This window comes from Streptomyces sp. NPDC033136 (assembly GCF_055578235.1).
This window is the reverse complement of sequence record NZ_JBVIPD010000004.1, coordinates 1-53773: the sequence shown is the minus strand read 5'-3', so window position 1 is coordinate 53773 and position 53773 is coordinate 1. Positions and strand designations below refer to the sequence as shown.

The 53773-nt window shown below is 70.6% G+C and carries 64 protein-coding genes and 2 tRNA genes (1 of these 66 cut by a window edge); 44 read left to right on the top strand and 22 right to left on the bottom strand.

Annotated elements, in window-relative coordinates; translation table 11 throughout:
- Positions 1–96 carry the final stretch of an SCO2584 family spore wall biosynthesis protein gene (locus tag ACZ5TL_RS08560; RefSeq protein ID WP_468588640.1) on the top strand. The gene continues 480 nt to the left of window position 1, outside the view, so 96 of the gene's 576 nt are visible here — the last part of the coding sequence; the start codon falls outside the window, past its left edge; it ends in the stop codon at positions 94–96.
- An 89-nt stretch (positions 97–185) separates the two neighbouring features.
- Positions 186–1256, top strand: a complete 1071-nt coding sequence (locus tag ACZ5TL_RS08555) for an SCO2583 family membrane protein (RefSeq protein WP_468588639.1) — start codon at positions 186–188, stop codon at positions 1254–1256.
- Positions 1257–1306: 50 nt separating this feature from the next.
- Here the strand turns inward: ACZ5TL_RS08555 and ACZ5TL_RS08550 are convergent, their stop codons facing one another.
- A complete protein-coding gene (locus tag ACZ5TL_RS08550) occupies positions 1307–2437 on the bottom strand; it encodes a M48 family metallopeptidase (RefSeq protein ID WP_468588992.1) in 1131 nt (376 codons plus the stop codon).
- Positions 2438–2885: 448 nt separating this feature from the next.
- Here ACZ5TL_RS08550 and ACZ5TL_RS08545 point away from each other — a divergent pair, with 448 nt between their 5' ends.
- From ACZ5TL_RS08545 to ACZ5TL_RS08505, 9 genes are all read left to right on the top strand, one after another.
- Positions 2886–3050 (top strand): hypothetical protein, encoded by a 165-nt coding sequence (locus tag ACZ5TL_RS08545; protein ID WP_248500526.1) that lies wholly within the window; start codon positions 2886–2888, stop codon positions 3048–3050.
- An 84-nt stretch (positions 3051–3134) separates the two neighbouring features.
- Positions 3135–3878, top strand: a complete 744-nt coding sequence (nadD, locus tag ACZ5TL_RS08540; RefSeq protein WP_468588638.1) for a nicotinate-nucleotide adenylyltransferase — start codon at positions 3135–3137, stop codon at positions 3876–3878.
- A gap of 16 nt (positions 3879–3894) precedes the next feature.
- Complete coding sequence (locus ACZ5TL_RS08535; RefSeq protein WP_468588637.1) at positions 3895–5637, top strand: LCP family protein; 1743 nt, start codon at positions 3895–3897, stop codon at positions 5635–5637.
- 103 nt (positions 5638–5740) lie between these two features.
- Positions 5741–6187 (top strand): ribosome silencing factor, encoded by a 447-nt coding sequence (gene rsfS, locus ACZ5TL_RS08530; RefSeq protein WP_468588636.1) that lies wholly within the window; start codon positions 5741–5743, stop codon positions 6185–6187.
- The gene (locus ACZ5TL_RS08525) at positions 6178–6849 is read left to right on the top strand and encodes a histidine phosphatase family protein (protein ID WP_468588991.1); all 672 of its coding nucleotides are present in this window, start codon (positions 6178–6180) and stop codon (positions 6847–6849) included. Before rsfS ends, ACZ5TL_RS08525 begins: the two co-directional genes overlap by 10 nt.
- A 99-nt stretch (positions 6850–6948) precedes the next feature.
- Positions 6949–7021: transfer RNA gene (locus tag ACZ5TL_RS08520), tRNA-Ala, on the top strand.
- Positions 7022–7220: 199 nt separating this feature from the next.
- Positions 7221–7394 (top strand): hypothetical protein, encoded by a 174-nt coding sequence (locus ACZ5TL_RS08515; protein WP_468588635.1) that lies wholly within the window; start codon positions 7221–7223, stop codon positions 7392–7394.
- 3 nt (positions 7395–7397) lie between these two features.
- A complete protein-coding gene (locus ACZ5TL_RS08510) occupies positions 7398–7631 on the top strand; it encodes a hypothetical protein (protein WP_006136074.1) in 234 nt (77 codons plus the stop codon).
- Between the two features lie 128 nt (positions 7632–7759).
- Positions 7760–7832: transfer RNA gene (locus ACZ5TL_RS08505), tRNA-Ala, on the top strand.
- Positions 7833–7955: 123 nt separating this feature from the next.
- On the opposite strand, the gene ACZ5TL_RS08500 is transcribed toward ACZ5TL_RS08505, so the two are convergent.
- Both ACZ5TL_RS08500 and ACZ5TL_RS08495 read right to left on the bottom strand, forming a co-directional pair.
- Positions 7956–9569, bottom strand: a complete 1614-nt coding sequence (locus tag ACZ5TL_RS08500) for an NADH-ubiquinone oxidoreductase-F iron-sulfur binding region domain-containing protein (RefSeq protein ID WP_468588634.1) — start codon at positions 9567–9569, stop codon at positions 7956–7958.
- Positions 9566–10828 (bottom strand): ferric reductase-like transmembrane domain-containing protein, encoded by a 1263-nt coding sequence (locus ACZ5TL_RS08495; RefSeq protein ID WP_468588633.1) that lies wholly within the window; start codon positions 10826–10828, stop codon positions 9566–9568. Before ACZ5TL_RS08495 ends, ACZ5TL_RS08500 begins: the two co-directional genes overlap by 4 nt.
- Before the next feature lie 465 nt (positions 10829–11293).
- Here ACZ5TL_RS08495 and leuS point away from each other — a divergent pair, with 465 nt between their 5' ends.
- The 5 genes from leuS (at position 11294) to ACZ5TL_RS08470 (ending at position 18816) form a co-directional block, all read left to right on the top strand.
- Entirely contained in the window at positions 11294–14242 is a 2949-nt protein-coding gene (gene leuS, locus ACZ5TL_RS08490; protein ID WP_468588632.1) for a leucine--tRNA ligase, read from the top strand.
- A gap of 138 nt (positions 14243–14380) precedes the next feature.
- Positions 14381–15142 (top strand): hypothetical protein, encoded by a 762-nt coding sequence (locus ACZ5TL_RS08485; RefSeq protein ID WP_468588631.1) that lies wholly within the window; start codon positions 14381–14383, stop codon positions 15140–15142.
- A 72-nt stretch (positions 15143–15214) separates the two neighbouring features.
- Entirely contained in the window at positions 15215–16060 is an 846-nt protein-coding gene (locus ACZ5TL_RS08480; protein WP_468588630.1) for a DegV family protein, read from the top strand.
- Positions 16061–16179: 119 nt separating this feature from the next.
- Positions 16180–17286, top strand: a complete 1107-nt coding sequence (locus tag ACZ5TL_RS08475) for a ComEA family DNA-binding protein (protein WP_468588629.1) — start codon at positions 16180–16182, stop codon at positions 17284–17286.
- A gap of 9 nt (positions 17287–17295) precedes the next feature.
- Positions 17296–18816, top strand: a complete 1521-nt coding sequence (locus tag ACZ5TL_RS08470) for a recombinase family protein (RefSeq protein WP_468588628.1) — start codon at positions 17296–17298, stop codon at positions 18814–18816.
- 41 nt (positions 18817–18857) lie between these two features.
- On the opposite strand, the gene ACZ5TL_RS08465 is transcribed toward ACZ5TL_RS08470, so the two are convergent.
- A complete protein-coding gene (locus tag ACZ5TL_RS08465) occupies positions 18858–19397 on the bottom strand; it encodes a helix-turn-helix domain-containing protein (protein ID WP_468588627.1) in 540 nt (179 codons plus the stop codon).
- A gap of 111 nt (positions 19398–19508) precedes the next feature.
- Here ACZ5TL_RS08465 and ACZ5TL_RS08460 point away from each other — a divergent pair, with 111 nt between their 5' ends.
- From ACZ5TL_RS08460 to ACZ5TL_RS08385, 16 genes are all read left to right on the top strand, one after another.
- Positions 19509–19721: a helix-turn-helix transcriptional regulator gene (locus ACZ5TL_RS08460; protein ID WP_468588626.1), complete on the top strand. Its 213-nt coding sequence runs from the start codon at positions 19509–19511 to the stop codon at positions 19719–19721.
- A gap of 248 nt (positions 19722–19969) precedes the next feature.
- Positions 19970–20545, top strand: a complete 576-nt coding sequence (locus ACZ5TL_RS08455) for a hypothetical protein (protein WP_468588625.1) — start codon at positions 19970–19972, stop codon at positions 20543–20545.
- Between the two features lie 152 nt (positions 20546–20697).
- Complete coding sequence (locus ACZ5TL_RS08450; RefSeq protein ID WP_468588624.1) at positions 20698–21183, top strand: DUF2742 domain-containing protein; 486 nt, start codon at positions 20698–20700, stop codon at positions 21181–21183.
- A complete protein-coding gene (locus tag ACZ5TL_RS08445) occupies positions 21180–22769 on the top strand; it encodes a DNA primase family protein (protein WP_468588623.1) in 1590 nt (529 codons plus the stop codon). Before ACZ5TL_RS08450 ends, ACZ5TL_RS08445 begins: the two co-directional genes overlap by 4 nt.
- Positions 22770–23202: 433 nt before the next feature.
- Entirely contained in the window at positions 23203–23451 is a 249-nt protein-coding gene (locus ACZ5TL_RS08440; RefSeq protein WP_468588622.1) for a hypothetical protein, read from the top strand.
- Entirely contained in the window at positions 23448–24014 is a 567-nt protein-coding gene (locus ACZ5TL_RS08435) for a DUF3846 domain-containing protein (protein ID WP_468588621.1), read from the top strand. The genes ACZ5TL_RS08440 and ACZ5TL_RS08435 overlap by 4 nt, the downstream gene beginning before the upstream one ends.
- Positions 24011–24172 (top strand): hypothetical protein, encoded by a 162-nt coding sequence (locus ACZ5TL_RS08430; protein WP_468588620.1) that lies wholly within the window; start codon positions 24011–24013, stop codon positions 24170–24172. Before ACZ5TL_RS08435 ends, ACZ5TL_RS08430 begins: the two co-directional genes overlap by 4 nt.
- The gene (locus ACZ5TL_RS08425) at positions 24172–24633 is read left to right on the top strand and encodes a hypothetical protein (RefSeq protein ID WP_468588619.1); all 462 of its coding nucleotides are present in this window, start codon (positions 24172–24174) and stop codon (positions 24631–24633) included. The genes ACZ5TL_RS08430 and ACZ5TL_RS08425 overlap by 1 nt, the downstream gene beginning before the upstream one ends.
- Positions 24634–24688: 55 nt before the next feature.
- Positions 24689–25096, top strand: coding sequence for a hypothetical protein (locus ACZ5TL_RS08420; RefSeq protein ID WP_468588618.1), 408 nt, complete (start codon positions 24689–24691; stop codon positions 25094–25096).
- A gap of 70 nt (positions 25097–25166) precedes the next feature.
- The gene (locus ACZ5TL_RS08415) at positions 25167–25502 is read left to right on the top strand and encodes a hypothetical protein (RefSeq protein ID WP_468588617.1); all 336 of its coding nucleotides are present in this window, start codon (positions 25167–25169) and stop codon (positions 25500–25502) included.
- Between the two features lie 296 nt (positions 25503–25798).
- Positions 25799–25969: a hypothetical protein gene (locus ACZ5TL_RS08410; protein ID WP_468589017.1), complete on the top strand. Its 171-nt coding sequence runs from the start codon at positions 25799–25801 to the stop codon at positions 25967–25969.
- The gene (locus ACZ5TL_RS08405; RefSeq protein ID WP_468588616.1) at positions 25905–26189 is read left to right on the top strand and encodes a WhiB family transcriptional regulator; all 285 of its coding nucleotides are present in this window, start codon (positions 25905–25907) and stop codon (positions 26187–26189) included. Before ACZ5TL_RS08410 ends, ACZ5TL_RS08405 begins: the two co-directional genes overlap by 65 nt.
- A gap of 190 nt (positions 26190–26379) precedes the next feature.
- Positions 26380–26517: a hypothetical protein gene (locus ACZ5TL_RS08400; protein ID WP_468588615.1), complete on the top strand. Its 138-nt coding sequence runs from the start codon at positions 26380–26382 to the stop codon at positions 26515–26517.
- Positions 26518–26725: 208 nt separating this feature from the next.
- Positions 26726–27004 carry a hypothetical protein gene (locus ACZ5TL_RS08395; protein WP_468588614.1) on the top strand — a complete coding sequence of 93 codons (279 nt, stop codon included), beginning with the start codon at positions 26726–26728 and terminating at the stop codon, positions 27002–27004.
- Positions 27001–27354, top strand: coding sequence for a hypothetical protein (locus tag ACZ5TL_RS08390; protein ID WP_468588613.1), 354 nt, complete (start codon positions 27001–27003; stop codon positions 27352–27354). Before ACZ5TL_RS08395 ends, ACZ5TL_RS08390 begins: the two co-directional genes overlap by 4 nt.
- Positions 27351–30416 carry a hypothetical protein gene (locus tag ACZ5TL_RS08385; protein WP_468588612.1) on the top strand — a complete coding sequence of 1022 codons (3066 nt, stop codon included), beginning with the start codon at positions 27351–27353 and terminating at the stop codon, positions 30414–30416. Before ACZ5TL_RS08390 ends, ACZ5TL_RS08385 begins: the two co-directional genes overlap by 4 nt.
- 150 nt (positions 30417–30566) lie before the next feature.
- On the opposite strand, the gene ACZ5TL_RS08380 is transcribed toward ACZ5TL_RS08385, so the two are convergent.
- The 4 genes from ACZ5TL_RS08380 to ACZ5TL_RS08365 form a co-directional block, all read right to left on the bottom strand.
- A complete protein-coding gene (locus ACZ5TL_RS08380) occupies positions 30567–31646 on the bottom strand; it encodes a radical SAM protein (protein ID WP_468588611.1) in 1080 nt (359 codons plus the stop codon).
- A 61-nt stretch (positions 31647–31707) separates the two neighbouring features.
- Complete coding sequence (locus tag ACZ5TL_RS08375; protein WP_468588610.1) at positions 31708–32247, bottom strand: class IV adenylate cyclase; 540 nt, start codon at positions 32245–32247, stop codon at positions 31708–31710.
- Positions 32248–32340: 93 nt separating this feature from the next.
- Positions 32341–32757, bottom strand: coding sequence for a hypothetical protein (locus ACZ5TL_RS08370; RefSeq protein ID WP_468588609.1), 417 nt, complete (start codon positions 32755–32757; stop codon positions 32341–32343).
- Positions 32754–33344, bottom strand: a complete 591-nt coding sequence (locus ACZ5TL_RS08365) for a DUF6415 family natural product biosynthesis protein (protein WP_468588608.1) — start codon at positions 33342–33344, stop codon at positions 32754–32756. Before ACZ5TL_RS08365 ends, ACZ5TL_RS08370 begins: the two co-directional genes overlap by 4 nt.
- A 485-nt stretch (positions 33345–33829) precedes the next feature.
- On the opposite strand from ACZ5TL_RS08365, the gene ACZ5TL_RS08360 reads away from it, so the two are divergent.
- Positions 33830–34849 (top strand): XRE family transcriptional regulator, encoded by a 1020-nt coding sequence (locus tag ACZ5TL_RS08360; RefSeq protein WP_468588607.1) that lies wholly within the window; start codon positions 33830–33832, stop codon positions 34847–34849.
- Between the two features lies 1 nt (position 34850).
- On the opposite strand, the gene cutA is transcribed toward ACZ5TL_RS08360, so the two are convergent.
- Entirely contained in the window at positions 34851–35177 is a 327-nt protein-coding gene (gene cutA / locus ACZ5TL_RS08355; protein ID WP_468588606.1) for a divalent-cation tolerance protein CutA, read from the bottom strand.
- A gap of 55 nt (positions 35178–35232) precedes the next feature.
- A complete protein-coding gene (locus ACZ5TL_RS08350) occupies positions 35233–35454 on the bottom strand; it encodes a hypothetical protein (protein WP_468588605.1) in 222 nt (73 codons plus the stop codon).
- A 356-nt stretch (positions 35455–35810) separates the two neighbouring features.
- Between ACZ5TL_RS08350 and ACZ5TL_RS08345 the strand changes: the two genes are divergently transcribed.
- From ACZ5TL_RS08345 to ACZ5TL_RS08325, 5 genes are all read left to right on the top strand, one after another.
- Entirely contained in the window at positions 35811–36026 is a 216-nt protein-coding gene (locus ACZ5TL_RS08345; RefSeq protein ID WP_468588604.1) for a hypothetical protein, read from the top strand.
- Positions 36027–36289: 263 nt separating this feature from the next.
- Entirely contained in the window at positions 36290–36496 is a 207-nt protein-coding gene (locus tag ACZ5TL_RS08340; RefSeq protein ID WP_468588603.1) for a helix-turn-helix domain-containing protein, read from the top strand.
- Between the two features lie 53 nt (positions 36497–36549).
- On the top strand, positions 36550–36846 hold the full coding sequence (locus ACZ5TL_RS08335; protein ID WP_468588602.1) for a DNA-binding protein: 297 nt from the start codon (positions 36550–36552) through the stop codon (positions 36844–36846).
- Positions 36847–37582: 736 nt separating this feature from the next.
- Positions 37583–38725: a helix-turn-helix domain-containing protein gene (locus ACZ5TL_RS08330; protein ID WP_468588601.1), complete on the top strand. Its 1143-nt coding sequence runs from the start codon at positions 37583–37585 to the stop codon at positions 38723–38725.
- Complete coding sequence (locus tag ACZ5TL_RS08325) at positions 38722–39261, top strand: PIN domain-containing protein (protein WP_468588600.1); 540 nt, start codon at positions 38722–38724, stop codon at positions 39259–39261. Before ACZ5TL_RS08330 ends, ACZ5TL_RS08325 begins: the two co-directional genes overlap by 4 nt.
- A 124-nt stretch (positions 39262–39385) precedes the next feature.
- Here the strand turns inward: ACZ5TL_RS08325 and ACZ5TL_RS08320 are convergent, their stop codons facing one another.
- Positions 39386–39763 (bottom strand): hypothetical protein, encoded by a 378-nt coding sequence (locus ACZ5TL_RS08320; protein WP_468588599.1) that lies wholly within the window; start codon positions 39761–39763, stop codon positions 39386–39388.
- 156 nt (positions 39764–39919) lie between these two features.
- The gene (locus tag ACZ5TL_RS08315) at positions 39920–40324 is read right to left on the bottom strand and encodes a restriction endonuclease (protein WP_468588598.1); all 405 of its coding nucleotides are present in this window, start codon (positions 40322–40324) and stop codon (positions 39920–39922) included.
- Positions 40325–40761: 437 nt separating this feature from the next.
- Here ACZ5TL_RS08315 and ACZ5TL_RS08310 point away from each other — a divergent pair, with 437 nt between their 5' ends.
- Positions 40762–41166: an excalibur calcium-binding domain-containing protein gene (locus ACZ5TL_RS08310; protein WP_468588597.1), complete on the top strand. Its 405-nt coding sequence runs from the start codon at positions 40762–40764 to the stop codon at positions 41164–41166.
- Between the two features lie 178 nt (positions 41167–41344).
- Here the strand turns inward: ACZ5TL_RS08310 and ACZ5TL_RS08305 are convergent, their stop codons facing one another.
- From ACZ5TL_RS08305 to ACZ5TL_RS08260, 10 genes are all read right to left on the bottom strand, one after another.
- Positions 41345–43465 (bottom strand): FtsK/SpoIIIE domain-containing protein, encoded by a 2121-nt coding sequence (locus ACZ5TL_RS08305; protein WP_468588596.1) that lies wholly within the window; start codon positions 43463–43465, stop codon positions 41345–41347.
- A 98-nt stretch (positions 43466–43563) separates the two neighbouring features.
- Positions 43564–43731, bottom strand: a complete 168-nt coding sequence (locus tag ACZ5TL_RS08300; protein WP_468588595.1) for a DUF6257 family protein — start codon at positions 43729–43731, stop codon at positions 43564–43566.
- Between the two features lie 95 nt (positions 43732–43826).
- Positions 43827–44213: a RapZ C-terminal domain-containing protein gene (locus tag ACZ5TL_RS08295; RefSeq protein ID WP_468588594.1), complete on the bottom strand. Its 387-nt coding sequence runs from the start codon at positions 44211–44213 to the stop codon at positions 43827–43829.
- 2 nt (positions 44214–44215) lie between these two features.
- Complete coding sequence (locus tag ACZ5TL_RS08290; protein WP_468588593.1) at positions 44216–44542, bottom strand: hypothetical protein; 327 nt, start codon at positions 44540–44542, stop codon at positions 44216–44218.
- Entirely contained in the window at positions 44539–44712 is a 174-nt protein-coding gene (locus ACZ5TL_RS08285) for a hypothetical protein (RefSeq protein WP_468588592.1), read from the bottom strand. Before ACZ5TL_RS08285 ends, ACZ5TL_RS08290 begins: the two co-directional genes overlap by 4 nt.
- Entirely contained in the window at positions 44709–46043 is a 1335-nt protein-coding gene (locus tag ACZ5TL_RS08280; RefSeq protein WP_468588591.1) for a hypothetical protein, read from the bottom strand. The genes ACZ5TL_RS08285 and ACZ5TL_RS08280 overlap by 4 nt, the downstream gene beginning before the upstream one ends.
- Positions 46040–46240 carry a hypothetical protein gene (locus ACZ5TL_RS08275; RefSeq protein WP_468588590.1) on the bottom strand — a complete coding sequence of 67 codons (201 nt, stop codon included), beginning with the start codon at positions 46238–46240 and terminating at the stop codon, positions 46040–46042. Before ACZ5TL_RS08275 ends, ACZ5TL_RS08280 begins: the two co-directional genes overlap by 4 nt.
- A complete protein-coding gene (locus tag ACZ5TL_RS08270) occupies positions 46237–46608 on the bottom strand; it encodes a DUF6907 domain-containing protein (protein WP_468588589.1) in 372 nt (123 codons plus the stop codon). The genes ACZ5TL_RS08275 and ACZ5TL_RS08270 overlap by 4 nt, the downstream gene beginning before the upstream one ends.
- Entirely contained in the window at positions 46605–47231 is a 627-nt protein-coding gene (locus ACZ5TL_RS08265; RefSeq protein WP_468588588.1) for a hypothetical protein, read from the bottom strand. Before ACZ5TL_RS08265 ends, ACZ5TL_RS08270 begins: the two co-directional genes overlap by 4 nt.
- Entirely contained in the window at positions 47228–47623 is a 396-nt protein-coding gene (locus tag ACZ5TL_RS08260; protein WP_468588587.1) for a hypothetical protein, read from the bottom strand. The genes ACZ5TL_RS08265 and ACZ5TL_RS08260 overlap by 4 nt, the downstream gene beginning before the upstream one ends.
- Positions 47624–47772: 149 nt before the next feature.
- On the opposite strand from ACZ5TL_RS08260, the gene ACZ5TL_RS08255 reads away from it, so the two are divergent.
- The 5 genes from ACZ5TL_RS08255 (at position 47773) to holA (ending at position 53617) form a co-directional block, all read left to right on the top strand.
- Positions 47773–50385, top strand: a complete 2613-nt coding sequence (locus tag ACZ5TL_RS08255; protein WP_468588586.1) for a ComEC/Rec2 family competence protein — start codon at positions 47773–47775, stop codon at positions 50383–50385.
- A gap of 4 nt (positions 50386–50389) precedes the next feature.
- Positions 50390–51220 carry an arylamine N-acetyltransferase family protein gene (locus ACZ5TL_RS08250; RefSeq protein WP_468588585.1) on the top strand — a complete coding sequence of 277 codons (831 nt, stop codon included), beginning with the start codon at positions 50390–50392 and terminating at the stop codon, positions 51218–51220.
- A 172-nt stretch (positions 51221–51392) separates the two neighbouring features.
- The gene (locus ACZ5TL_RS08245; RefSeq protein WP_468588584.1) at positions 51393–52274 is read left to right on the top strand and encodes a YceI family protein; all 882 of its coding nucleotides are present in this window, start codon (positions 51393–51395) and stop codon (positions 52272–52274) included.
- Between the two features lie 38 nt (positions 52275–52312).
- Positions 52313–52558 carry a hypothetical protein gene (locus ACZ5TL_RS08240; protein ID WP_468588583.1) on the top strand — a complete coding sequence of 82 codons (246 nt, stop codon included), beginning with the start codon at positions 52313–52315 and terminating at the stop codon, positions 52556–52558.
- Positions 52559–52627: 69 nt separating this feature from the next.
- Positions 52628–53617: a DNA polymerase III subunit delta gene (gene holA / locus ACZ5TL_RS08235; protein WP_468588582.1), complete on the top strand. Its 990-nt coding sequence runs from the start codon at positions 52628–52630 to the stop codon at positions 53615–53617.
- Positions 53618–53773 lie beyond the last annotated feature (156 nt).

Below are 53773 nucleotides of genomic sequence, written 5' to 3'. Positions count from 1 at the left end.
GCCTCGACCGGGCCGGAACAGGGCAGCGGGGCCGCTCCCTCCGCCTCCGCCGACCACTCCCAGCCGGCCATGTCGGTGATCCCGCGCACCCCCTGACCGGAACCCGCCCATCCTGGTGAGAACCTGTCAAAACTTGTGGCGCAGCGGGGCGTTTACCCCAGCTTCCCGCGACCTACCCTGAAGATATGGGCGGGCCTGGAGACCCACCTGAGGGGACACCCGAGGGCGCTCCCGGAGGTGGTGAGGACGAGTACCGATCCGTCGTCTTCGACGAGTCGTTCGTCCGTGCTGCCCGCCTCCAGGAGTTCTCCGCCGATGAGCGCATCGCCGACCACGCCCCCGCGGTGCGCCGCCGCCCGCCGCTGCGCAGGGGCCCGTCCCGGCAGGCACTGGTCCTGGTCCTGCTGATCGCCGTCGCCTTCGGCACCGCGATCTACATGGGCGTACGCCACCCCTACCAGGCCCCCGCCGCCCAGGGGGCCGTCGAGCCCCTGCGGATGACCGTCATCCCGCTCGCCCCCGAGGGCAAGGTGCCCGGCACGGCCGACACGGCGTCCCTGTACGAGCACAGCCCCGCCGCACAGTTCAAGTCCGGCGCGGAAGGCGTGCCGCTGCCCGCCTCGCGGCGTACCGCGCACTTCTCCGACAGCCAGGTCGTGGCCGCCCTGACCACCGCCAAGGACTACATCGTCCGCTCCGCCCTCGACCCGAAGGTGCTCACGGGCGGTGAGGTCCGGTCCGTCCGCGTCCTGCTCGACCCCGCCCAGCTGGATCAGTTCGACCAGAGCTTCGATCGTCCCACCGCCGACGGCCGCCACGCGCCCACCGGCTGGCTGGTCCGCTTCGACCCCTCCCGCGCCGAGCTCGCCGACCCCGAGGTCCGGGTCCAGGGCACGCTCCAGGCCGCCGAGGCCGACGCGTCCACGCTGGAGGTCACCGCGGACCACACCTTCGTGTACGCGCTGCGGCCGGCCGGTGCCGGTGACAAGGAGGAGGTGTCCCTGTTCACCCTCCGGCGCGAGCTGCAGTTCCGCTTCGACCGCGACGACCTGCGCCTGCACCAGGCCCAGCTCGTCGTCTCCTACGTGCAGGCCGGCCCGCACTCCTGCGCCGAGGACGCCACGAACCACCTCCGCCCGCTCCTCGCCGGCCAGACGGCCAAGGAGGGCGGCCCCGCCGGCACGGACCCCTACGCCACGGGCAGCGCCACGGCCCTGTGCGGCTCCCTGGCGACGAGCGCGCAGCCGAAGGTGTGAGGCGGGCGCCACGGGGCCCTGTGGACCGGCCTTGTGGACCGGCGGCTGTGTCACCTGTCGTCGCGCGGCGGCCGGTCGTCCCCCGGTGAGTCCGACGGGCCCGGCGTCTCCGTGTCCGTGTCCCGGGGCGGCCTCTGAGCCGGGTTCGTGAAGCCGCCGAAGCCGCGGCGCACCCGGTCGCCCAGGTCGCCGGCGCCCCCGGCCAGGTCCGTGACCAGCTTCATCAGCGGGTCCTTGGAGCCCTTCACCTGGGTGGTGTAGTGGTTCGCGGAGTCCCGCCAGGAGTCCCGGACCGAGGTGTCCTTGTCCTCGTCGCGCCGCGGGTAGTGGCCGTCCATGATCCGCTGGTAGTCCCGCGACTCGGCCCACTTCTTCAGCTCGGCCGCCCGCACGGTGGTGAAGGGGTGGGAGCGGGGCAGCACGTTGAGGATCTTCAGCACGGAGTCGCGCAGGTCGCCGCCGGCCTCGTACTCCTCGGCCTGGGCGAGGAACGCGTCCACGTTCATCTCGTGCAGGTGGTTGCCGCCCGCGATCTTCATCAGGCCGCGCATCGACGCCTGCAGGTCCTGCCCGACCAGCAGCCCCGCCCGGTCCGCGGACAGCTCCGACTTGCGGAACCACTCCCGCAGCCCGGTCACGATCGCCATGATCGCGAGGTTGCCCAGCGGGATCCAGGCGACCCGGACGGCGAGGCTGGTCAGGAACAGCAGGATGGTCCGGTAGACGGAGTGCCCGGACAGCGCGTGCCCGACCTCGTGACCGACGACCGCCCGCATCTCCTCCTCGTCGAGCAGCTCGACGAGCCCGGTGGTGACGACGATGATCGGCTCGTCCAGGCCGATGCACATCGCGTTGGGCTGCGGGTCCTGGTTCACGTACATCGGCGGGACCTTCTCCAGGTCCAGGATGTAGCAGGCGTCCCTCAGCATCACGTTCAGATGGGCGAACTGCTGGTCCGAGACCCGCACCGAGTCGGACAGGAACAGCAGCCTCAGGCTGCGCTCGGGCAGCAGGCCGCTGAGCGCCTTGAACACCGTGTCGAAACCGCTCAGCTTGCGCAGCGCCACCAGGGCGGAACGGTCGGCCGGATGCTCGTACGTACGCGAGGAGATTCCGGGGAAGCGCCTGCGCTGCCTGCTCGGCACGTGCTCGTGCCCGTTGTGCTCGTGGCCGTCGGACATGTCGTCCCCCATGCGTCTGTGTGACCTTTGCGGCTCTTTGTGTGGCCCTTTGCTTCCCCGAGGCAGAGCCCAGCCTAGGCGGAGTTACGGTGGTCGGGCAGTACAGCGAAGGAGACCACCGCCATGGAGCACCACCCCGCGGGAGCCTGGCTCACCGAGGCCGCGAGCGCCGCGGACCGGCAAGGGGGGCCGGGGATCCTCCGGGTCGTGCTCCTCGTGATGGTCGTGGGGTGTGCGCTGACCGCGTGGTTCTGCTGCGTGGCTACAGACGGAAGGACGACTGAGGCACCGGGAAGGTTCCTCGGCGGGCCCCGGGAGCGGGCCCGCCGGCAGTGCGCGCCACCGCCCGCCGTACGAACAGGCGGAGTCGGGGTGATCGCGGCCGGGGCGCCCGCTTACGATGAGCCGACGTCTTTGTCCCGCCCACACGCGATAGGTCCTGCCGAAGATGAGCTTCCACAGCACCGCTGCCCAGTTGGTCACCCTCGCCGCCGAGGGCGAGGAGCACGGCGGAAACCACGAGAGCCTCAACCCCTACCTCACCGGTGGAGCCGCACTCTTCATCCTGCTGCTCCTGCTGTGGATCACCACCCGCTTCAACCGCGACCGCTGAGCCCGGCCGGGTGCCCGCGCGGGGCACCCCGGGAACCACGGGGGCGGCCGGAGCCCTCAGGCAGGGCCGGTAGGGTCTGCACGCATGGGAGAGCAGGACATGCCGACCGGTCCGGCGCGCGAGACGCCGCACGAGACGGCACCGGACACGGCGAGCGGCACCGAGCGACACTCGGGGCCCCGCCGTGCCGCCGCGGTGGGCCGGCAGATCGACGGCCCCGGCAAGAGCCCGTCGCAGCCGGGCAGGCGCCGCCTCGGCGTCATGGGCGGTACCTTCGACCCGATCCACCACGGGCACCTGGTGGCGGCCAGCGAGGTCGCCGCGGCGTTCCACCTCGACGAGGTGGTCTTCGTCCCGACCGGCCAGCCGTGGCAGAAGAGCCACCGCAGTGTCTCCCCGGCCGAGGACCGCTACCTGATGACGGTCATCGCGACCGCCGAGAACCCGCAGTTCTCCGTGAGCCGCATCGACATCGACCGCGGCGGCCCCACCTACACCGTGGACACCCTGCGCGACCTGCGCGCGCTCAACCCGGACACGGACCTCTTCTTCATCACCGGCGCCGACGCCCTCGCCCAGATCCTCACCTGGCGCGACAGCGAGGAACTGTTCTCCCTCGCGCACTTCATCGGGGCCACCCGGCCGGGCCACCACCTGGACGACTCAGGACTCCCGGAAGGGGGCGTCTCGCTCGTGGAGGTTCCCGCTCTCGCCATCTCCTCCACGGACTGCCGTGCGAGAGTCGCCAAGGGCGACCCCATCTGGTACCTGGTGCCGGACGGCGTCGTGCGCTATATCGACAAGCGCGAGCTGTACCGCGGCGAGTGAGCCGAGAGGGGCACCGGTGAACGACCGATACGACGCGGGGGCCGCGGACCACGGCGCCGACCAGTACGAACTCGTCGGCTACGACGAGTACGGCCAACCTGTCTACCGGCAGGTCCAGGCCCAGCAGACCAGGCAGCAGACGTACGACCCGTACGCCCAGCAGCAACAGCAACAGCAACAGCAACAGCAACAGCAACAGCAGGGCTACGGCTACGACCCGTACGCCACGGGAGCGCACCAGCCCCCGCCCGCGTACGACTACGGCACGGGTCAGCAGCAGCCCGCCGCACCCTACGGCTACGACCCCCACCCCTACCCCTCCGTCCCGCACCAGGGTGGCCCCCACGACCCCTACGGCCGGGAGGCGGCCGCGGACGGCACCGGCAGGCAGTCCCGGGTCGCCGAGCAGACGGCCCAGCAGACCCCGCACATCCCGCAGCAGGCCGGCCCGGCCGGCCACGAGGAAGCCGCCGAGCCGCAACGTGACTACCGCACCGAGCAGTTCGCCTTCGTCGAGGAACCGGACGACAACTCCGAAGACGTCATCGACTGGCTGAAGTTCACCGAGAACCGCACCGAGCGCCGCGAGGAGGCCCGGCGCCGCGCCCGCAGCCGGATCGTCGCCCTGGTCGTCGTCCTCGCGCTCGCCGCGGCCGGCGGCGTCGGCTACCTCGCTTACGCGGGCAAGCTGCCCGGCCTGTCCTCCGACGACTCCCGGACCGGCACCGCCACGGCCGCGGGCGCCCAGAAGCGCGACGTCATCGTCGTCCATCTGCACGACACCAAGAACGGCGGCACCTCCACGGCCCTCCTCGTCGACAACACCACCACCAAGCAGGGCACCACCGTCCTGGTGCCCAACTCGCTCGCCCTGACGAGCGACGACGGCACCACGACGACCCTCGCCAAGTCGGTGGACGACGACGGCTCCGACGGCACCCGCCACGCGCTCGACACGGTCCTCGGCACCGCCATCGAGGGCACCTGGCGCCTGGACACCCCGTACCTGCAGAACCTCGTCGACTTCGTCGGGAACATCGACGTCGACACCAATGCAGACGTCCCCGACCCCGGCGCCAAGAAGAAGGGCGAGGCCCCTCTGGTCAACAAGGGCAAGGACCAGACCCTCAGCGGCAAGACGGCCGTCGCCTACGCCACCTACCGCGCCCCGGGCGAGGCCCAGAACGCCCAGCTGGAGCGCTTCGGCCAGGTCATGCAGGGCGTCCTGCGCAAGCTGTCCTCCGACCCGGACGCCGCGACCCTCACGATCCAGACGCTGGCGCAGGTCCTGGACCCGTCCCTCACCGACAAGGACCTCGGCACCTTCCTCGCCGGGCTCTCCGACCTCGCCAAGGGCGGCGACTACCGGACGGCCCTGCTGCCCGTCCAGACCGACGGCACGCTCAGCGCCCAGGCGAGCGCGGGAGTGGTCAGGAACGTCCTCGGCGGCGCCGCCAAGAGCCCCGACAAGGACGCCGCCGTCAGCGTCTCCGTCCAGAACGCCACCGGCGTCGAGGACAACACCGAGAAGGCCCGCGTGGTGCTCCTCAATGGTGGCTTCACCTTCCTGGGCGGCGGCACCGGCACCGCCCGGGCGGCCTCCGAGGTCGTCTACGCCGACGCCGCGGACAAGGCGAACGCCACCGAGGTCGCCAAGACCCTGGGCCTGCCGGTGAGCTCGGTCACCAAGGGGAAGATCTCCGCGAGCGCCGACGTCGCCGTGGTCCTCGGCCAGGACTACGAGCCCTCGTCCGGCTAGCCGGACGGAGCGCGCTCCCCACGGGTCCCCGCGATCGCGTGGGGAGCGCGCGGCGGTCCGTGAGACCCTTGGGGTCCAGTGCCCGCCGACCGAAAGCCATGCAGTGACCGTGACCGACCGCTCCCAGGAGCTCATCAACACCGCCGCCCAGGCGGCCGCCGACAAGCTGGCCCACGACATCGTCGCCTACGACGTCAGTGACGTGCTGTCCATCACGGACGCCTTCCTGCTGGCCTCCGCGCCCAACGACCGCCAGGTCAAGGCGATCGTCGACGAGATCGAGGAGCGCCTCTCGAAGGAACTCGGCGCCAAGCCGGTGCGCCGCGAGGGCGACCGCGAGGCCCGCTGGGTCCTGCTCGACTACGTCGACATCGTCGTCCACGTCCAGCACAGCGAGGAGCGCGTCTTCTACGCCCTCGAGCGGCTGTGGAAGGACTGCCCCGAACTCGCGCTGCCCGAGGACGCCCGCGCCACCCGCGGCAAGGCCGAGGAGCACGCCAAGCTGCAGGCGGCGGAGGAGGCGGCCGAGCTGGACGGAGACTGGCGGTGAGCGCCGTCAGCGAGGCCGGCAGGCCGGGCCGCGGCCGCCGCGTCATCCTGTGGCGGCACGGCCAGACCTCGTGGAACGTGGAGCGCCGCTTCCAGGGCACCACGGACGTCGAGCTGACCGGGACCGGCGCCGCCCAGGCCCGCCGCGCCGCCCGTCTGCTCGCCTCTCTGAGGCCGGACGCGATCGTCGCCTCGGACCTCCGGCGCGCCTCGCTGACGGCCGCCGAGCTCGCGGTGCTCACCGGCCTCGACGTGACCCACGACGAGGCGCTCCGCGAGACCTACGCGGGCGTCTGGCAGGGGCTGACGCACGAGGAGATCATCAGCCGCCACGGTGAGGAGTACGCCGCGTGGAAGCGCGGCGAGCCGGTGCGCCGGGGCGGTGGCGAACTGGAGACCGAGGTCGCCGACCGCGCCGCCCCCGTGGTGCTCCGGCACGCCGAGAAGCTCCCCGAGGACGGCACCCTGGTCGTGGTCAGCCACGGCGGCACGATCCGCACCACCATCGGCCGCCTCCTGGGCCTCGACCCCCACCACTGGGAGAGCCTCGGCGGACTCTCCAACTGCTGCTGGTCCGTCCTCGGCGAAGGCGCCCGCGGCTGGCGGCTGCTGGAGCACAACGCCGGCACGCTGCCGGAGCCGGTGCTCGGCGACGACGACTGACCCCGGATTTCACTTTCCGGCAGGTCGCAGGCTAAAGTTCTTCTCGTTCGCCCGGCCCGCCGGGAAACAGAAAAACCATGCGGCTCCGCTGCGTGGCGAGGGGCTATAGCTCAGTTGGTAGAGCGCCTGCATGGCATGCAGGAGGTCAGGAGTTCAATTCTCCTTAGCTCCACGTCAAGATCCCGTTCCCGCGAGGGGGCGGGATTTTTCATGCTCCGGCTTGAGTCACTCGGGCCCCCTGAGGCGTATACCTCTACGGCCCCGCCGGGTGCCGTGTCCGGACTGGTACTGAGGCGTCGCTGACCGTATTGGTCCGGCCGTGGCAGAATCAAACGGCCGGAAGGGGGCGCGGCCCGACGGGAGGAGTAGCGATGCCTGCGAGCATCCTCGAGGAGGTCGACCACCTCCTCGGAGCAGCACGGACACGGGACATGTCGACCCGCCTCAGCTGCCCTTCCTGCGGTTCCGCGCACGTGGCCCAGATGCTCGGCGACAACGGCGGGATCTCCTACGTGTGCACGGCCTGCGGCCACAGCTGGAGCTGATCGATGGGTGCACACAGGCGGAAGTGCGACTGGTGCGGCAGCGGGACTCCGATCGTCCGGGACATGGAGCCGATCAACCCCGACTACCAGTACTGGTGCGAGGAGTGCGCGCGGGCGCTGATCATAAAGGGAGACCCGATCGAGACGTACCGCGAGCTGGAGGGCGAGCCGATCTACGGCCGGCTTCTGGAGGAGCACTGCACGCTCAAGCGGTTCTATTCGTTCGTCACGGCGTAGAGTCCGCAGAGTCGGTGTAAATCCGACATAGCGGGCATCTTCGTGCGAGGGGAAATCGATTTGGTGTTGGGCCCTGTGGACCAGTAATGTTGGCGTCGCCGCCGGGGAAACCCGGAGGGGCACAGCAAGGGGCTATAGCTCAGTTGGTAGAGCGCCTGCATGGCATGCAGGAGGTCAGGAGTTCAATTCTCCTTAGCTCCACAGAAGATGAAGAAGGCGGGCCATCCGATCGGATGGCCCGCCTTCTTGTGTGCGCTGCCGGCTGTGTGCTGTCGGCGTACGCGTACGGCGGGCTCCCCTGAGGGAAGCCCGCCGTACGGGTGCTCAGCGGCCGAGCGCGCGGCGGCCGCGGCCCTGGGACAGGACCGGGAGGTTGCGGGACGGCGCGCCGCCCTGGGCGCGCGTGTCCTCCTCGATGCGCAGGGCCAGTGCCGGGCAGCGGCGCACCGCGCGTAGAGCTTTGTCCTCGGCGTAGCGCGGTACCGTCGCCTGCGCCACGGTCGGGAAGCCGTCGGCGCCGAGCTGGAACACCTCGGGGAGGATGTCCGCGCACAGGCCGTGGCCCCGGCACAGCGTCCAGTCCACGAAGATCTTCTGGCGGCTGGGGCCGTTCTCCGACTCGCCGCCGCCCGGGATACCCGTCGGGGCCCTGCCACCCTCGAAGAGCGGCAGAACGCCCTCCACGGGCCGTCCGCAGCCGTTGCCGAGGACATGGGCGGCCAGGTCGTCCGTGAACGCCTTGATGGTCGACTCCAGGAACATCGCGGAGCCGTCGGGGTGGGAGCACGCGCCGCGCCGCTTCACGTTCTTGGCGACCTGCTTGAGCGCCTCCAGGGCGGCCGGCCCGCCGCCGTTGAGGATGTCCTCCAGCCCGCGCGCGGCGGCCGGCAGGCCCAGGTAGCAGGGGCCGCACTGGCCCGCGCTCTCCTCGGCCAGCCACTGCGCCACCCGTAGCGACTCGCCCAGCGGGCAGGTCTCCTGAGTGATCGGCAGGATCGCGCCGGCGCCGAGCGCGCCGCCCACCGCGTCCAGGGAGTTGCGGGAGACGACCGCCTCGTTGACCGTCGCCGCGTCGATCCACTTGCCGTGGTAGCCACCGGTGAGCACGCCCTGCGGGACGGGCGGCGCGCCCGCGAGCTGCAGGACGTAGCGCAGCGGCACGCCCGTCGGGGCCTCGATCACCATGGGACGGGCGACCGCCCCGGAGATCGTGAGCATGACGGTGCCCGGCTCGTCGTACAGGCCCGTGTTGCCGTAGCGCTCCGGGCCGATGCGGGCCGCGATGGCCAGCTGGGCGAACGTCTCGGCGTTGGAGAGCAGCGTGGGCGCGCCGCCGACGCCGTTCTGCGAGGCGCTGACCTTGCGGCCGGGCGGGATGGCCGGACCGCCGTCGATCGAGCGGACCAGGGAGGCGGCGGCGCCGGTGACCATGCGGACCGGGTTGCGCTGCACGCGCGCGCGGAGCGCCGACCGGCGGCCGTTGCTCAGGCCGCGTTCGGCGAGCGCGGCCTCCATGGAGCGCTGGGTCGACTCACGGGTGACCCCCACCACGAGCGTGCGGGCACCCAGGGCTTCGGCGCACAGCAGCGCACCGTCCAGGATGAGGTGCGGGGCACGGTTGATCAGCACCGTGTCCTTGCGGCAGGCCGGTTCGTCCTCGCTGCCGTTCACGACGACGACCGGCCGGACGCCGCGCTTGATCGCCGCCTCGGCGACCGAGCGCAGCTTCTTGTGGAAGGGGAAACCCGCGCCGCCGCGGCCCTTCAGGTTGATGCGTTCGGCGAGTTGCGCGAGCTGTTCGCCGCCCATCGGCTCGAGCGGCCCGTGCACCTTCAGATGCATGGGCAGATCGAGCCGATCGACAAGGTCGAAGCCCGACGTGAGCTGGGGAAGGCCGACCACGCGGACTTCGGGTACGTCGGGCAGGGCCTCGTTCACTTAAAGCCTCCGGAAGGCGTGTTCCAAGGTTCGCCCGAACCCGGTGCGTCGAAGTTGTAGGACGCACCGGGCAGTGTTTCAGTGGCGGGACCGCTGTTGTACGTGTCGTTCGGGTAGTACGTGTCGTAGGCGGCGTTCGTCTCACCCGTGTCGTACACGTCACTCGATCCGTACCCGGAGGAGCCTGGATTGCCATAGGCCGGGATGCTTTGTCCGGTGTCCTGCAGGGAGTCGTAGGGCGGGATGTTGAAGCCCGTGTCCTGCAGTGGGTCATAGGCCGACGGCGGGGCCTCGCCGACCGGGGGCGGGGACGGGATCGGCCAGTTGCCCGACGTGCTGGAGGGGCCGTCCAGGGTCGGGATGGCCTCGGTGGGCTGCGCGTCCAGGGGTAGCTCCATGCCAGTGGCCGGTCCCGGCGCGAAAGCCTGGCCCGGGGGCGGGCCCGAGACGGCCCGGTAGGCCGCGGCGAAGCCTCTCGTGGACTCCTGGGGCGCGGGGCGCTCCGCCTTCTCGAACCGCCGGCCGGACGCGGACTCCGCGGCCCCGGCGCGGGCGTCCCGGCCTTCGTAGCCGGGCAGCGCGAAGCCGGCCGCGGCCCGGGCCCGGCTCTCCTCCAGGTCCCTGCGGCCCGGGCCCTCGCCGGGCCCGATGAGCGAGACGATCCTGTCGGCGACCATGCGCTTGACCGGGCGCGGAGCCGCGCGCAGGGCGAGGGCTGCGGCCACCCCGGCCAGGGACAGGCAGTACAGGATGACGAAGGTCGGCTTGGCCGTGCGACCCGCGTAGAGCCCGTGGACGAGGGCGGCGCACCAGGCCGGGTAGGCCAGCATGTGCATGGCCCGCCAGCGGGCCGCGACGGGCGCGGGGGAGGCGAAGCGGTTGCGCATCATGCCGGTGACGCCCACGAAGATCATGAGCATGCTCGCCAGGGTGCCGAGGCCGATGAGGAACGACCTGCCCATGACGGCTTCCTCCTCGGTGAGGAGCAGCCCGAAGGGGATCACCACGGCGATCCACGAGGTGTGGGACAGAGCCAGCTTGACCCCGATGTGCACCAGCAGGAAGACGATCGAGGCGACCGCCGTGCTCCGGTGCACGGCCTGCGCCAGGATGCGCCTGCGCGCGTCGAGGATGACCCGGTCCTGGGCGACCAGGCCCCAGATCACCGAGCAGGTGAGGCACACGAGGGACAGCACGCCCGCACCGAAATTGAGGAACTCGGCCAGCGTGTCGTCCACCGTGGAGTCGTAGTTCGTCACGGCCGGCCTCCGCACATCCCGGTGACCGGATGTAGCGAGGTGTTACTGCGATGAGCGTTCATGGGGGCAACTCCGAGCGGTTCGGGAAAGCGGTCCCGCTGCCGCACTCTAGGCGGAGCCATACCGATGAGTACGAGGTTTGAGGTGTTGCATTGCTATCAAAGGACAATGTGGCCGTTGTGATGTCCCTTAGTGACTGTTACGCGAAGTAACCTTTGGCTCTGGTTCAGGTTGTGGGCGCCGAAGCGGCCCTCCGGAAGCGCGTCGCGCGTGCTGAGGGCCTGCGGTACCCTAACGCCATGCGTGCCGTACGCCTTCTGCTTAGCGGGCCGCGCTGATCACCCCCGGCCACCGGACGAGTCGAGTGGCCGGAATCGGCGCGGCGTCCCCTCCTGTGCGAGGGGATTTTTCGTTTCTCGGACCACACAGCCGCAGGCAGAGACGATCGATGGAGCTTTGAGGATCATGAGCGAGACGAACCCCGCTGCCGCCGTAGCCACGTCGGCGGAGGCCGCGCCGCACCGCTACACGGCCGCCATGGCCGCCGAGATCGAGGCACGCTGGCAGGACTTCTGGGACGCCGACGGCACCTACGCCGCGCCCAACCCCACGGGCGACCTGGCGGGCGAGCGGGAGATCGCCGACCGGCCCAAGAAGTTCATCATGGACATGTTCCCGTACCCCTCCGGCGCGGGCCTGCACGTCGGACACCCCCTGGGCTACATCGCCACGGACGTCTTCGCCCGCTTCCAGCGGATGACCGGCCACAACGTCCTGCACACCCTGGGCTTCGACGCCTTCGGCCTGCCCGCCGAGCAGTACGCGGTGCAGACCGGCACGCACCCGCGCGTGTCCACCGAGGCCAACATGGAGAACATGAAGTCCCAGCTGCGCCGGCTGGGCCTGGGCCACGACAAGCGCCGGTCGTTCGCCACGATCGACCCGGACTACTACAAGTGGACCCAGTGGATCTTCCTGCAGATCTTCAACTCCTGGTACGACCACGACGCCCGGCGGGCCCGCCCCATCGCCGAGCTGGTCGCCGCGTTCGAGTCCGGTGAGCGGCCCGTGCCGGGACACACGCGCGCGTGGAGCGAGCTGAGTGCCGCCGAGAAGGCCGACGTCCTGGGCGGGTTCCGGCTGGCCTACGCCTCCGACGCGCCGGTCAACTGGTGCCCCGGGCTGGGCACCGTGCTGGCCAACGAGGAGGTCACCGCCGAGGGCCGCTCCGAGCGCGGCAACTTCCCGGTCTTCAAGGCCAAGCTGCGCCAGTGGAACATGCGCATCACGGCCTACGCCGACCGGCTGCTGGATGACCTGGAGGAGCTGGACTGGCCCGAGGCCATCAAGCTGCAGCAGCGCAACTGGATCGGCCGCTCCGAGGGCGCCCGCGTCGACTTCCCCATCGACGGCGAGCGCATCACCGTCTTCACCACCCGCCCGGACACCCTGTTCGGCGCCACCTACATGGTGCTGGCGCCCGAGCACCCGCTGGTCGAGAAGTTCACCCCGGCCGCCTGGCCGGAGGGCACCCACGAGGTGTGGACCGGCGGTCACGCCACCCCTGGTGAGGCCGTCGCCGCCTACCGCGCGCAGGCCGCCTCGAAGTCCGACGTCGAGCGCCAGGCCGAGGCCAAGGACAAGACCGGCGTCTTCATCGGCGCGTACGCGACCAACCCGGTCAACGGCGAGCAGGTCCCGGTCTTCATCGCCGACTACGTCCTGATGGGCTACGGCACCGGCGCGATCATGGCCGTCCCGGCAGGCGACCAGCGCGACTTCGAGTTCGCGCGCGCCTTCGAGCTGCCCATCCACTGCATCGTCGAGCCCACCGACGGGCGCGGCACCGACACCTCGACCTGGGAGAACGCCTTCGCGTCGTACGACGCGAAGATCATCAACTCGTCCAACGACGAGGTCAGCCTGGATGGTCTGGACGTGGTCGAGGCCAAGGCCCGCATCACCGAGTGGCTGGAGCGGTCCGGCACCGGTGAGGGCACCGTCAACTTCCGGCTGCGCGACTGGCTGTTCAGCCGTCAGCGCTACTGGGGCGAGCCCTTCCCGATCGTCTACGACGAGGACGGCATCGCCCACGCGCTGCCCGAGTCGATGCTGCCCCTGGAGCTGCCCGAGGTCGAGGACTACTCGCCGCGCACCTTCGACCCGGACGACGCCCACACCGAGCCCGAGACCCCGCTGTCCCGGAACGAGGACTGGGTCAATGTCACCCTGGACCTGGGCGACGGCCCGAAGAAGTACCGCCGCGAGACCAACACCATGCCCAACTGGGCCGGTTCCTGCTGGTACGAGCTGCGCTACCTGGACCCGCACAACTCCGAGAAGCTGGTCGACCCCGAGATCGAGCAGTACTGGATGGGGCCGCGCGAGGACCGGCCGCACGGCGGTGTCGACCTGTACGTCGGCGGCGCCGAGCACGCCGTGCTGCACCTGCTGTACGCGCGCTTCTGGTCCAAGGTGCTGTACGACCTGGGCCATGTCTCCTCGGCCGAGCCGTTCCACAAGCTGTTCAACCAGGGCATGATCCAGGCCTACGTGTACCGCGACAGCCGCGGCATCGCGGTACCGGCCGCCGAGGTGGAGGAGCGCGACGGCGCGTACTACCACCAGGGCGAGAAGGTCTCCCGGCTGCTGGGCAAGATGGGCAAGTCCCTGAAGAACGCGGTCACTCCGGACGAGATCTGCGCCGAGTACGGCGCCGACACGCTGCGTCTGTACGAGATGGCCATGGGCCCGCTGGACGTCTCCCGGCCGTGGGACACGCGCGCGGTGGTCGGCCAGTTCCGGCTGCTGCAGCGGCTGTGGCGCAACATCGTCGACGAGGCGACCGGCGAGGTCACCGTCGTCGACGTCGAGGACGCCGGCATCGACGAGGAGACGCTGCGTGCCCTGCACAAGGCGATCGACGGGGTGCGCGGGGACCTGGAGGGCATGCGGTTCAACACCGCCATCGCCAAGGTCACCGAGCTGAACAACCACCTGACCAAGACGTATGGCGGGGGCGGGGCCGCAGGCCCTTCCGCTGAGGGCGGTGGCGGGCGACGGGCGGGCGGAGCCGTGCCGCGCGCCGTGGCCGAGCCGCTGGTGCTGATGGTCGCGCCGCTGGCCCCGCACATCGCCGAGGAGCTGTGGCGCCGGCTGGGGCACGAGGGCTCGGTGGTGCACCAGGACTTCCCGGTGGCCGACCCGGCGTACGTGGTCGACGAGACCGTGACCTGCGTGGTGCAGATCAAGGGCAAGGTCAAGGCGCGGCTGGAGGTCTCGCCGTCGATCTCCGAGGACGAGCTGGAGAAGGTCGCGCTGGCGGACGAGAAGGTGGTCGCCGCGCTGGGCGGGGCCGGGATCCGCAAGGTGATCGTGCGCGCGCCGAAGCTGGTGAACATCGTTCCGGCGTAGCCGCCAGGCACCGCGGACCGCTCTCGGGGTGGTCCCCTACGGGCAGGTTCGGGGTTCGTCCGGAACTCCGTACCTGCCCGTTGCGTTTACCGTTGAAGAGCGACGTGCGGTGCCGTGACGTCCTGAGGAGGAGCCCTTGTGGAAGAAGTGATCGCAGTCTTCGCCCTGCTCTTCGTGCTCATGCTCGGGCTCGGGGTGTACGCCACGGTGAAGGCGGTCGGCGCCGCCAGGCGCGGCGTGGACCGCGGCATCACCCAGGCCCGCCGCACGGTCGAGGACCACACACTGCGGGCCAAGTCCTTCGCCCAGCCCGGCGCCGCGGGTGAACTCGCCCAGCTCCGGCTGAAGCTGCGCACCTCGATGCGCGCCACGCAGGACGCGCTGAACGCGGCCGTCGCCGAGGACGAGCCCCTGAAGGAGTCCCTCGTCCTCTTCGAACGCCTCAGCGCGCACGGGCACGAGCTGGACGACGAGCTGAAGCGCCTGGAGTCCGAGCCGGACCGCACCGCGCTCGCCGAGCGGCTGCCCGAGCTGCGCGAGCGCACCGAGCGCATCACGCACGCGGCGGACTCGCTGCGCTGGGCGGCCCGTGACCGCGCCCGCCGCTTCGCGGACGACGACCTGGACTCGCTCAGCGCGCAGATCGACCTGGAGTCCGGGGCGCTGCGGCACTGGACGACGACCCCGGAGTCCCCGACCGCCTCCTCTGCGACGCCCCCGCCCGCCGCGCCGCCGTGGCCCGAGGCCCCCGCCGCCGACGCCGCCACGGCCGGGCAGACCTGGCCGGAGACCCCGCAGGCGAGCCCGGAGCAGGAGCCTTCCCGGCCCGCCATCACCCCGCCCGCGGCGCGCCCCACCTACCCCTGGCAGAAGAAGCCCCGCCCCGAGAGCACCACTTGATCCGGCCACACGCGGAGCCGGGCACCGGGGCCGGGCTGCCGCACGGGCGCTACGGCAGGTAACCTCCAGCTCATGTCCCGCCATGTCGCGATCGTCACCGATTCAACGGCCTACCTGCCGGCCCGGACGATGGAGCGTCACGGCATCACCGCGGTCCCCCTGACCGTGGTTCTCGGCGACCGGGCGCTGGAGGAGGGCACCGAGATCTCGACTCGCGCCCTCGCCGAGGCTTTGCAGAAGCGGCGCCCCGTGACGACCTCGCGGCCCAGTCCCGCGGTCTTCGAGGAGACGTACCGCAAGGTCGCCGAGTCCGGCGCCACCGGGATCGTCTCCCTCCACCTGTCCGCCGTGCTCTCCGGCACCTACGACGCGGCCGTCGCCGCGGCGCGGCAGGCACCGGTGCCGGTGCGGGTGGTGGACACCGGCATGATCGCGATGGCGCTCGGCTTCTGCGCGCTCGCCGCGGCCGGGACCGCGGAGTCGGGCGGCACGGTGGACGAGGCCGTCACGGCCGCGGAGAAGCGGGCCGCGGGCACCTCCGCCTACTTCTACGTCGACACCCTCGACTACCTGCGCCGCGGCGGGCGGATCGGGGCCGCCCAGGCCCTGCTGGGCTCGGCGCTCGCGGTCAAGCCGCTGTTGCAGCTGACCGACGGCCGTATCGAACCGCTGGAGAAGGTGCGCACCGCGTCCAAGGCGATCGCCCGTCTCGAGGAGATCGCGGCCGACCGGGCGGGCGGTGCCCAGGTCGACGTCGCCGTCCACCATCTCGCCGCACCGGACCGCGCGTCGGCGCTCGCCGACCGGTTGCGGGACCGGGTGCCAGGGCTCGCCGATCTGCATGTCAGCGAGGTCGGGGCGGTGATCGGGGCGCACACGGGACCCGGGCTCCTGGGAGTCGTGGTTTCGCCTCGGTGAACAGTGCTGCGGGGCTCCGATCACCCGTGTGAGTGGCGGAGTTGTCCACAACCCGGAGGCCGTCCCCGGGAATCGACCAAGATCATCGCGAGTGGGCCGATGTGGCCGATCCTCGGCGCATGGCACTTCGATCACGTTCACGCACAGCGACCGCGACCAGTGGGCCGGGCCGGGAGCCGGCGTCCGACGGGCGTGTCCGTCATCGCCCCCGCCCGCCAGGCGCGCGAGGGCGGGCACGGCAGCGTCATGCCTCGGCGGAGGAACTCCGGCGGCGCGCCGGGGCGTTGTTCGGCGAGGACACCGGGCCGGCCGAACCGGCCGGGGAGCGGCGCGAGTCGGGGCAGGGGCCACCGGGGCCCTCCGGCGCCGAGGAGACGCGGCGAGGGCTCGGTAGCCGCGCGGCGGTCCCGGAGCCCGGGGGCGTTCTGTCCGGGGTGGAGGGCGGGGACGGTCGCGCCGGGGAGAGCGCCTGGCGGGATCGGGCCGGGCTTGCGCTGCGGGAGCGCATGCCTGTGTGGTTGCAGGCCAGATGTGGTCTGGAGCGGCGGAGTGTGCTGGCTCTGACGGTGGTGCTCGTCGTCGCCGTGGCCTTCGCCGTGCAGCACTTCTGGACCGGCCGGACCCAGTCCGTGCGGCCGCCCGAGGTGGTGCGGGCGGCGGTGCCGTACGGGGAGCAGGAGCAGGACGGGCAGGCCGCTGAGGAGCGAGGGACGGGCCCTGCCGGGGCGCCTGCGGGGGCTTCCTCCGGCGAATCCTCCGGCGCTTCCTCCGGCACGGCGACAGCGGGGGCTGCCGAGATCGTCGTGGACGTCGGCGGCAAGGTCCGTGAACCCGGGATCCACCGGCTGCCGGCCGGCTCGCGGGTGGCGGACGCGCTGCGCGCGGCGGGCGGGGTGAAGCCGGGCACGAACACCGACGGTCTCAATCAGGCCCGGTTCCTCGTGGACGGCGAGCAGGTGATCGTCGGTGGACCCGGTGCCGCCGCGGGTCCCGGGGCGGGCGGTGCGGTCGCCGGTGGCTCCGCCGGCGCGGCGGCGGGCGGCGCGATGCCGGGGGCTCCGGTCTCCCTCAACTCCGCCACCCTCGACCAGCTCGACACCTTGCCGGGCGTCGGTCCCGTGCTGGCGCGGCACATCATCGACTACCGCACGCAGCACGGCGGTTTCCGTTCCGTGGACGAGCTGCGCGAGGTGAACGGCATCGGCGATCCGAGATGTCAATGGTAATCTACGAACATGACTCCACAGCGTGCAGTGCTCCTCCTGCGGATCAGCTACCGCAAGCCAGAAGACGAGGACGACGAGCAGGAGAACGGCGCCCGCGCCGAGTTCTCCAAGGGCATCGGCCGCCAGGAAGAGGACGGCCGACGACTCGCCGACCGCCTCGGCTGGAAGATCGCCAAGGTGATCCCCGAGGACGACACGTCCGCCTTCAAGCGCCGCAAGATCAAGCTGCCCGACGGGGCGACCGCCCTGCGCACTGTGCGCCCCGGATTCCGTGCCGCCCTCGCGGGACTCGCCTCCGGGGAGTTCGACGGGCTCATCGCGGACGACCTCGACCGCGTCGCCCGCGACCCCCGAGACCTTGAGGACCTGATCGACGTGGTGGAGTCCCGCCGGCCCCGCATCCCCGTTGAGTCCGTGACCGGATCGCTCCGGCTGGCGAACGACGCGGACGTCACCATGGCCCGCGTGATGGTCGCCGTGGCCAACAAGTCCAGTCGTGACACTGCGCGCCGTGTCACTCGGAAGCATGAGGAGCTCGCGGCCGAAGGCAAGCCCGGTGGGGGTGGGTTCCGCGGCTACGGCTTCACCGAGCAGTACGAGGTCATCAAGGACGAGGCCAAGATCCTGCGGGAGATCGGCGACCGCATCCTCGGCGAGTGGGACGGCTGGACCGACGAGCAGAAGGCCGCCATCGACCCGGAGATAGGGGAGTCCCTCAACTCGATCGCGGCCGACCTCCAGCGACGCAAGGTGCCCTCGGCGACGGGCGTGCCGTGGTCCGGGCGCAGCGTCGGCTCCGTCGTCTCGAAGGCGGCGGTCGCGGGCCTGCGCTCCCATAAGGGCGAAGTAGTCGGCCCGGCAGCGTGGAAAGCCATCATCCCCCGGGAACGCTGGGAGCGGATCTGTGAGCGCCTGGCCATGCGGGCGGGCGACACGGACCTGACGCTACAGCGGTGGCTGAGCAGCGTGCTGGAGTGCTCTCTGTGCGGACACAGGCTGTCCGGCAGCCACGGCAACGGCGGCCCGCGCTACTGGTGCGACCGAAAGGGCGGCGGCTGCGGAAAGATCGCGGTGAAGGCATCGTTCGTCGAGGACGAGGTCGAGCGCCAGGTGCTCGACCTCCTCAGCAAGCCGCGCATCCTGGAGCAGCTGCGAACCGTCGCCGACACCGACACGACGAACGAGGCCCGCGCCGAGCTGGCCGCGGACGAGGCGCAGTTGAAGGAGCTGGCCGGCGCGTACGGACGTCGTGAGATCACGTTCGCCGAGTTCAAGGAAGCCCGCGGCATCATCGAGAAGCGCGTGAAGGAGTCGCGCGCGCTGCTCACCTCGCGGGCCCCGATGGTCCTCCGCCGCCTGCTGGCCGGGGATGTGGCGGCCGGGTGGGACGGCTTGACTCCGGCGGACAAGCGCGAGGTCGTGCTGTCGCTGGTGCCGGGGTACAAGGTGCTGCCGCATGACCGAAGCTGGGGCAACAAGTTCCGCCCGGAGCGGCTTGTGCCGATGGACTGGCCGGAGTCCGAGGGCTGACGAGCGCATGACGGGCCCCGCGAATGCGGGGCCTTCTGCGTTCAGTCTTCTTGCTGCTCGCCCTCTTCTGCCTGCTGGTTCTGCATCCATCGGTTCTGAATCTTCATACGACGTGCTTCGCGGGAGATCTTGTCTTCGAGCGGTTCGTCAGCCGGGTGCGGGCCAAGCTCCAGCGTCTCTGACAGCACATCGAATCGGCGGCGCATGTCGTACACCGAGGCTTCGGCGAGGAAGGTTCGCTCGTCAGTGCCCGGCAAGGGCTTCTCTCCGCGGACCCAAGCCCTCACGTCTGCTGCCGGCTCCACCCTGTTCGGCGTCACCTGGTACGACCCGTCTTCTAGAGGGACGAGCAGGTTCACCGGCGCTACATCAAGGGCGAGTGCCAGGGCGTACAACTCGCGTACCGTCACGTTCTGCCGCTTCCCCTTTTCGAGGTTGGCCACGGTGAAGCGGTCCCACTGGACGCCATGTTTCTTGAGCCTCTCACCGAGTTGGGCGGCGGTCCATCCTCGGCGGCCTCGGAGTTCACGGACGCGCCTGGCGATCGTGGCGGTGGAGTCGGCGGACTCATCAAGTGACATGACTTCACCTTAACGAGGCCTTGCGTCACTCGGCAATAGTGAGCCATAATTGCACCTGGGCGAGACTTCACTGCCTCTCTGTGTGAAGTCAGATCACCTAAAGGAGTTCAGGTGTCTCAAAACGTCGTGCCGACTGAGGCTCGCCGACCACTGGCTACAGCACAGGAGATCGCCGATTACCTGGGCGTTCCGCTCAGCACCGTCTATCGCTGGTCCAGTCGCGGGGGCGGGCCACGGCTCGTACGAGTCGGCCGACACCTCCGCGCTCGCTGGGACGACGTTGAGGCATACCTCGACGCCCACACCACGACGGGCGTCGTGTGATGACGGCGATGGGCGACAACGCCCGCCCTCGGACGCTCGCAGACCTGTACGAGGGACGCGACCTCACGCAGGCACAGGCCCGCCGGATAGTCGCCCTACTCGGTCTTGTCGGACCGCGTCGGTCGCTCAACGACGACAGCGCCGCGGGGGCAACCGCAGCGCCGCCAGTCGAGATCCCCTACCAGCACGCCAGCTGACAACGCGAACGGCCGGGGGGCAACCCGGCCGACGCAGAAACGGAGTCTCACATGCAGCGTACGACGCTTCCGGGAAGCAGCACCAGCGCAGGCACCGTCCCGGCCATCAGCCAGCAGCCCATTACCTCTGCCGAGGGCCTCACGGAGCGCACCGGCCGAGCCGTCCCGTTCCTCGCCGACGAGCCGCGCGAGCACGTCGAGGACCCGGAGCAGGCCGCCCGCGTCGAGGTGGCCGTCGACCGGATCATCGGCGCCCTCGTCGAGTACGGCCGCAAGTACACCGCGGAGACCCTGCACGAGACCATCGCCCGCGAGGCCGCCGAGCGGGAAGCCGGACGGACGCCGCGCCCCTGCGACGTCTACACCTGGTGCGAGGAAGTCGACACCCACGACGACCACTCCGGCCCCGAGTTCCTGGTCCGCTCCTTCGACCGGTACGGCGAGCCCCTCGCGTTCGCGTGCATCGCCGACATCGGCGACACCCCGCCCGCCGTCTCCTTCATGGGCGACAACCTCACCCCCGACCAGGCCCGCATCACGGCCGCACGCCTGCGCGAGCTGGCCGACGCCATGGACGGCATGGCCGCCACCGTCGAGGCCATCGAGCCGGGCGACACCCCGGCGTGATCAGCCGTTTCCTCCCCGTCGCTTCCGCCCGGCTCGTGGCCGGGCGGGGCCCGGGGCCCTGAACCACCGCGCGGTCCGCCACCCCGCGCCCCACGCCGTCCCCCAGACCCTGGCCGGCCGCCCACCGGCCGCCCTCCCGGAACGGAAAGACCGTGAACGAACACCGTGCCGCCCCTCGTGGCGACACCCCTGATGCGGTGGCGCTGTGGGCGTCTGCCCGGGTAACGGAGCTTGTCGGCGACCAGCGCCAGCCCGTACCGGCGTACGGCACCCACGAGTGGCAGCAGTTGGCGGGCGACGACCCGAGGAAGGTGGCGGCGATCCTCACGGCCGCCGAGTTGTGGCGCCGCCATGGCCACGAGGACCTGTCTGTGATCGAGGCCGCCGAGATGTGGCGGAAGTACGGCGACGACGTCGTCCAGTGGTTCAGGGAAGCGTCCCGGCTGCACGTCCCGATCGCCGACCGACGGACGCTTGCCGAACTGGACGCGCTCGCCAAGCCGAAGCCGCCGCGCCCCGTGCAGGCCGCCGAGGGGTGGCCGCCCGTGGCGATCCCGGGACGGCCGGGCTGGCGTCGACACCTCGTCAACGGCGAACAGGTCGACCTCCTCGACGACGTACAGGAGAGCGCAGCATGACCCGCGACTCGGTCGACCCCACGATGCAGATGCTGACGTCGCTGTCGTTCCCCAAAGTGCCCGCAGTGGAAGACGACATGTGGGAAGGCGAGGGAGCCACCGACGACCAGGCCTCCATGCATCACGCCGTTGTGGCCTTCCCGCCAGCGCCGCGGCTCGCCCGGACCATGCGAACACGGGACGACATCGGCAACGCCCAGCGGCTGATTGACCGGTACGGGCCGATCATCCGCTGGACCCTTGCCAAGAAGGGCGGCGAGTGGGCTGTGTACGACGGACGCCGCTGGGCGTTCCGGGGCGGTGACACCCTCGTCCGGACCCTCGTCCGGATCACAGTCGAGGACCTGCCCAAGAGCGAGGCCCTGGCCTACAGCGACGAGAGTCCGGTCGACGACAAGGGCAAGCCGCTGCCCAGCGACCGGAAGATCTTCCTCGCCTACGTCGCGAAGCTGCGCGACCACCGCGTCATGAGCAGGGCCATCGCCGCGGCCTCGTCGTTCCCCGAGCTGCACGCGCAGGTCGAGGACTTCGACGCTAACCGGCGCTGGCTGAATCTCCCCAACGGGATTCTGGATACCGACAAGGTGCGCCTGCTCCCCCACGACCCCGAGCTGATGTTGTCCAAGATGTTCGGCGTCCCCTACAACCCGCATGCCGCAGCGCCGAACTGGGACCGCTTCCTCTCGATGAACATCCCCGACGAGGCCACGCGGCTCTACCTGCAGAAGGCCGCCGGCTACACCCTCTCCGGGCTGTCCAACGAGAAGACGCTGGTGTACCTCTACGGGCCGTCGGACACCGGCAAGAGCATCTTCACCGGCGTCATGTCCCGCATGTTCGGCGAGTACGGGCAGGTCGCCTCCGACGGAGCTCTCAGGCCGCGACGGGAAGGCGCCGTCAACAACGACGTCGACGGCATGGCAGGGAAGCGCTTCGTCACGACGTCCGAGTCCAGACCCGGCGAGGAGATGGACGAGGCCTTGGTGAAGCGGCTTACCGGCCGCGACGAGCAGACGACCCGCGCCCTCTACGAGAACAACCGCACGTGGACGCCAGAGTGCGTGATCTGGGTGTGCTCCAACCAGTACCCGAAGATCACCGGCGACGACGACGCCATCTGGACCCGCATCCGCGTCGTCCCCTTCCTGCGCCAGTTCCTCGCCGGAGACCCCGACCGCGACGAGCGGCTCGAAGAGAAGCTGCACGCCGAGATGGAGGGCATCTTCGCCTGGGCCGCCCGCGGCCTGCAGATGTACCTCGCCGAGGGCCTGGCCGCACCGCCCGAAGTCATCCAGGCCGGCGAACGTTTCCGGTCCACGGCCGACGGTGTCACGGCGTTCGTCGCCGAGTACGCCGAAGACGGGCTCCTGACCATCGAGGAAAGCGGCTGGGCCGCCCGCACCGAGCTGTACGAGATGTACAAGCGCTGGTGCAAGGAGTCCGCCATGCGTGAGCCTCTGCGCCCTTCCCGGTTCTACACCCGCCTGGAAGTGGCCTACAGGCCCGCCAAGGTGAACGGCACCAGAGGCTTCGCCGGGATCACCATCGGCCCCAAGCAGATGGCGCCCGCAGGGTGGTCGCGGTGATGCACACGCCTTCCGCTGTCCTCTCCAGAAACCTGCCCCTACCTGCCCCCAGTAACTGCCCCCGGCCCCGCACCGCCTCCCTGCTGCTGCGCCTTTCCACAGCCACTGACCTGCTCCTTTGGGCTGAGGCGGCCAGTTATCCACAGGGGGCAGCTTGGGGGCAGGTGGGGGCAGCAACGAGGGGGCAGGTGGGGGCAGCTTGGGGGCAGGCAATCCGCCGAATCTGCCCCCAGTCAAAACGGCATCTGACCTGCGCTTTCTTGCATCAGGGGGCAGGAAGGGCAGGTTTCTTCGGAAAGTTTCCCTGTAGCTGTCTCAGTGAAAACGGACATTGCTTCCCATTTGGATCACGCTCCGGTCGGTCCGGCTCTACCGAAGAGAATTTGCGCGCGAGGCTGCCCCTGCTGCCCCCGCAGCGTGAGGCGGAACGCCGATGACTGGGCCAACCGTCGAGTACCGAGAAGCTGCCGCCGTCCTCATCGAGAGGCACGGCTGGGACCGCGCGGCGCTGATCGCCACCGCCGTGCGGGGCTACGTCTACGACCGGCCCGACCCCGGGCGGTACCGCGACGACGCCGAGAAGATCTATGACCGGCTCGGCTGGGAGCAGGCCGCGCTGCTCGCCTCCTGGTTCCGCGACTCCCGCAACTGGCCCCACCACGCCCGAGGGAGGACCTCGTGACGAGCTACGTCGAGCAGCAGATGCAGGCCCGGATCGCTGCCGCCCGGGCCAAGGCCGAGGCGGACAAGCGGCGCCGGCAGGAACTCGCCGAGGCCCGCCGGCGCGGCCTGGCCGCCCGGCACGCGAACAAGCTTCGCCGCCTCGCCGAGGCCGAGCAGCGCCCCCACCGAGAAGGAGACCACCCGATGCCCACCACCCCGAACGCCGTCCTGATCACCACAGACGGCCGCACCTTCAGGATCACCCTCCCCGACACCCCCGAGGACCGGCTCACCGTCATGAAGGCCGTCATCTGCTGCCACGACGTCGAGGCCGCCGACCTCGGCGAGCGGTGGACCATGTGGGTCGACGAGACCGGCGGCATGCACGGCAACTACCGGCGCCCGCTCAACGTCGTCGCGTCCGCCCTGGCCGACGGGCACGGCTTGACCGGTGGCATCCGTGGCCCGGCCCTGATCACCGGGTGCTCCGCGAAGGGCACGTGCTCCCTCGGCGAGGACGGCGTGGCCGCCGTAGAGGCCGCCGTCGCCGAGCTGGTCGACGTCGAGTGGGTGGCTCCGTGATCCGCACCGTGCACCGCACCCGCGGCGCGTCCGCACTCGGAGCCACGGGCCCCGGCTCGGTCGGCCCGTTCGGCCGGTGGCCCGACCCCGACGAGGCCGACGGCCAGGACGACGAGCAGCTCGGCGATGACCAGGACGACGAAGGGGTGAACCCGTGATGGGCCGAGGACTCTCACCACTGCAACGACAGATCCTCCTGCTCGCGCAGGCCAACCGCGACAACGGACGCACCGAAGACAACGGCATCGACCTCTACCACCGCGAGGTGTACGCCGAGGTGTACGGCTTCCCCACCCTCTGGGGCGACGTCCGCAAGGTCGGGCCCGGCACACAGAACTTCAGCCGGAACGCGATCGGCCACCGGGCTTACGACTCCGCAGTCTCCGCCGTAAGCCGTGCCGTGCGGCGGCTCCAAACCCGGGGGCTGGTCGCCATCTTCTCCGGCTCCATCAGTCATTGGTCCGGCGTTCAGTTGACGGATGAGGGCTATCGGACCGCTATCGGTTTGGTCTCGGGCAGACCTGCTCCTGACTCAACCGATAGCGCTAACGGTTCAGTCTCGTCTCGCGCTGGAGCAGACCTAACCGGTAGCGCCGGCGACGACCAGGCCGACCAGTAAGCACAGACTTCCGGCCGTCGACCGGCGGCCGGCCAACCCGAACGAGGAGAACACCATGCACCGCGAACACATCGCCTGCCTCGGCGGCGAAGCCACCGACCTCGCCAACCTCTGGAACGACGCCATCGGCGACATGCTCACCGCCATCCGTGCCGACCTCGCCGACCTGAGGGCCGAGGGTACTGCCCCCGAGCTGCTGAGTGAGATGGAGGAGACGGAGCGCACCCTGTACCGGCTCGACAGCGGCGAGCAGCGGGGTGGCCCGCGTGAGCTGCTGGACGCCGTTCAGGGCTGGCTCGCCTACTGGTTCCGCCACCCCGGGGAGCCCACGCCGGTCGACCTCGCCCCGGTCTACCGCCTGGCCGCTTTGCTGGCCGAGGTGACGAAGGTTCTGTGGCGGAGTGGCTCACCCACCACCGTCGCGGAGGAGGCCGCGCTCATCGGCTTGGCGTCCACGGTCTGACGCGCACACGAAACGGCCGGCCCGCGCGAACCGGGCCGGCCACCTCCAGACAACCATGAGGGAGAACCCGGTGACCACAGCCCAGACGGCACGCGAGGCCTTCACCAGCGCCACCGAACTCAGCAGGCGACTCGCAGCCCTGCGCGACCTGTACGGCGTACTGCCGCAGCTGACCGTCACGCCCACCGCGGTGCTCGTCGCGATCCCGTGGTCCGTCGGCCGGCAGAACATGCGCGAGGCCCTCGCCGGGGACATCGCCGAGCTGCTCGGCACCGAGTTGACCGTTCACGGCAGCACGGACCCGGAGGACCCGTACATCGAACTCCGCGCCCTCGGCGTGCTGGACGGGGTGACCGTTCAGGTTCACCTCTGCTTCCCGCCCGCCCCGACCACGGCCGGGCGCTGACCCTGTACGACCATGGCCGGCCCCGCCGGGGCCGGCCACCCTCAACGATCCCAGAGAGGAGTTCCGATGGACCTCACCTTGATCTCAGCCGGTCTCCACAGCGTGGCGGCTGTCCTGTGGACGGTGTGTGCCGTGCGGTCGTGGCGGGCCCGGCATCCGGTGGCGCGTCGGCGTGCGGCTGCGAGGCGGGTGCGGCTTGCGGCTTGGGCGTGACGCCCTTGGTGGGTTTGAAATCTGGACTGGGTTGGCTCCGCTGTGAGCGTTGGCGGGTCGGGTGACAACAAGGAGGTGGACGGATGAACGGCTGGTGGTTCGCGACGGTGGCCGTGGTGTGTCTGACGGTCGGGTTCGTCGCGGTCGTGTGGGCGGCTGTGAGGGCCGGTCAGGGCTCCGGGCGGGGTCGTGGCGCCTCGTCGGTGTCGTGGTCGGCTGAGCGGGCGCGTACGGGCCGGGAGGGGCGCGTCTGATGGGGCGGGCTCGGAAGTTCGGGGAGGCGTTGGCTCGGATGCGTTCTTCGAGATCGACGGGAGGACGGGTGCGGCGAAGGCGTTGTGTGTGCCGTGCCTGTACGTCGAGCCGTGCGGGGCCTATGCCCTTGAGCACCCGGAGTTGCGCGGTGTGTGGGGTGGCTTGTCGGAGAAGGATCGGCGGGCGCTGCGGCGGCAGCGGTTGCCGGCGGCCTCGTAGTTGGGCGCTGGGGGCCGGGCAGTGGGGGTAGGGGCAGTGGCCTCGTAGCAGGGAGCGCGTGGGGTACGGGCCAGTCTCGACCCCGGCGAGAAAGGGTCCGCAATGGTGCGGACCCCTGGTGGTGACCAGCGGTTCCGGGCGGACGTGTGTCCACTGGGTTACCGGTAGAGCGGATCAGGGAGTAACGGTCATGGTGAAGGTCAGCGAGCAGCAGGTGGAGCAGGGCGTGCCGACGGTGGTGGAGAAGGTGCCGGCGCTGGGGCGGGTGGAGCGGCCGAGGCGGTACGGGCTGGCGGACGCGTACCGGAAGGTGCGTGGGGGAAAGTGAGCGGCTGCTGAGCGGCTTTCTCGTGGGGCGTGGCGCCCGGTGTCCCTTCGGGGGTGCCGGGCGCTTTCGTGTTGTGGGGTCTGGACAGTGCATGGGGGCATGCGGTTCTTGCGGTATGGCATGGCTGCATTCAAAGAACTTTCGCGCTGCACGCTTGGTTGCGGGAAGATTTGCGGTGTAGTGGCACGTTGAGCCGTAGAATCTTCATATGGCTGATGTGAACATGCACACGGAACCGAAGGATCTCCTGCCGCTCGCTTCGCGCCTCTCCGGTCGGGAGCGGGCTGCGGTGTACGTGGCGCTTGGTGAGGTCTCTACAAGGGCGGCGCGGGCGGTCGGGGTCGACTCGTCGACGGTGCGCCGGTGGCGGCAGCGTCCGGACTTCGCGGCGGACGTGGGTCGGATACGGCTCAAGCTGCTCGGTATGGATGCCCTGCGCGCCGCTGAGGGCTGCGAGAGCGTGTCGGCGGGCGGAGAGGTCCGGTGAGCCGCCGCAAGCCGCGTAAGGCGCGCAGGAGGGAGCGGGAGCGGGATGCTGGGGTGTTCCTGCGGTTCGACAACGCGGGCGACGCGAGAGTGCGCCTGGAGGGCATTACGCGGCGGGAGTACGAGCGGGTGCAGTCGCTCGCGCGGGCCGGTGACATCCACGATCCGCTGATCATGAAGTTCATACGGGCGTTCGCTACGCAGGTCGGTCACGACATCGACGCCCACCCGGACGGGTGGACGGACTCGGCCACGATCGAGTTCCTGCGGTGGCTGGAGTTCGTGCCCGAGGGCGAGTGGACTGCCCTCGACGACGTCGAGCTCGCTCGCCTGGCGGGGGGTGGGTCGTGAGTAACGACGTCACGATCACCGTCTCGGTCCGGGACCTGACGGGGCCGGGCTTCAACTCGGTGAACCGGAACATCAACCAGTTGCAGCGCCAGGCGAACGGCAGTCTCGGCTCCCTGCGGGGGTTGAGTATCCAGTTGGGCAACGTGTCCTCTGCTGCCGGGGACGCGGGTAGTTCCCTGGGCGGCGGGATGGGGCTGCGGGGCAAGGCGATCGGCGCGGCCGCCGCACTGGGTACGTCGCTGCTGCCGACGATCGGGGCGCTCGCTCCGATGTTGACGGGGCTCGCTGCGGTGGGCGGCGGCGCGGCCTTGGCGATGGATGACCTGAAGGCGAAGGCGAAGGAGCTTAAGAAGCCGTTCGAGGACTGGAAGAAGGTCGCGGAGAAGGCTGTCGCTCCGCACACGGAGAAGGCCGTCAAGTCCCTGAAGGGGGCGATGAAGGACCTGACCCCGGTGATCGAGACCGGCGCGGACACGTTCGGCCGGATCACGGAGAAGGCCGCCCGCTTCGCCGACAGCCCCGCGTTCAAGGGCGCGCTGGCGAAGAACGCCGAGATGGGCTCGAAGTGGGTCGAAGAGTTCGCCGGCAGCATCGGCACCTTCACCCAGGCGTTCCTCGACTTCGGCGCCAAGAGCCAGCCTGCGCTTGATGCGTGGGACAGCCTGCTGGGCGGGTTCCTCGACACTGGTTTGCCGAAGATGTTCGACGGGCTGGAGCAGGGCATCAGCGGCTCCAGCGAGCTCCTTGGCGGGCTGGCGTCGTTCATCAACGACGGGTTCCTTCCGGCGCTGGGCAAGGTCGCTGGGTCCTTCTCGGAGGCGTTCGGGCCGCTGATTGGGGAGATGCTCGAAGCCACGGGTGCCGGGCTCAATCACCTCGGTACCGCGTTTGAGGGCCTGATGGAACTCACTGAGCCTTTCGCGGGGCTCTTGGCGGATGCCTTCCGCGCCATGAACGACTTTGCGGCGATCGGCGCGGAGGTGATGGGCGAGCTGGCGAGCGTCGTCGGGGGTGCCCTGTTCGACGGTCTGATGGCCGTGGTTGGTATCGACACCTCGCAGCTCGGGAACGGCTTCCGCGGCTTCAGCGACTGGGTGCACGAGAACGAGGGCGCCATCCGTAACGCTTTCTTCGCTATCGCGTCGGGCATCGTGGACATGGTCACCATCGGCGTGAACACGCTGCCGCTGCTGGTCGGTGGCTTCCGTCTAGCTACTGAGGGTGTGCTGACTGCTGTCGATGGTCTCGTGTCGGGGCTGGCGGCCGGACTCGGCCATCTGCCCGGGGGCGAGATTTTCAAGAAGGCGAACGAGGCGTTCGACGAGTTCGCGACCGGGTTCCGGAGGTCGCTGCAGACGGCGCAGGAGAAGGCGAACGAGTTCGCCACGGTGACCACGGAGAACCTCAGCAAGGGCCAGCTGAAGCTGAACATCTCCAACTGGGAATCGCAGATCAAGACGGCGAAGGCGCAGATGAAGAGCGTCCCGCCGGAGAAGCGGTCGGCACTGAAGGCCCTGATCGGGGATCTTCAGGCCAAGGTGCGGCAGGCGCGGGCTGACCTCGCTTCGCTGAAAAACCGGACCGTCACCGTCACCACGCACTACCGCATCACGGGCACGCCGGGCGCCCAGCAGGCCCGCCGTTCGGGCTCGCACGGCTCGCAGCTGTCCTACGCCAACGGCGGCATCGCGGAGTTCTTCGCGCAGGGTGGCATCCGTTCGTTCGCGGACGGCGCCGAAAACCACATCGCGCAGATGGCGCCGGCCGGGGCGATGCGGGTGTGGGCGGAGCCGGAGACGGGCGGCGAGGCGTACATCCCGCTTGCTCCGACGAAGCGGCCCCGCTCCGTGGCGATCCTGGAGGAGGTAGCGGACCGGTTCGGGTACCGGCTGGACAAGTACGCGCGTGGTGGTGTGACGAAGGCGGAGAGGGCGGCCCGTAAGGATGCGTGGTCTGACCTCACCGTCTCCCGCTTCGGGCAGTTCGCCGGGCACAAGCGCTCCGAGTTCCGGTCGCAGATCGGCAACCCCGACAGCATGCGCTCCCTGATCGACGGCCTCAACCAGTGGCGCACACAGATCAAAAAGGCCACCCACGGCGGCACCGAACGCTCCCTGCTGCGCGCCCTCGACTCCACCGGCAAGAAACTCCTCACCTGGGAGAAGCAACTCGGCAGCGTCACCAAGAGCCTGGAAGGCGCACGCGACAAACTCAACAGCCTGAAGCAGGCCGCCGCGTCCCTCGCCGACGGCGTCAAGTCCGGCATCCTCTCCGGCGCGAACATCACCCGCGCCGCAGGCGCCGAATCGGGCCGGGTGACGATCAACACGATCCTGTCGCAGATGCAGGGCAGCGCCTCGAACGCCAGCGAGTTCGACCGGGCGTTGAAGGATCTGAAGAAGCGCGGCCTGTCAGGGTCGCTGCTGCAGCAGGTCGCCGAAGCCGGCATCGACGGCGGCGGCCTGGAAACAGCGCAGGCCCTGCTGGGCGCCTCGTCGGGGCAGTTGAAGTCGCTGAACTCGTTGCAGGGGCAGATCAGCAGCGCGGCCGGCAGTGCGGGTAAGACGGCGGCGGATGCGGTGTACGCGAAGTCGATCGCCGCGCAGAACAAGCTGGTGAAGTCGTTGGCGTCGCAGCAGTCGAAGCTTGCCCGTTCGATGGACAAGCTGGCGGCGGCGATGGAGAAGGCCATTGAGCGCGGGTTCGGGATGAAGGCGACGGGCGGCATTATCGGCGCCGCGTCGGGTGGGGCGCGCGGGTCGTGGACCATGGTCGGCGAGCACGAGCCCGAGCTCGTGAGGTTGCCGTTCGGGTCGCGCGTGTACTCCGGCCCGGACACCCGCCGCATGCAGCAACAGGCATGGACGTCGATGCTCAACACCCCCCAGCGCAGCGGGGGCGCACGCTACGCGCCGGCACCGGCGGGTGGCGGGCGGCCGATCGTGGTGCATCAGACGATCAAGCTGGACAGCAGGGTGGTGGCGGAGCAGATCTTCGACCCGCTGCGCAGGGAGGTCAGTACGCGCGGTGGTCTGCGATCCGCGTTTGGAGGGCTGGACTGATGGCGTTCCGGCGGTAGCACCTCAGCAGCGGTGAGGGGTGGGCACTGGATGCCCACCCCCCACGCATGTGATGACCCGCCCGCCCTCTCGCCACTAGGGCGGGGGTGCAGAGGACGGACGGGCATCTGTGGGGCTGACCCGGGCCGGTGGTCAGCCGGGGTGCGGTCCGCCGGTTGCTGCCGGCGTGGCGTGCAGCCGGGTCAGCCGCGCCGCTTCGTCGTCGCGGAAGGTCGCTACCTCGCGGCAGCGCTGGCTCATCACGAACTCGCCGAGCGACAGGCACAGGTCCATGCGCTGGATGCACACTCCGACCATGAACGGGCCGTCCACGGCGCGGTACAACCGCACCCCGTAGTACCCCTCTTGGCAGTCGTCGGGGTTGTTGAACCGGCAGTCGGCGCACGTTTCGGGGAGGCGCACGGGCCGGATGCTCTTCGCGTACAGCGTGCGCCCGTCTGGCAGGCGGTACCGCACCCGCTGGTCGGACGCTCCCGCTGTGATGATGCGGCGGACCGGCATGGCGCCCAGGTGGTCGACGACATCCTGCATGGCGGCCAGCGAGGCGCCCCCGTCCTCCAGTGACACGAGCATCCGGACCACGACGGAGCGGCCGTGTCGCTCGATGATGCGGAGCACGCGGTCGACGTGGCCACGGTCGGGGATCACGATGTTGGCGGAGACCTTGATGCCGTGCGCGGTCGCGGTCTCGATCGTCGCGTCGAGGGCGGCCAGCTTGCGCTCGGCGAGCTTCGGTGAGGCGAGACGCGGGGCCTGGACGGCGGCGAGCTCGGCCGAGGTGGTGCCGAACACGGACAGGTTGATGCGGTCGAGGCCGGCTGCCGCGGCGGCGGGCAGGACCGCGGCGCCGTTCTCGCCGTTCGAGGTGAGCCCGACGGTGAGTCCGAGGCGCCGGGCGATGGTGATCAGCCCGGGCAGGTCGGGGTGCAGCGTGGGCTCACCGCCGGTGAAGTGCACTTCGTTCGTCGGGAGGCTACCGCGCACGGCAGCGAGGGCCATAGCGAAGTCGGCGTCGGCGGCGATCCTGGCGGGCAGGAAGTCGGCGCCGTTGGTACGGAGGTAGATGGAGACGCGTCCGGTGCTGCCCGGTGCGGCGACGGGTGTTCCTTCGTTGTGGCAGAACGAGCAGGCGAGACCGCACGCGTCGATGATCTTCACGCGCAAGGTCCGGTCCGGTTTCACTTCCACCGGCACGTCGCTCAAGTCGTGCATGGTGCCCCCTTCTCCGGGCCGGTCGGGGCGCGGTGCCCCGGCCGGAGTAGCAGGCGCCGGCCTACTCGAAACGCAGGTCGGCGATGGAGTCCAGGTCGAGGCCGTACAGGCCGTAGACCTTGGTGGTGTTGATCGAGGTGAGCTGGTCGTGGCCGATGCCCAGCGCTGCGGCGGCCGTCCACACCTGCGCTTCGTCGTCGGCCTCGATCTCCAGGTACGGCGGGATGCGTGGCCACTCGTCGACCTCAAGGCGGACGGCGCCGAGGGTGTACGAGGTGCGCCGGTTCTCCTGGTAGCTGCGCGGTGTCAGGCCAGTGAGCTGAAGCAGCGCGGCGGCTTCCTCGAAGCTGTCGACGGTCACCTCGGTCTCGTGGGTCCCGTCGACGGCGTCCGTGGTGATCTGCTTTACGCACAGGGTGACGTCGGTTCCGGTGTCGCGTAGCCGCACCCATCGGCCCGGGACAGCCGGGATGGTGTCGTACACGTACCGCCGCATGAGGCGGGTCCCGTTCGTGCACGTGCCACCGGCCTCGGTGATGAGCCGTGCGATCTTCGCGGGGTCGACGTCGAGGGCCTTCGCTTCGAACTCAATACCTGCCATGGGGTCTCCGATCGCTGGTTGCTGCTGGTGTCCAACGACCGTGCAGCGTAGGGGGCCGCAGCCCGGCAACGGCCCCTCGTTCGGGGCCCCGGGCTACAGGCGGGTACCGACGGCGATCGTCTCGTTGCCCGCCAGGCGCAGGATCGCGCGCAGGATGATCGGCAAGCGGCGTTCGTCGAGGTCCTCCACGGAGGCGAGGGTGGCGCTCCCGATGCCGACCATCGACAGGACCAGGCCGAGGAACGCGCGCTGCTGCTCGTCGAGGCCGAGGCCGTACTGAAGCCCGAACAGGCCATCGAAGCGCACGGCGCGCCCCTTGCGGGTGTCGACGACCAGGGCGTGCTGCACAGCCGGCAGGGACACGATGGACTGCTCCTCGATCAGTGCTTGGACGGCTGCACGGTGGCGTGAGTTCTTCGCGGTGCGCAGCAGCTGCTTGCCGAGCCGCCGCAACTCCTCCTCAGGATCGGGAGCCTCGGGCGCAATGGCCTCCGCTTCAACGCCGGTCACGCTGTGACCTCCGTCCGGCGTCCCAGCTGGGCGAGTCGGGCTGCGGCCGCACGGGACCGAGCAGCCCGGTAGGCCTCGTACAGCCTGCTCTCCTCCTCGCAGGGCAGAGCAGCGTGCGCGCCCTGCTCGTCGACGGTCCGGCACGTCTTACATCTCAGGCAGTGCTCCGCCAGGTGCTCGAACGCGGCTTGTACGGGCGTCCGCTCCACTCCCGCGCTGACGGTGTCGTAGTGGTCGCACAGGGCGGCCAGGACTCGGGCCAGCCGTCGGGCGTACATGACGCTCCCGGCCAGCCGGGCGAACCCGAGCTCGGGCGCGCGGAGTTTGCCGTGTGCCTCGGCGACGCAGGCCAGGGCAGCGGCGCGGGTGGGGCTGTCCTCCGGCAGGCGTCCGGCCGTCTCCTCGACCTCGGGTCCCAGCACGGCAAGGTGGCCGCGCAGCGTGGCGGTGAGGGTGTCCAGTTCTGCGCCGGCGGGTGGCACGGCATCTGGGGCGTTGTCCGGGCCGAGTACGCGGTGCGCGGTCTGGCGCATCGTGGCGATGTCCGGCGGGGCTTCGGCAACGGCCGTTGGGGCTGTAGTTTGCATGGCGTCGGCGCTCCTCAGCAGCGTTGACCACGCCCCGGGAGGCCTCGCCGCCTCGCCGGGGTCTGAGCGTCTCAACCTGTCAGGCCTGCGCTGCTGCTGGCTTCCCGCCCAGGGGTATCCCCATGATGGGTAGGCTGCTCCTCTTGCAGCGAGAACCTGGTGTGACGGGGCCTCCGATGACCGGTTACGAACCGCCAACTGCACTCCCGCGTGACCTGCTTGAGCAGGCGGATATGAGGGCTGCGCTCGCTGCCCACGACTTCGGTTCGGTGTTCCGTCTCGCCCGCACGCGGGCCGGGATCAGCTACTCGAAGATCGCCGCTGAGTGCGATATCAAGCCCGAGCGGGTTGGCCTTCTGGCGCGTGGGCAGGGGGCCGTGACAACGTTCGAGAAGATCGCACAGATCGCAGATGCCTTACGGATCCCCGGGCGGTTGGTCGGGCTGGCCCCTCGCCAGTGGGAGGCACCAGCCTCACCGCGCCCGGTGGCTGCTGTGCACGGCCATGGCCCCGACGCGGACGGAGAGGACGTGCGGCGCAGGAAGTTCTTCAGGACCACGGCCGGAGCCGGGCTTGCCGTCGGCCTGCCCGAGCTGACGCGCCCCCACGTGGGCAGCCGGATCGGAAGCGACTACCCCGAGCGGCTGCGGAAGCGGACAGCGCGGCTGCGCCGTCTCGATGACGTTCTCGGCGGCGGCGACACGTATCGCGTCTATCTCGGCGAGTACGAGTCCACGAAGGCGCTCCTCCGCGACGCAACGTACACCGAGCCCACCGGGCGCGGTCTGCTCTCGGTGCTCGCCGAGCAGGCGCAGCAGGCCGGTTGGGCGGCGTTCGACGGCGGGCGGCACCAGGACGCGACCGGCCTGTACGAGGCCAGCCACCGGGCCGCGACCGACGCGGGAGACACCGAGCTGGCGGGGAACGCGCTCGCTTTCCTCGCGTACCAGGCCGTCAACGGCGACCGCCAGGCGGGCATCGAGATCGCCTCGCGCTCGGTGCAGGAGGCCGGGCCGGGCGCGGCCCCTGGCGTGCGTGCCTTGCTGCACGAGCGGCTCGCGTGGGCGCACGCAGTCGCGGGCAACGACACCGAGACGGAGCGGGCTCTGCAGGCCGCGCAGGCCGCGCTCGCCGAGGCAGGCGGGGACCGGCAGCCGGACTGGGTGGCGTGGGTCGACCAGACCGAACTGGAGATCATGACGGGCCGCTGTTGGACGGAACTGCGCCGGCCGCTCCGCGCGGTGCCCGTCCTCGAGGCCGCACTGTCCCGGTACGACGACGCTCACGCCCGGGACAAGAGCCTGTACCTGTCGTGGCTCGCCGACTCCTACCTGACGGCCGGAGAGGTCGAGCAGGCGGCCGCAGTCACAGGCCGCGCGCTCGACCTTGCCTCCGGCGTGGCGTCCGTACGACCCCGACAGCGGCTCGCGCCCGTCCTACGGCGGCTCGACGAGCACCAGGCCGTGCCCGTTGTCGCCGAGGTGCTGGACAGGGCGCGCGGCTGAGCTACTCGGCCGGCGTGGTGTTGGCGGCGAGCCACCGCAGGCAGGCCTCCGAGCCGGCCACGATCGGCACGGCCGCGATCTCCGGGGTCTGCCAAGGGTGATGCTTGAGCAGGTGCGCCTCCAGTTCGGCGTACCGGTTCTGCTGGGTCTTCAGCAGCAACTGCCACTCTTCGCCGGTGCCGAACTCTCCGTCGTGCCAGAAGACAGAGGTGACGGGCCCGATGATCTGCGCGCCTGCGGCAAGCCGGCCTTGGACGACCGATCGGGCTAGTTCAACCGCCTGTTCACGGGTCTCCGTCGCTGTGGATACCTGCACGAAGTCAGTCATGCGCGGGAGCCTACCCACGGGCACCGAGCCGGCTACGGGTTCCTCCGGGCGAGCGCTACTTCGACTGCGGCTTGAACGGGTCGAGGCGCAGCACATGCACGACAGCCGTGATCATGAACGCCCAGACTGCCGTTGGGAATAGAGCGTTGACATTCGGCTGTACCACGGCGAAGCCGAACACGGTTGCGCTCCCCACGAAGTACGTAGCCGCCACCCACACGGGTACGACGCCGCGCCGCCACGCCACCGTGAACGGTACGAAGGCGAAGACGGACATGCTGACCAGTGGCACCGCCGCCCACGCCCACCGCTGCCAAGGCTCGCGGAACATGCGCGGCCGTGGTGAGTACGTCAGGTGAGCGTTCGATGCAGGGTCCCCGTGTACGGACATGGCGCACAGCATGGCCCGCCTGGGCAGCGGATGACGGCCGTTTGCCGATACTGCATCCGAGATTGTCACCGCGTGAACCGCTGCGGTGTGGGGCGGGTGCCAGCGTCACGGGTTCGCTGCCACGCGTTGTGTGGGCCGGCCGAGACGCAGCCGCAGCTTGGCGCTGCGGTGGCGTCCGGTCACAAGCTGTAACCGGTCGAGGGGCAGAGGCGTCCTGAGAACAACACCACTATGGGGGGGCAATGTGGTCGGGTCTGTTCTTCGCGCTGATGATCGTCGTGACGGCGGCGGTGTTCCTGCTGTTCCTCGCCTCGGGCGCGATGTTCCTCTACCTCGGGTGGACGCTCGGCCCTTGGTACGGGATCTTGACGACGCTGATGGTGATCTGTGGTGTCGCCCCGTTCGTCGCGCGGTTGATTCAGCGAGTGCCGGAACAGGGATCTTCCTCGGGAGACTGAGCAGCTGCCTGCGATGTTTCGGCCGTATGCGTGTCTGGCGTCGAGCGGCTTGGAGGCGGTGCCCGGTTCGGGTCGTGGCCTTGGGCGGAGTTCCGCGCGTACGCAACGGGATCGAGGTGTAGGACGTCAGGTGGGCAGGCTGGCCGCTGCGGGAAAAGATCAGATCAGCCTAATTCCCCCAAACGGATGACACCTTGGCAGATCGGTAGCGGCATCTCGCTGGACACCCGACGACGAGGCCATCTACCTGGAGGAGACTCGTTATGCCCGCCACCGTCCCTACCCTCGACGAGATCAGGAAGTGGCCAGCGACGGTCAGCGTCCCGCAGGCCGCGACCGCGCTCGGCATCTCAAAGACGTACCTGCACGCGCTGATCAAGCAGGGCGAGTCGCCGGTGAAGGTGCTGCCGCTGAACGGCCGCCACCGCGTGATCACCGCGTCGCTGGTGCGGCTACTGGAAGCCGCCTGATGCGCTGGCTCATCGACACGAAGAGACTCGCCCGAACCGGTTCAGGAGTACCTATGGCCACCAAGGCCTACGAGCGCTACGGCGTTCCCGTCCCCCCGCAGGACCCGAACCAGGAGTACATGACCGTCCAGGAGACGGCCCACGTCCTCCACTGCTCCGTCTCGTGGCTCCGCCGATTCCTCCGGGTCAACCCGGAGCTCTGCGGCCGAAACGGCAACCGCGGCCGGATCGTCACCGACCGGGAGCAGCGCGCCGCGATCCACGCCGCTCGCTCCGCCGGCGACCCGCGAAAGGGCCGCAGCATCTCGCGTCAGCGTGCTTCGCGCGGCGGCGCAGCCAGCCGTCAGTAGCGTCAGCGAGGGAGAACTCGGCCTCGCCGGGCTCACGCCGCCTCGCGGTGGCCGCTCACGATTCAGCTGCTCTCGTCGCCCGGGGCTACAGCACGGGCGGCGTGGCGAGTCATGATTCGGCGCTCGGCTCTGGGCGATCATGCTGGGTCCCCTTCGCGGGGTGTTGATCTGGCCGGGCACCCTCGCACTCGTGGCGTCGGGCGCAGCAGGGTCCCGTGGGTCGAGGCTTGGGCGGGGATCCGCGGGGGCTCGTCATGATCCGGCGGAGTTGCTCGACCAGATCTGGAGATGGGTCGGGAGCCGCATCGACACGTGCGTGGATCTCTGCGATGACCTTGTCGCCGAGGAGGGTGCGCCGCCTTTCGGCGGGTGTCAGGCAGTGGCCAAGGCAGTCGTCCGGACGCTTCGATCCGTGATCTTGATTCGCTGAGTCTGCCATGTCGAGACTCTGTCCCGGTAGGGTGCGTGAGACTCCACTCGATGGCAGGGTTTGCCCGTGCGGGTGGGCCAGTGTGCAGGCTCTTCCCTGGTACGCCAGGCTGGCGGGTATGGCTTCCATGGATCCCTAGCCAGCTAGCGGAACACGACAGGTGGCCCGCCGGCGAGACGCCCCTCGGGACCCAAGGGCTCCGCAGGCTGCTTGAGCAGCAGTTTTCATGCCACTGGAGATCATTTGCGCAGGTGGGAGCGCGTGCAACCTGTTTCGATTTTCGAAAATTGCGGGTATCCTGGAGGCATGCCGAACGAGGAAGAAGCCCTACAGAACCGCGTCCGGTCACTGATGCAAGCCGCGGGGATGAACCAGACCCAACTGGCCGAAGCCATCGGAATCACGAAGCCGAAACTGTCCCTGTCCCTCGGCGGGGATCGCCACTTCTCTACCTTTGAGTTGGCGGCCATCGCGGAGCAGTTCCATACAACCGTGGACTATCTCCTCAGTGGGAAACAGCCGCCGACGGCCGCGCTCGCCGCACGCGACGACTCGCATGAGTCGCCGGCGTGGGAGGTGGCTGTGAAGCGTGCCGAGGCCCTCGATGAGACTGAGGCCGCGCTCAACGATCTCGGCATCGCGAAGGTCCTTTCACCGCTCGCTGACTGGGAGCGCCCTACGCTCAGTGGACTAGCGATCGCCGACGGGCCCACGCTGGCTGTTGCTGCGCGCAAGCTCCTCCCCGACGACTTCCGTGCCGACATGCCCAGCGCGATCGAAGGCGCCTTTGGTATTCACGTCACCGCCCAGACGTTCGGCCCCGGCTTCGACGGCCTCTCCTGGCGGAGCGGGGACTGCCGAATCATAGTGATCAACACTGATGCCGCCTGGAGCCGTCAACGCTTCACTCTGGCTCACGAACTGGAGCATCACCTGGCGGGCGACGTTGACACCCAGGGCCTCCTCGTCGACACGGACGTGATGTCGACGCACCACCGCATCCCAGAAATGCGCGCCAATGCATTCGCGGCCGCGCTGCTGATGCCAGAGCAAGAGGTCCGGGAACACGTCAAAGGCACGGTGACGCCAGCATTGTTCGCGTCCCTGGTCGGCGTGTTCCTCGTCTCCTCCGACGCTCTGGCGTGGCGGCTGAAGAATCTAGACCTCGTCGATGACGCCGAGCGGAGCAGGCTCGCCAGCATGTCCGCAGCCGAGGCGGCGCGAAAGGGCGGTTGGGAAGACCGCTACTTCGACCTGGTTAAGCATCAGAGCAGGCAGCGGCCACCAGAGGCACTCGTGCTGCGTTCACTGCGGGCATTCGTGGCAGGCGACATCAGCGCTCAGTGGCCGGCGCGCGTCCTCGGCTGCGATGCGGAGTTGCTCCATGAGGCCTTGGACGGCGCGGCAAGCGAGGTGGCCGACGACAAGGAACCGGTGTTCACTCCGTGACGATCCTGGTGACCGACGCCTGCTCTTTGATCAACTTTGCTGCGTCAGGCGATATGGAGGTGCTCAACTCCGGCCTTTCGGTCCGCACGCCTCGTTGCACGCAGGCTGTGGATGCTGAGCTGCGCAAATGGGTCCACAACTTTCCGGGACTGCAGCGTCTGCTTGATGAGAGCTGGCTTGGTGAGCCGATCGAGCTCAACCGGGTGGAGGACCGGAAAGACGTCGGTCGTCTCCGTACCGCGCTTGGTGGTACTCGCAACGAGCCGACCCTCCATCTGGGAGAGGCCGAGTCCATTCACGCGATACTCACGCGTGCTGAGCTCTCCGGGGCGGTACTGCTGACCGACGACCGAGACGCGAGCCGCATGGCAGGGCGTCGCAGCCTCACCGCTTGGGACACCACTCGACTGCTCGCGGACTTCCATTTCAGTGGGGATCTGGAGTGGGACCATGCTCGACAGATCCTTGAGCGGATGGAGCAAGCAGGCCGCGGGGTCCGCATACCCGCGAGCTATCACGAATTCGTACAAGGCTGACCAGTGATCCTCCAAACCCCTAGCCGCGACAGGGCGGGAGGCGGCGCGAGGGTGACAGAACCCCCGTATGCGGGGCCCTGGAGGGACCCGCGACCTGCCTCCCTGCCCTCCCTGATGACGGTGGTCAGAACCCGCGCGGCACCTCGCGGGTGAGGTACTCGGCGACAGGCGGCCATCCGCCCTCCAGCGGCATGCCAAGCTCTGCGAGCTCCACACCGAACGCGTCAATCACAGCCGTATGCGTGATCCGTCCTGAGCCCCCAGGCACAGGCCGACCGCGCAGAACGGCACAGACCGTGCCGATCAGGCTGGTGGCCTCGTCTCGGTGCCCGTTCTCCCACAGCCACACGACCGCCTCGCACACCTTGGTGCTGGGACGTAGCCCGTCCCCCCTCTGCTCGATCGCGGCGGCCTCGTACTGGCCGAGCCCGTACAGGGCGGTGGCCAGAATGTCGGCGGGCACGGCTAAGTGGCCGTAGGGGACAGCTGGCTTGCTGCTCATGCGCATGCTCCTTCGTGTCGGACGATCCGTTGGACGCTGCCCATCGGCAGCGCGGTCGATGCGTCAGCGGACGCCAGCCTGGTGGGTGCAGCGCCACGCGTTGTGTGCCCGCCGGCCGACGCGCAGCCGGAGGCGTGGCGCCGCGGCGCCTGGCGTTTACTGCATCCAAGGAGCTGGTCCGGTGCGGGTGGCCCACGCGGCGAGGGCGCTCTCGTCGAACATCCGGATGCCATGGTGCCCTGCGTACTGGGCTGCTGGCCGGGTGAAGACTGAGGTGGTGACGACTGCGGCGATCTGGGCGCCGTGGACGCTGTAGCAGGTCCCTCCGAACCGCTGAAGGTCAGGTGAGCCGACCTTGGTGGTGGGGCCGTACCGCTTGCACTGGATGACGACCCGCTGGCCGTCTGGGGCCGTAGCAATGACATCCGCCCCGAGATCCCCGGCGCCTCCCACCACTTGGACGCCCGAGCAGCCGTCGCGCTCGCAGAGGAAGGCGATGGCGTGCTCGAACTCGCGCGGGTTCATGGCGTGGTAGCGGGCCACCTCGGTGGACTGCAGCATAAGAACGTGCTGAAGCTCGGCCGCTCGTCGGTCCCAGCTTATGCCGAGTGCGATAGCGCCGCCGATGAGTGGCAGGACAAGGAAGAGGGCTCCGATTCCGTTCCCGTCGACCCAAATGAGCAGGGCTGCCGGGAGGAGGACGGCGGCAGCTGCTGCGAACAAGCAGCCTCCGGCCCCGGTCGGCTCGGATGGTTGTGTGAAGTGATGTGTGGGCGCGCCCATGGTCCCCCCCAGGGATTGTGCGAGGTGGGGATGGTATCGGCCTGGTGGCCAGAGAGGTGTCCGGGCCGGATCATCTGCGACTCCTTGGCCTCCTGTGCGGCTGAGGTGCGGACTTTTGGAGCCGGTGGTGCACTTGACGTGGGGCTGGTCGGCAGGAGGTTGCCATGGCTGGCAGCGCGAGACGTGACGGCCCGATACGGCGATGGTGGGCTCGCATGGGCCTGTTGGCCCGCATCGTGGTCATCGTGCTGGGGTTACTGATCGCGTTCATCGCGTTGGGCGGCGTACTGGAAGCGTGCGGGGCGGCGGAGGACGAGCCCGAAGGGCCACCTGTGACGAGCAGCAGCGTGGACACGTCGCCCCCTGCATCGCCAGATGCGACCGGGCTGCCGACCGCAGATACCGAGGTGCCAACCGTGCCCACCGCCACGGTTACGGAGACCGAGACGACCACCGAGGAAGCGACGTCGGAGCCGCCAGCGAGCAGTCCGGCCGAGGATGTGTACTACGAGAACTGCGATGAGGCTCGGGCTGCCGGCGCCGCGCCGTTGTTCGTCGGAGAGCCCGGGTACGGGCCGCACCTGGACCGTGACGGCGACGGGGTCGCGTGCGAACCCTGATCCGGCGCGGAAACGGCTCCCAGAGATGCGCCGCCCACCCCCTCTATGGCCACTACTGCGCAGGTCAGCGGCCACTACACCCCCCTATACGCGGATAGCGGCCCCCCTCTAGATCCACTGGTGTGGGTAGAGGGGGACCGCAGGGGTGTCCGGGCGGTGCTTGTAGAGGGGGAGGGGTCTACCGGGCGTCGAGCAACTCGGGCGGAACGGCCGCCTCAAGGTCCTCGCGCCGGTAGCCGGCGAGGTTCTTCCCGCCGATGTTCACCTGCTTCGTGGTGCGCTTCACGCCCGCGTCCTCCAGCTCCTTGGCGAGGCGTTCGGCGTCCCAGTCGCCGTAGTCCTGGTCGAGGTTCTCCAGCCGCTGGAGCAGGTCCACGGTGTGCATGCGGGCGGTGTGCCGCATCACCGTGAGGCAGTCGGACAGCACGGGCGCGATGGTGAAGCCGGCCTGGTCAGCCGCGGCGGTGACGTCCTTGACGGCGTCGCCGGTGAGCTGGTTGTGCTTCTGCCGCAGGGCGCGGCCGCGCTGGCACAGTTCGGCGAAGTCGGGGCCGGGCAGGAAGTCGGCGCGCACGGTGACGAACGAGGCGGGGCCGGTGACGAGCACGCCGGTGCCCTTGTGGTCCTCGGACAGCACGGAAGCGTCCGCGCCCTGGGCGGCCTTGCCCTTGCCGAGCACCATGTCGCTGGAGGTCTGGTCGACGACCTGCGTGCAGTACCGCAGGGTGATGATCTCCCGCAGCTTGGTCGGCACCGAGTCGGCGTCGGGCCGCTGCGAGGCGAAGTTGCTGATGAACCCGGCTGCCGGGCCGCGCCGGGCGATGCGGCACAGGTCGTTGATGACCTGGTCGCGGTCCTCCTTCTCCATGGCGGTGAAGTACTCCTGCAACTCGTCGATGGTCACGAAGATGACCGGCAGGTTGTACTTCTCGACGATCGCCGGGGTCAGCTTGCCCTCGGGGCACACGGAGACGGGCAGGCCGCGCAGCAGGACGAAGCGGCGCTCCATCTCGGCCAGCAGCTCCTTCAGCATGGCCTTCAATGCCTCGACGGCGTCGTCCTCGGCGCCCATGACGAGGCGGTGCGCGACGGCCTTCATGGGCATCCAGTCGGCTCCGCCCTTGCCGTCGGCGACGTAGTGCCGCACGTAGGGATCGAGCAGCCCGGCCGCGGTCATGAGGCGCTGCGTGAACGTCTTACCGCGGCGGGGCAGGCCGCCGAAGAACAGCGACTGCCACATGACGGGCACGGTGATGCGGGTGCCGCGGGCGTCCTGCCCGAACGGGATCGGGTCCCACACGGAGAACGTCTCGGCCTTGACCAGCGGCGACGGCACCGGGTCGCCGAGGTAGGGGTCGTCGTCCGCGACCCACATGGACACCCGCCCGGCGTTGCCGCCGGCCGCCGCACGGACGCGGGAGGCGATGACCTGGATCTCGTCGCCGCCGAGCTCGGCGGCGATGGCCGTGCGCTTGGCGAGCACGTCAGCGGCGGTCTTCCCGCCGCCCTTGGGCAGGTCGAAGATGACGGCCCAGCCGCGCCCGTCACGGACCGGGCCCATGACGCAGGTGACGCGCGGCCCGTCGTCGTCGCCCTTGCCCTGCTTCAGCAGGCCCGCAGCGCGCAGGGCGTCGTTGAGCTGCTGGGCGGTCATGTCGACCCGCAGCGGCGGCGTCGGGTTGTCGAGCAGCTGCACGTCATCGCCCCGGCCCAGGAAGACGAGGGGGATCGTCACGGCGGCGGCCATGCCGGCCTGCAGGGGCGTCGGCGCCAGCGGCCAGCCTGTGGCAGCGCCCACTACAGCGATCGCAGCGGCGCCGAAGCGCCAGCGGCGGGCGAGGGTGCGTTCGCGGTGCAGCAGCGCGTACCGGACGGCGAGGTCGACGTCGTCGGGCTTGACCTTCAACTGCGCGCGCAGGGCCTTCACGGCTGCGCTCTGGTCGTGCGCGGTGAGCGTCGGCCACAGGCCGCGGGATGCCCGCCACAGGCCCTTTGTGGCGAGCCACGTCATGCGGAACGCGTACTTGGGGACGCGCAGCAGGTGGTAGCGGGAGTGCCACCAGGACAGCCGGCAGAACGCCGCCGTGTTGGCCTTCAGGGACGCCGCGGAGCGGGCCCAGGGCGGGAGGATCGGCAGGTCCGGGACGGTCAGCCAGTCGGCCAGCGGGTTATCCGGCCGGTCAACGGCCTCGACCTCGGTCGTCTCCTCGACGGTGGGCTGCTCGGGCGCGAACTTGAGCAGGCTCACCTGCGGCTTGTCGTGCCCGTTGATTGCGGGCTTGGGCAGGGTGTCCGTCATGATGGCCTCTCCTGTTTCGTGACGTATTGCGTGACGGAATTGCAGGGGCCCGGGGTGGCCGGTTTTGCCTGGCAGCTGACGGCCGCCCCGGGGTGGAGCTACTTCTTCGCGGCCCGCTTCCGGGCCTTCTCCTTGATGCGCTCGATGCCGCGGTCGATGTCGGGCTGGTGGGTGATGCCGGCGGCGGCGCGGCGGGCTCCTCGGAGTTCCAGGCGGACGATGGCGGCCTTCTCGCCGAGCGTCAGCTTCACGTCGGGCTCAGGCATCGGGGCTCCTCTCGGGCGGGCCGGGCTGTCCGGCCCCACCGCACCCCCGCAGATGTCTGGCATGCCAGACACCGAACGGGGGACGGAAGGGCAGGTCAGCGCTGCACGACGGGCTTGTCGAGGTCCCGGTGCCGGAGGCTGACGTCGTAGCCGCGGGCGGTGAGCTGGTCGGCGAGAGCCTGAGCGACCGTCGGGGCCCGGTGCCGGCCGCCCGCGCACCCGGAGGCGACGGTGACCGCTCCGGCGGACGGCCCGGCAGCGAACGCGGCCACGCAGTCGACGACGCTAGACACCAGATGCTGAATGCCGGGCGTGGTCAGGACGGCCAGCCGTACCGGCTCGTCGGCCGCGGTCATGTAGCGCAGCTTCGGGGAGACGTGCGGGTCCCGGAAGTGGTGGCGCAGGTCGACGGTCAGGTGCGCGCTGGGCGGGGCGTCGTGCAGGTAGCCGAACGAGATGATCTCTACGGGCGTGTTCTGCATGGTCAGCGGCCTTTCTGGTAGTCGCGCCACATGTCCCGCAGGACGAGGACGACGATCGCGGCGACGCCGCCGAGGATGGCCAGCGCGACCGACGCGAACGCGATGCCGACGCCGCCGACGCACACGGCGCAGGCGATGCCGAGCCACTCGCCCGCGCTGCGGCGCTGCTTCGGCTGGTGGTGCTGGCAGTGCTGTGCCGGCGTCGGGGCCTGCTGCTGCATGGCCTGCTGGGTCGCGAGGACGGCGGCGACGATCCGGGCGACGTCTGTGCTGCCCTCGGCCTCGCGGACGGCGGCCTCGGCCTTGTCGAGGGGGGTCGGCTCGGTCATCGCGCCCACCTCCCCGGCAGGGGCAGGTACGGGCGCGCTACGGCACCGAGGACGAACGCGACGAGCAGGGGCTTGGATGCCACCCCGTCGACGACGGACGCGGTCACGTCGAGGGCCTGCGGGACGGCGAGCAGCACACCGAGCAGGGCGCCGAGGAGAAGCCACTTCATGACCGCTCACCTCCGACGACATCGCGGCGCAGGTCGGTCGCTTCTCGACGCGACAGGCCGAGTTCGTCCTGCAACGTCTTGATGGTCACCGGCCGGTTCGTCGACCTGACCGCCTCCCGGTTCAGCCTGCGGGCCTCACGGCGCAGTTCAGACGGGGTGCGAATGATCTGCTCAGTGACCACCTGGCGACCGGTCTCGGCGGGCAGAGCGTTGGTCACGGGCGGGGGCTGGCCGATGGTCGTCTGGAACGGGAACTTGTGCGCCCACGGGTCCACCGCCGTGGTGTCCGGGGTGACCGCCTGCGCGACCGTCCAGCGCGGCGCGGAACTGTCGCGCGGGAACTTCGGGGCGTCCTTCCAGACGTGCAGCAAGCTCTGCCGGGTGGTCATCTCGACCGGCTCGGGCCGGGCCACGATCGGCAGCAGCCGCACACCGTCCGGGACCACCGTCGGGCGCGGGGCGGGTGGAAGCTCGGGCCGCTCCTCGGGCACCCGCTCGACGGTCACCTCGATGTCGTCCTGCCACGGCGACGGCAGGGCGATCGTGGCGAGGGAGGCGGCGTGCCGGCGGGCGGCGAGCAGCTCCAGCAGCTTGGTGCGCTGCTCCTCGGACGCGTCGGCCTGCGCCTTGCCCACGGCCACGGACAGGCGCCGGGCCACCCGGGCACGACCGCGGGCCTTGGGGCCCATATCGGCGAGCCTGGCGGCCAGGGCGACGGCCTTGACGGTCCACCGGTCGCGGGTGATCTGCTCGGCGGTGCGGTCGCGGGTGGCCAGCCCGAGGCGGGACAGCAGCCGCTCGCGCGCCTCGCGGGCGAGCAGGGCGGGCAGGCTGCCGGAGTCGGTGCCGGGCTTGGCGTGCCGGAGCTCGATGCCCATGGCGAGGTGCCACAGCAGGGCGGCGAGGACCGGGCCGACGACGGCGCGGACGGTGCCGCCGACGATGCCGGACTCGGAGTAGGCGGGGATGACCTGGACGCCGGTGATGACCCACACCAGGACCCCGGGGGCGCCGGGCGCTCCGTGGGTGCGGAGGTTCTGGCGGGCCATCAGGGCGCAGGCGAACAGGGCGAGCTCAGCGGCGGCGAACATCGCCGCGCGCTCGGCTGTCGACACCATGTCGAGGCTGTGCTCAGCGAACCGCCACGACGTGTCACCGCTGTACGCGGTGCACGCGAGGGCGGCGAGCGCGGCGACCAGGACGGCGGCCGGGGTGCGGCGCGCGGCCCGTCGGCCAGCCACGGCGAGCGCGACGACAGCGGCCAGGACCACGACGGCCACGAGGACCGCGGGCAGGGGGTGGGCTTGCGCCCAGGTGAGTACGGGGTTCATTCGCCCAACTCCTTCGGGGCGGCGGCGCGCACGGCACGGTGCGCGGCGAGGCAGACGCCCTCGCGGTCGCGGCGCTCGTTCGCTTCGAGCAGCGCGGCCATCAGGGCGGGGACAGAGGGGAGGGGCCGGGCGGACCGGGCCGCCGCGCGCAGGGCGGCAGCCTCGGTCGGTCGACTCACCAGGGCGGTGCCGCTCATCGGTCACCTCGGGCGAGGATCTCGGCGAGCTCACGGCCGAGGGCGCGCAGCCGGGCGGCGGCTTCGACGAGGGCGTCGGCCAGCTCCTCGACCTCGTCGGGCGTGTACGACCCGGTGAGGTCCTGCTGCTCGACGTAGAGGACCACGTCGGTGGTGGCGCGGTCGGCGTACGGGGTCTGGGCGAGCATGGCGCGGAACAGGTCGATGCCGTTCGCGCCGATGGCGTGCTCGGGGCCGTAGTGGACGAGGTCGACCTTCGACTTCGGGTGGCCGCCGTGGCTGCCGGCGCACCAGTCGGGTTCGTCGATCTCCAGGGACTTCACGACGAGGACCGGCACGGTCACCGTGCGGGGGAGGTGCTGAGTCACTCGCGCTCACCCCTTGCGCGGTTCTCGGCGTGGCTGCGCTGCTCGGGGCGGGTGCGCGGGGCGTTGATCCAGGGGAAGGGGTGGGTGGTGTCGGCGGTCTTGAAGACGCGGATGGCGGCCTGCTCGGGGGCGTCGGGCAGGGGGTAGACGCGTCCTCCGTCGAGGGAGGCGAGCAGTCGGGCGCCGTGGTGCTCGCACCCGTCGGCGCCCGCGTTCGTGGCGTCGAGGACGGTGACGACGACCGGGCCCGTGCACGGGGTGGGGTCCTCGGGGTGCGCGGCCGGGCAACGCGCCGGCTCGTCGTCCGCGTCGCTGTCGGCGAGGCTGTCGTAGGCGTCGGAGACGAACTGGTCGAAGTCCCCGCCGTACAGCGGCTCGGGGGTGCCGGTGTCTACCGTGGTAGACACGGCGGGCTCGGCGCCGACGGCGCGCAGCACCAGGCGGAGCGACTCGCGGAGGGCACCGTAGGCCTCCGGGTAGGAGAAGCCGTCACGGCTGCTGTCGCCGTAGTCGTCGAGGAGCAGTTGCGCGACGCGGGTCGCGACGGCGAGGTTGCTGGGGAGGGCCGGAGGCAGGGCGCCCGCCGTGGTGGCGGGCGCCTGCTCGGCCGGGGTGCGGCTCATCGGGCGGTGCCGGCGAGGGCGGCGATGCGGGCGACGGCGGCGACGTACTCGGGCTTGCGCGGCTTGTAGGAGCGGATGAGGATCCGGACCTGGCCGAGGGTGTAGCGGGAGACGCCGTGGGTGCGGTGGGCGCGGCCACCGTGGACGGTGCGGCGGGTGCGGGCGGTCGCGGCCGGGGTGAGGCCGATCCGCTTGGCGACCGACCGGAGGCCGTTGGCGCAGCCGGCGGCGGTGGTGCGGTCGACCCCGGCGGCGATCGCCACGGTGGCGAGGCTGCGGGGGCGGCGCCGGCAGGAGGCGGTCAGGCGGGTGGCGGCGGAGCGCTGCCGGAGGACGGCGCGGAGGGTACGGCGCGTGGCGCGACGGTCACGACGGATGGCAGACTTCTGCATCAGCGGTCTCCTGGTCTAGTCAGGTAGGTCCGTCAGGCCCTCGGCGGGTGCTACCAACACCCCCGGGGGCCGCTTCTTTGCGATTTGCTAGATACAGTTCTACCTCTCGGAGACCGCCGCTTCGCCGACCTGCGGAATCTCGTACGGCCATGAGGCGCCTCCCGCACCCGCCGACGCGGCGGGCCGAGACGGGTTCCGGCGCCCGCACATCCCAGCCGGCCCCTCCCGCCCGGTCGTCCGTGCACGCCTCCTCCGGCACGCGGCTCGGTGCCGCCCGCCCACGCCAGGAAGGCCCCACGGACCTGCGGCTCGTCCCTCCCGCCCTCGCGGCCTGGGCCACGGCGGCGCTGGTACCGGGCGCGCCGCCGGGCTGGGTTCTGGTCCTCGTGGCCGGCTGTCTGGCCGTCGCGGCCCTGCTGGCGGCTCGGCGGCCGAGAGCGGCGTCGTGGCCGCGTGCGCCGGCCTGCGCCGTGCTGCTGTGTGTCGCCGCTGCCGCCGTCTCCGCCGGGCTGCACGGGGCGGATCTGCGCCGGGGGCCCGTGCCCGGTCTGGCACGGGAGTACGCGACGGTGACCGCCGAGGTCGAGCTCACGTCCGACCCGCGGCTCACCCGGCCGAAGGTCCGCGGCGATCACGTGACTCCCACGGCCGTGCTGATCGACGCCCGTGTGCGACGCGTCCACCAGGCGGACGGCGCGGTGGTGACGACACGGACGCCGGTGCTGATGATCGTGGACGCGTCCCCTTCCGGTCGGACGGCCGGGAGGCCGGGGCGGTCGCCGTGGCTGGAACTGCTGCCGTCGACGCGGCTGCGGGTCAGTGCGCGGATGGCGCCCGCGATGACGGGCGGCGACCGGGTCGCGGCCGTGCTGCGGGTGCGGGGCCGGGACGGACCCGAGGTGGTGGGTGAGCCTTCGGGGGCCCAGCGGCTCGCCGGGCGGCTGCGTGCCGGGCTGCGGGAGGCGACCGACTCACTGCCGTCGGACGCCCGGGCACTGCTGCCGGGGCTGGTCGTGGGAGACACCTCGCGCATCACGCCGGAGCTGGAGGAGGCTTTCAAGGAGACGGACCTCACCCACACACTGGCCGTGTCCGGGGCCAACTTCACGATCCTCCTGGCCTTCCTGCTCGGGCCGCCGGGCCTGGCACAGCGCGTCGAGCGGCGGGGGATCGCGCCACGCCTCGGTATCTCCCTGCGGGGCACGGCGGTGCTCGGGGGCGTGCTCTCCCTCGGGTTCGTCGTGGTGTGCCGACCCGATCCGAGCGTGGTGCGGGCCGCGGCCTGCGGTGCCGTCGCGCTGCTCGCCCTCGCGACAGGTCGCCGCAGAACGATGATCCCGGCACTGGCGACGGCGGTCCTGCTGCTGGTGCTGTACGACCCGTGGCTGGCACGGAGTTACGGCTTCCTGCTCTCCGTCGTGGCCACCGGCGCGCTGCTCACGCTCGCGCCGCGCTGGAGCACCGGTCTGCGGCGGCGCGGGGTGCCGCCGAGACTCGCCGAGGCACTGGCCGCCGCTGCCGCCGCACAGGTGCTGTGCGCGCCCGTCGTCGCCGTGCTGTCGGCTCGGGTGAGTCTGGTGGCGGTGCCGTGCAATCTGCTCACGGAGTTCGCGATCGCGCCGGCCACGGTGCTGGGCTTCGCGGCACTGGCCGCGGCCCCGATGGCGATGCCGGTGGCCAAGGCACTGGCGTGGTGCGCGCATTGGCCCGCCGAGTGGATCGCGGGGATCGCCCGGACGGGGGCGGCGCTGCCGGGGGCGGGAGTGGACTGGCCGGGCAGTTGGGCGGGCGCGGCGCTGCTCGCCGCCGTGACCCTGGTCGTCGTGCTCGTGGGACGGCGGCTCATCCGGCATCCCTGGTGGTGCGGGATCTGCGGCCTGGTGCTGACGGTGGCGGTGGTACAGCCGCCGCCACTGACCCGAACCCTCACGGGCTGGCCGCCGCCGGGCTGGCGGCTGGTGATGTGCGATGTGGGGCAGGGGGACGCCATGGTGCTGGCTGCGGGCGAGAACGCCGGTGTGGTGGTGGACGCGGGGCCCGACCCGCAGCTCGTCGACCACTGCCTGCGCTCGCTCGGCGTCACCAGGATCCCGCTGGTCGTGCTCACCCACTTCCACGCCGATCACGTCGCCGGCCTGCCAGGGGTGCTGCGCGGACGGGCGGTGGGAGCGATCGCCACGACGGCGTTCGAAGAGCCCGCGGATCAGGCCGCGTTCGTGAGGAGGCTGGCGGCGGCGCGGCGGGTACCGGTGACGCGGGCGGCGGCAGGGGAGCAGCGGCGTACGGGGGAGCTGTCCTGGCAGGTGGTGTGGCCGCCCCCGGGCCTGCCGCCGGGTTCGTCGGGCCTGCCGCCCGGTTCGTCCCCGTCGCTGCTCGCGGCCCACCCGGTGCCGGAGGGGCCGAACGACGCCAGTGTCGCCATGCTGGTCCGGTCGGCCGGACTGCGCCTGCTGCTCCTCGGGGACCTCGAACCCCCGGCCCAGCGGGCGCTGGCCAGGTCACCGGCGGCCGAGGCGCTCAAGGGCGTGGACGTGCTCAAGGTCGCCCACCACGGCTCGGCCTACCAGGATCCCGGTCTGATACGCCGGGCGGCCCCGCGGCTGGCCCTGATCAGTTGCGGTGCGGACAACAGGTACGGGCATCCGGCACCGGCCACGGTGGCGGCGCTGCGCGCCGGGGGCGCGGCGGTGCTGCGGACGGACCGGGACGGCGCCCTGGCGGTTGTGGGAGGGGGCAAAGACCTGAGGGTGGCACGAGACTGAGGGCATGAACTCAGCACAGGTTGATGCCTATCTCCGCCGACTGGGAGTCGAGCATCCGGCGTGGCCCACCGTCGACGTACTGCGCGAGCTGCATCTGCGGCATCTGCGGACCGTTCCGTTCGAGAATCTGTCGATTCACCTCGGCGAGGAGATCGTGCTGGAGGAGAAGCGGCTGCTGGACAAGGTGGTGGGCGCCAGGCGGGGCGGGTTCTGCTACGAACTCAACGGCTCCTTCGGGGCGTTGCTCGCCGCACTGGGGTACGACGTGGCGCTGCTCGCGGGGCGGGTGTACGGGGACGAGGCGCGGCTCGGGATCCCGTACGACCATCTCGCGCTGCGCGTGCGGACGGTGGACGGGGGTGACTGGCTGGCCGATGTCGGCTTCGGGGCGCACAGCCATCTGCCGCTGGCGTTCGGGGACCGCGGGGAGCAGGAGGATCCGGCGGGCACGTTCCGGATCGTCGAGGCGGAGCCGGACGCGGCCGGGGTGCGCGGGGGGCACGACACGGTGGAGGCGGCGGACCTGGACGTGATCCGGGACGGCAGACCGCAGTACCGCCTGGAGGTGCGGCCGCGGGTGCTCGGCGACTTCACGGCCGGGGCGTGGTGGCACAGCACCTCGCCGGTGTCGCATTTCACGCGGTCGCTGGTGTGTTCGCGGGTGACGGAGGACGGAGGCAGGGTCACGCTCAGCGGGCGCAGGCTCACGGTGACGGCGGCCGGGGGAACGCGGGAGGAGCGGGAGCTGGGCACGGACGAGGAGGTGCTCGGGGCGTACCGGGAGCGGTTCGGGATCGAACTCGACAGGGTGCCGACCGTGCGAAACCCCGTTTAGAGGTCAATGCGGTTCACACGGGGCTACTCGTGCGTAGTACCAGCACATCTGCTGGATTCCCGTGATGTGGTCACGTGTTGCCTCGAAAGCCTCACTGGTGGTCGAATGCGTCTTCGGCAGCTGTGATCAAGAGTGATCAACAGGCGATGTCGAGTCACACAGGGAGGCCTGGATGATCGGCCGCTGGCGGGGAAGCCGCACCCCTCGGGTACAAGGAACGAGCCCTCTGGCGGCGGTGCTGACACCGCCGAGCGCCGGGGTGCTGGCCTGCCGGGCGCTCGACCCGGTCAACGAGCCGGTCAGGCACGCGGAGTTCGCGGTCACGGACACCCTGGGGCGACCGGTGGTCAGCGGGGGAGCGGATCCGTACGGGTCGTTCATGACCACGGTGCCCGCCGGGGAGTACCGGCTCGCGGTGTCCGCGGAGGGGTACACGCCGTACCGGGCGACCACGCAGGTCGCCGAGAACGCGCTCGCGTCGCTCGGGGACGTGACGCTGCAGCCGGCCCGCCCGCCGGAGCTGCCCGATCCCGGTGACTGGGAGATCGAGCCGGCGCACTCCTCGATCGGTTTCACCGCGCGGCACATCGGACTGGCCCGGATCCACGGGCAGTTCAAGTCCTTCGCGGGAGTTGTACGGGTCGCCGACCCGGTGGAGCGTTCGGCGATGCACGTGGTGATCGACGCGGCGTCCATCGACACCAACCTGCGGATGCGGGACGACCATCTGCGGTCGGCGGACTTCCTGGACGTCGAGCGGTTCCCGACCCTGGAGTTCTACAGCGAACGGTTCGTGCACAAGGGCGGCAACCGGTGGGCCGTGAGCGGGGCGCTGTCGCTGCACGGTGTGACGCGGACGGTCACGCTGGACACGGAGTACCTGGGGCTGGGCAACGGTCTGGAGGGCGAGGTGCGGGCGGCTTGCCGGGCCACGACGGAACTGCACCGGGACGACTTCACGGTGAGCTGGCAGACGATGCTGGCGCGGGGCATCGCGGTGGTGGGGCCGAGCATCAGGGTCGACCTCGATGTGCAGGTCGTGCGCAAGGGCTGAGCGGCCGGGCCGCGAAGCGGTGTCGGACAATGTCCGGCGTGAGTGATGTGCGACATGTGCTGGTGCTGCCCGACCGTGATGCCGCGGAAGAGGTGGTGGAGGCGCTGCGGGAGCGGTTCGCGGTCGTCGAGGAGCCGCAGCTGGTGAGGGACGCGCTGGCCGGCGAGGACGACGCCGAGGACGCGCAGTGGCTGGTCGTCCTCAGGGACGAGGAGGGGCGGCTGGATCCCGGCGAGCTGGACCGGTTCGCCGGCGAGTGGGAGGGCTGGCGGGAAGAGCCGTAAACCTCGCTGAAGCGTAGGTCCCACTGATGCTCGTCCTGCCTGTCAGTGGTGCGTGGGATGCTTGTCGCGATGGCCAGGAAGACTACGAATGACGACCCCCTCGCCCCGGTGACGCTCGCCGTGGGCCAGGAGGACCTGCTGCTCGACCGCGCCGTGCAGGAGGTGGTGGCCGCCGCGAAGGCCGCCGACGCCGACACGGACGTACGCGACCTCACCTCCGACCAGGTGCAGCCCGGCACACTCGCCGAGCTGACGAGCCCGTCGCTCTTCGCGGAGCGCAAGGTCGTGGTCGTGCACAACGCGCAGGACCTCTCGGCCGACACGATCAAGGACGTGAAGGCGTACCTCGGGGCGCCCGCCGAGGAGATCACCCTCGTGCTGCTGCACGCGGGCGGGGCCAAGGGCAAGGGCCTGCTCGACGCCGCGCGCAAGGCGGGGGCGCGCGAGGTGGCCTGCCCGAAGATGACCAAGCCGGCGGACCGGCTGGCGTTCGTGCGGCAGGAGTTCCGCGCGGTGGGGAGGTCCGCCACACCGGAGGCGTGCCAGGCGCTCGTCGACGCGATCGGGAGCGATCTGCGGGAGCTCGCGTCGGCGGTCTCGCAGCTGGTCGCGGATGTCGAGGGCACGATCGACGAGGCGGTCGTCGGGCGGTACTACACCGGGCGGGCGGAGGCGTCGAGCTTCACGGTGGCCGACCGGGCCGTCGAGGGGCGGGCCGCGGAGGCGCTGGAGGCGTTGCGCTGGTCACTGTCGACCGGGGTGGCGCCGGTGTTGATCACGAGCGCGCTGGCGCAGGGCGTCCGGGCGATCGGGAAGCTGTCCTCGGCGCGCGGCGGGCGGCCTGCCGATCTCGCGCGGGAGCTGGGGATGCCGCCCTGGAAGATCGACCGGGTGCGGCAGCAGATGCGGGGTTGGACCCCGGACGGGGTGTCGGTGGCGCTGCGCGCGGTCGCCGAGGCGGACGCGGGCGTGAAGGGCGGCGGGGACGACCCCGAGTACGCCTTGGAGAAGGCCGTGGTGATCATTGCCCGGGCGGCTCGCTCCAGAGGGCGGGCCTAGCTAGGGGGCTTCTGATGGATCTCCGCAGCGCCCGGCACGCTCCCCCAAGCTCTTCGAGCAGGGGGGGACCCCCACTCGCCGCACCGGACAAAAGGCCTGGTAGCTCCGCTACAAGGCCTTCCGCCCGGCACGCCGAGAGCACGCACCGAACGCCGC

Excerpts from the sequence above, each read along its gene's own strand:
- ACZ5TL_RS08290 (WP_468588593.1), bottom strand. The coding sequence starts at position 44,542 with ATGACCGAGCCGACCCCCCTCGACAAGGCCGAGGCCGCCGTCCGCGAG.
- ACZ5TL_RS08425 (WP_468588619.1), top strand. The coding sequence starts at position 24,172 with ATGGGCCGAGGACTCTCACCACTGCAACGACAGATCCTCCTGCTCGCG.
- ACZ5TL_RS08255 (WP_468588586.1), top strand. The coding sequence starts at position 47,773 with ATGAGGCGCCTCCCGCACCCGCCGACGCGGCGGGCCGAGACGGGTTCC.
- ACZ5TL_RS08455 (WP_468588625.1), top strand. The coding sequence starts at position 19,970 with ATGCAGCGTACGACGCTTCCGGGAAGCAGCACCAGCGCAGGCACCGTC.
- ACZ5TL_RS08445 (WP_468588623.1), top strand. The coding sequence starts at position 21,180 with ATGACCCGCGACTCGGTCGACCCCACGATGCAGATGCTGACGTCGCTG.
- ACZ5TL_RS08260 (WP_468588587.1), bottom strand. The coding sequence starts at position 47,623 with ATGCAGAAGTCTGCCATCCGTCGTGACCGTCGCGCCACGCGCCGTACC.
- ACZ5TL_RS08315 (WP_468588598.1), bottom strand. The coding sequence starts at position 40,324 with ATGCTGCAGTCCACCGAGGTGGCCCGCTACCACGCCATGAACCCGCGC.
- ACZ5TL_RS08365 (WP_468588608.1), bottom strand. The coding sequence starts at position 33,344 with ATGCAAACTACAGCCCCAACGGCCGTTGCCGAAGCCCCGCCGGACATC.
- ACZ5TL_RS08440 (WP_468588622.1), top strand. The coding sequence starts at position 23,203 with ATGACTGGGCCAACCGTCGAGTACCGAGAAGCTGCCGCCGTCCTCATC.
- ACZ5TL_RS08510 (WP_006136074.1), top strand. The coding sequence starts at position 7,398 with ATGGGTGCACACAGGCGGAAGTGCGACTGGTGCGGCAGCGGGACTCCG.
- ACZ5TL_RS08330 (WP_468588601.1), top strand. The coding sequence starts at position 37,583 with ATGCCGAACGAGGAAGAAGCCCTACAGAACCGCGTCCGGTCACTGATG.
- ACZ5TL_RS08250 (WP_468588585.1), top strand. The coding sequence starts at position 50,390 with ATGAACTCAGCACAGGTTGATGCCTATCTCCGCCGACTGGGAGTCGAG.
- ACZ5TL_RS08475 (WP_468588629.1), top strand. The coding sequence starts at position 16,180 with ATGGCACTTCGATCACGTTCACGCACAGCGACCGCGACCAGTGGGCCG.
- ACZ5TL_RS08335 (WP_468588602.1), top strand. The coding sequence starts at position 36,550 with ATGGCCACCAAGGCCTACGAGCGCTACGGCGTTCCCGTCCCCCCGCAG.
- ACZ5TL_RS08400 (WP_468588615.1), top strand. The coding sequence starts at position 26,380 with ATGGTGAAGGTCAGCGAGCAGCAGGTGGAGCAGGGCGTGCCGACGGTG.
- ACZ5TL_RS08305 (WP_468588596.1), bottom strand. The coding sequence starts at position 43,465 with ATGACGGACACCCTGCCCAAGCCCGCAATCAACGGGCACGACAAGCCG.
- ACZ5TL_RS08550 (WP_468588992.1), bottom strand. The coding sequence starts at position 2,437 with ATGTCCGACGGCCACGAGCACAACGGGCACGAGCACGTGCCGAGCAGG.
- ACZ5TL_RS08395 (WP_468588614.1), top strand. The coding sequence starts at position 26,726 with ATGGCTGATGTGAACATGCACACGGAACCGAAGGATCTCCTGCCGCTC.
- ACZ5TL_RS08265 (WP_468588588.1), bottom strand. The coding sequence starts at position 47,231 with ATGAGCCGCACCCCGGCCGAGCAGGCGCCCGCCACCACGGCGGGCGCC.
- ACZ5TL_RS08420 (WP_468588618.1), top strand. The coding sequence starts at position 24,689 with ATGCACCGCGAACACATCGCCTGCCTCGGCGGCGAAGCCACCGACCTC.
- ACZ5TL_RS08470 (WP_468588628.1), top strand. The coding sequence starts at position 17,296 with ATGACTCCACAGCGTGCAGTGCTCCTCCTGCGGATCAGCTACCGCAAG.
- ACZ5TL_RS08295 (WP_468588594.1), bottom strand. The coding sequence starts at position 44,213 with ATGCAGAACACGCCCGTAGAGATCATCTCGTTCGGCTACCTGCACGAC.
- ACZ5TL_RS08515 (WP_468588635.1), top strand. The coding sequence starts at position 7,221 with ATGCCTGCGAGCATCCTCGAGGAGGTCGACCACCTCCTCGGAGCAGCA.
- ACZ5TL_RS08350 (WP_468588605.1), bottom strand. The coding sequence starts at position 35,454 with ATGTCCGTCTTCGCCTTCGTACCGTTCACGGTGGCGTGGCGGCGCGGC.
- ACZ5TL_RS08245 (WP_468588584.1), top strand. The coding sequence starts at position 51,393 with ATGATCGGCCGCTGGCGGGGAAGCCGCACCCCTCGGGTACAAGGAACG.
- ACZ5TL_RS08545 (WP_248500526.1), top strand. The coding sequence starts at position 2,886 with ATGAGCTTCCACAGCACCGCTGCCCAGTTGGTCACCCTCGCCGCCGAG.
- nadD (WP_468588638.1), top strand. The coding sequence starts at position 3,135 with ATGGGAGAGCAGGACATGCCGACCGGTCCGGCGCGCGAGACGCCGCAC.
- holA (WP_468588582.1), top strand. The coding sequence starts at position 52,628 with ATGGCCAGGAAGACTACGAATGACGACCCCCTCGCCCCGGTGACGCTC.
- ACZ5TL_RS08280 (WP_468588591.1), bottom strand. The coding sequence starts at position 46,043 with ATGAACCCCGTACTCACCTGGGCGCAAGCCCACCCCCTGCCCGCGGTC.
- ACZ5TL_RS08345 (WP_468588604.1), top strand. The coding sequence starts at position 35,811 with ATGTGGTCGGGTCTGTTCTTCGCGCTGATGATCGTCGTGACGGCGGCG.
- ACZ5TL_RS08300 (WP_468588595.1), bottom strand. The coding sequence starts at position 43,731 with ATGCCTGAGCCCGACGTGAAGCTGACGCTCGGCGAGAAGGCCGCCATC.
- ACZ5TL_RS08465 (WP_468588627.1), bottom strand. The coding sequence starts at position 19,397 with ATGTCACTTGATGAGTCCGCCGACTCCACCGCCACGATCGCCAGGCGC.
- ACZ5TL_RS08275 (WP_468588590.1), bottom strand. The coding sequence starts at position 46,240 with ATGAGCGGCACCGCCCTGGTGAGTCGACCGACCGAGGCTGCCGCCCTG.
- leuS (WP_468588632.1), top strand. The coding sequence starts at position 11,294 with ATGAGCGAGACGAACCCCGCTGCCGCCGTAGCCACGTCGGCGGAGGCC.
- ACZ5TL_RS08410 (WP_468589017.1), top strand. The coding sequence starts at position 25,799 with ATGAACGGCTGGTGGTTCGCGACGGTGGCCGTGGTGTGTCTGACGGTC.
- ACZ5TL_RS08285 (WP_468588592.1), bottom strand. The coding sequence starts at position 44,712 with ATGAAGTGGCTTCTCCTCGGCGCCCTGCTCGGTGTGCTGCTCGCCGTC.
- ACZ5TL_RS08340 (WP_468588603.1), top strand. The coding sequence starts at position 36,290 with ATGCCCGCCACCGTCCCTACCCTCGACGAGATCAGGAAGTGGCCAGCG.
- ACZ5TL_RS08380 (WP_468588611.1), bottom strand. The coding sequence starts at position 31,646 with ATGCACGACTTGAGCGACGTGCCGGTGGAAGTGAAACCGGACCGGACC.
- ACZ5TL_RS08320 (WP_468588599.1), bottom strand. The coding sequence starts at position 39,763 with ATGAGCAGCAAGCCAGCTGTCCCCTACGGCCACTTAGCCGTGCCCGCC.
- ACZ5TL_RS08480 (WP_468588630.1), top strand. The coding sequence starts at position 15,215 with ATGTCCCGCCATGTCGCGATCGTCACCGATTCAACGGCCTACCTGCCG.
- ACZ5TL_RS08375 (WP_468588610.1), bottom strand. The coding sequence starts at position 32,247 with ATGGCAGGTATTGAGTTCGAAGCGAAGGCCCTCGACGTCGACCCCGCG.
- ACZ5TL_RS08310 (WP_468588597.1), top strand. The coding sequence starts at position 40,762 with ATGGGCCTGTTGGCCCGCATCGTGGTCATCGTGCTGGGGTTACTGATC.
- ACZ5TL_RS08555 (WP_468588639.1), top strand. The coding sequence starts at position 186 with ATGGGCGGGCCTGGAGACCCACCTGAGGGGACACCCGAGGGCGCTCCC.
- cutA (WP_468588606.1), bottom strand. The coding sequence starts at position 35,177 with ATGACTGACTTCGTGCAGGTATCCACAGCGACGGAGACCCGTGAACAG.